Origin of the sequence: Devosia psychrophila (assembly GCF_000971275.1) — a bacterium.
GTDB lineage: Bacteria > Pseudomonadota > Alphaproteobacteria > Rhizobiales > Devosiaceae > Devosia > Devosia psychrophila.
Genome location: NZ_LAPV01000072.1, coordinates 1 through 43,227 on the forward strand (window position 1 = coordinate 1; position 43,227 = coordinate 43,227).

At 59.0% G+C, this 43,227-nt stretch carries 28 protein-coding genes and 2 pseudogenes; 22 read left to right on the forward strand and 8 right to left on the reverse strand.

The features are described from left to right. Positions 1-866 precede the first annotated feature (866 nt). Together WH91_RS05620 and WH91_RS05625 are read right to left on the reverse strand one after the other, a co-directional pair. Positions 867-1,775 carry an ATP-binding protein gene (locus WH91_RS05620; RefSeq protein WP_046170023.1) on the reverse strand — a complete coding sequence of 303 codons (909 nt, stop codon included), beginning with the start codon at positions 1,773-1,775 and terminating at the stop codon, positions 867-869. Between the two features lie 51 nt (positions 1,776-1,826). After that, positions 1,827-2,108 (reverse strand): DinB/UmuC family translesion DNA polymerase, encoded by a 282-nt coding sequence (locus WH91_RS05625; protein ID WP_074797711.1) that lies wholly within the window; start codon positions 2,106-2,108, stop codon positions 1,827-1,829. A 320-nt stretch (positions 2,109-2,428) separates the two neighbouring features. Between WH91_RS05625 and WH91_RS22460 the strand changes: the two genes are divergently transcribed. After that, positions 2,429-3,562, forward strand: a complete 1,134-nt coding sequence (locus WH91_RS22460; protein WP_082102008.1) for a polysaccharide lyase family 7 protein — start codon at positions 2,429-2,431, stop codon at positions 3,560-3,562. Positions 3,563-3,722: 160 nt separating this feature from the next. Here the strand turns inward: WH91_RS22460 and WH91_RS05635 are convergent, their stop codons facing one another. Beyond that, positions 3,723-4,334: a phage major capsid protein gene (locus tag WH91_RS05635; protein WP_143078219.1), complete on the reverse strand. Its 612-nt coding sequence runs from the start codon at positions 4,332-4,334 to the stop codon at positions 3,723-3,725. Between the two features lie 17 nt (positions 4,335-4,351). Here WH91_RS05635 and WH91_RS26295 point away from each other — a divergent pair. Beyond that, positions 4,352-4,498, forward strand: a pseudogene (locus WH91_RS26295) (site-specific integrase); the annotation flags it as partial. Positions 4,499-4,683: 185 nt separating this feature from the next. Here the strand turns inward: WH91_RS26295 and WH91_RS05645 are convergent. Next, a complete protein-coding gene (locus tag WH91_RS05645; RefSeq protein WP_244542441.1) occupies positions 4,684-6,087 on the reverse strand; it encodes a phosphohexomutase domain-containing protein in 1,404 nt (467 codons plus the stop codon). A gap of 335 nt (positions 6,088-6,422) precedes the next feature. Between WH91_RS05645 and WH91_RS05650 the strand changes: the two genes are divergently transcribed. After that, the gene (locus WH91_RS05650) at positions 6,423-6,662 is read left to right on the forward strand and encodes a hypothetical protein (RefSeq protein WP_046170025.1); all 240 of its coding nucleotides are present in this window, start codon (positions 6,423-6,425) and stop codon (positions 6,660-6,662) included. Between the two features lie 137 nt (positions 6,663-6,799). On the opposite strand, the gene WH91_RS05655 is transcribed toward WH91_RS05650, so the two are convergent. Next, positions 6,800-8,227, reverse strand: a complete 1,428-nt coding sequence (locus WH91_RS05655) for a mannose-1-phosphate guanylyltransferase/mannose-6-phosphate isomerase (protein WP_046170026.1) — start codon at positions 8,225-8,227, stop codon at positions 6,800-6,802. A gap of 264 nt (positions 8,228-8,491) precedes the next feature. Here WH91_RS05655 and WH91_RS24575 point away from each other — a divergent pair, with 264 nt between their 5' ends. Together WH91_RS24575 and WH91_RS22465 are read left to right on the forward strand one after the other, a co-directional pair. Beyond that, positions 8,492-8,638, forward strand: a complete 147-nt coding sequence (locus WH91_RS24575) for a hypothetical protein (protein ID WP_158409521.1) — start codon at positions 8,492-8,494, stop codon at positions 8,636-8,638. Then, positions 8,635-9,762, forward strand: coding sequence for a polysaccharide lyase family 7 protein (locus WH91_RS22465; protein WP_052952617.1), 1,128 nt, complete (start codon positions 8,635-8,637; stop codon positions 9,760-9,762). The genes WH91_RS24575 and WH91_RS22465 overlap by 4 nt, the downstream gene beginning before the upstream one ends. Before the next feature lie 6 nt (positions 9,763-9,768). Here the strand turns inward: WH91_RS22465 and WH91_RS22470 are convergent, their stop codons facing one another. Continuing rightward, positions 9,769-11,505 (reverse strand): polysaccharide lyase family 7 protein, encoded by a 1,737-nt coding sequence (locus WH91_RS22470; RefSeq protein ID WP_074797712.1) that lies wholly within the window; start codon positions 11,503-11,505, stop codon positions 9,769-9,771. Between the two features lie 838 nt (positions 11,506-12,343). Here WH91_RS22470 and WH91_RS05670 point away from each other — a divergent pair. From WH91_RS05670 to WH91_RS05730, 13 genes are all read left to right on the forward strand, one after another. Further along, positions 12,344-13,984 carry a glycosyltransferase gene (locus WH91_RS05670; RefSeq protein WP_248305811.1) on the forward strand — a complete coding sequence of 547 codons (1,641 nt, stop codon included), beginning with the start codon at positions 12,344-12,346 and terminating at the stop codon, positions 13,982-13,984. 34 nt (positions 13,985-14,018) lie between these two features. Then, complete coding sequence (locus WH91_RS05675; RefSeq protein ID WP_046170027.1) at positions 14,019-15,122, forward strand: efflux RND transporter periplasmic adaptor subunit; 1,104 nt, start codon at positions 14,019-14,021, stop codon at positions 15,120-15,122. After that, complete coding sequence (locus WH91_RS05680) at positions 15,119-18,859, forward strand: NosD domain-containing protein (RefSeq protein ID WP_052952619.1); 3,741 nt, start codon at positions 15,119-15,121, stop codon at positions 18,857-18,859. The genes WH91_RS05675 and WH91_RS05680 overlap by 4 nt, the downstream gene beginning before the upstream one ends. Then, the gene (locus WH91_RS05685; RefSeq protein WP_046170028.1) at positions 18,856-19,968 is read left to right on the forward strand and encodes an alginate lyase family protein; all 1,113 of its coding nucleotides are present in this window, start codon (positions 18,856-18,858) and stop codon (positions 19,966-19,968) included. Before WH91_RS05680 ends, WH91_RS05685 begins: the two co-directional genes overlap by 4 nt. Continuing rightward, positions 19,965-22,895 carry a tetratricopeptide repeat protein gene (locus WH91_RS05690; protein WP_046170029.1) on the forward strand — a complete coding sequence of 977 codons (2,931 nt, stop codon included), beginning with the start codon at positions 19,965-19,967 and terminating at the stop codon, positions 22,893-22,895. Before WH91_RS05685 ends, WH91_RS05690 begins: the two co-directional genes overlap by 4 nt. A gap of 44 nt (positions 22,896-22,939) precedes the next feature. Then, the gene (locus WH91_RS05695) at positions 22,940-24,331 is read left to right on the forward strand and encodes an alginate O-acetyltransferase AlgX-related protein (protein ID WP_046170030.1); all 1,392 of its coding nucleotides are present in this window, start codon (positions 22,940-22,942) and stop codon (positions 24,329-24,331) included. Position 24,332: 1 nt separating this feature from the next. Continuing rightward, positions 24,333-24,965: an alginate O-acetyltransferase AlgF gene (locus WH91_RS05700; RefSeq protein ID WP_046170031.1), complete on the forward strand. Its 633-nt coding sequence runs from the start codon at positions 24,333-24,335 to the stop codon at positions 24,963-24,965. A 34-nt stretch (positions 24,966-24,999) separates the two neighbouring features. Then, on the forward strand, positions 25,000-27,798 hold the full coding sequence (locus WH91_RS05705) for a tetratricopeptide repeat protein (protein WP_046170032.1): 2,799 nt from the start codon (positions 25,000-25,002) through the stop codon (positions 27,796-27,798). Between the two features lie 38 nt (positions 27,799-27,836). Beyond that, entirely contained in the window at positions 27,837-29,066 is a 1,230-nt protein-coding gene (locus tag WH91_RS05710; RefSeq protein WP_046170033.1) for a tetratricopeptide repeat protein, read from the forward strand. Positions 29,067-29,826: 760 nt separating this feature from the next. Next, on the forward strand, positions 29,827-31,182 hold the full coding sequence (locus tag WH91_RS05715; RefSeq protein WP_046170034.1) for a nucleotide sugar dehydrogenase: 1,356 nt from the start codon (positions 29,827-29,829) through the stop codon (positions 31,180-31,182). Positions 31,183-31,339: 157 nt separating this feature from the next. Then, positions 31,340-34,921, forward strand: a complete 3,582-nt coding sequence (locus WH91_RS05720; protein WP_074797718.1) for an Ig-like domain-containing protein — start codon at positions 31,340-31,342, stop codon at positions 34,919-34,921. Positions 34,922-35,059: 138 nt separating this feature from the next. Next, a complete protein-coding gene (locus WH91_RS05725; RefSeq protein WP_046170036.1) occupies positions 35,060-36,490 on the forward strand; it encodes an MBOAT family O-acyltransferase in 1,431 nt (476 codons plus the stop codon). Between the two features lie 7 nt (positions 36,491-36,497). Continuing rightward, a complete protein-coding gene (locus tag WH91_RS05730) occupies positions 36,498-37,601 on the forward strand; it encodes an alginate O-acetyltransferase AlgX-related protein (RefSeq protein ID WP_158409522.1) in 1,104 nt (367 codons plus the stop codon). Between the two features lie 41 nt (positions 37,602-37,642). Here the strand turns inward: WH91_RS05730 and WH91_RS05735 are convergent, their stop codons facing one another. After that, positions 37,643-38,032 carry a hypothetical protein gene (locus tag WH91_RS05735; protein ID WP_046170038.1) on the reverse strand — a complete coding sequence of 130 codons (390 nt, stop codon included), beginning with the start codon at positions 38,030-38,032 and terminating at the stop codon, positions 37,643-37,645. Positions 38,033-38,457: 425 nt separating this feature from the next. Between WH91_RS05735 and WH91_RS05740 the strand changes: the two genes are divergently transcribed. Further along, entirely contained in the window at positions 38,458-40,179 is a 1,722-nt protein-coding gene (locus WH91_RS05740) for a type I secretion system permease/ATPase (protein WP_046170047.1), read from the forward strand. Position 40,180: 1 nt separating this feature from the next. After that, positions 40,181-41,485: an HlyD family type I secretion periplasmic adaptor subunit gene (locus tag WH91_RS05745; RefSeq protein ID WP_046170039.1), complete on the forward strand. Its 1,305-nt coding sequence runs from the start codon at positions 40,181-40,183 to the stop codon at positions 41,483-41,485. A 460-nt stretch (positions 41,486-41,945) separates the two neighbouring features. Here WH91_RS05745 and WH91_RS23215 read toward each other — a convergent pair whose 3' ends face one another. After that, positions 41,946-42,302, reverse strand: coding sequence for an NAD(P)-dependent oxidoreductase (locus WH91_RS23215; RefSeq protein ID WP_143078221.1), 357 nt, complete (start codon positions 42,300-42,302; stop codon positions 41,946-41,948). 139 nt (positions 42,303-42,441) lie between these two features. On the opposite strand from WH91_RS23215, the gene WH91_RS24580 reads away from it, so the two are divergent. Further along, complete coding sequence (locus WH91_RS24580) at positions 42,442-42,591, forward strand: thioredoxin domain-containing protein (RefSeq protein WP_158409523.1); 150 nt, start codon at positions 42,442-42,444, stop codon at positions 42,589-42,591. 60 nt (positions 42,592-42,651) lie between these two features. After that, positions 42,652-43,227, forward strand: a pseudogene (locus WH91_RS23220) (transposase); the annotation flags it as partial.

Below are 43,227 nucleotides of genomic sequence, written 5' to 3' on the forward strand. Positions count from 1 at the left end.
GAAGGGCAGATCACCAAGCTCAAGCTCGTCAAACGTCAGATGTACGGTCGCGCCAAGCTTGACCTGCTCCAGGCCAGACTGATCGGAGCAACATGATCCTGCGATCATCGAATGTGCGTCAGAGCCCTTATCCGGCGCCGATTGACAGTCTGGGCGGTCTGCCGGAGCAGAGGTCTTTATGGCCGCACCGTGACCTTGAAGGCAAAGTTTTCCAACTTTGACTACCCGGGCCCGGAGCAGGCCGTCCGTCGTTTCGAGTCGCCACGACATGGCAGCGATGGTGGAAGAGCTGTTGTTGGAGACGTTTCCGCGCACGCCTACCGGTCAGGCTTTTGGGTGTCTCGGTTTCCAAGTTCGACCGGGAACCGCAAAAGAGTGGCGCGCAGATGGCTTTGCCAATCCAGTAAGCGGACGCAAGGGCCGGCGGAAGCGGTTTGTGCCATCACATGGCCTCGAAGGCATCTGCAGCGGGTTCCCAATAGTCGATGCCCCATTTGCAGCAAGCATTGCCACTCAATCGCCAAGTTCGTGAATTTTAACCGTCGGCATGACCTCTTTGGCGATGTCGCAGAGGTGGCGGTGGTGGGTGTTGCAGCTCCCGCTGCGCCGTGTCGGCTCGGGCGTCGATGCCGGAGCGCGTTTCGATCAATTCGCGCAGCGTGCCCACCAGCGGCACCGGCAGAATCAGGTTCTCGGGCGCAGTGTGGCCGGCCTGTCCGAGACCGGCGAGGATGGCGGCAATAATCGCCTCGTCCTCGGCAATCGCCGCTTGGCGCCGTGGAGGTCGCTCTCGGCCGTGTTGAAGCGGGCCATGCCATCGCTCAGGCCAGTAATGGCAGCGTCCAATGCCAAAAACCGCTCGTCGATCACCAGCGCGGCGATTTCGCCGTCCAGCCGGGCCAGGTCCGCCTGTGTACCCTCGCTCTACGTGTGCAATTCTGCATTCTTGACCATGAGCCCTGGCAATTGTCCGGTCCACTCGGAGGGAGGCACTGGCAGGAGCCAAATTGCTCAATCTCGCGCTGCAGCCGCTGATACTCGCTGGCCAGCGGCGCCGCTCGAAGCAGGCGTGCGATCTCATCATGCCGCGTTTTGGCCTGGCCCTGGTCATGCATGGCCCGGGCATAGGCGGTCTCGGCCTGAAGCTTTGTCGCTAAGAGGACTGCGTGGGCCGAGGCACGGGTATCGATCTCGTCCTGCTGGGTCTTGAGCGCGGCGAGGTTGCGCTTGAGTTCGGCGATCTGCGTGGTGCGCCCGCGCAGCTTGTGGATGTCGTCGGCCTCTTCGCGCACCTTGGAGAGGATGCTGCCGAGATCGGCCAGGCCCGCGCTGGCGGCAAACAGCAATTCGCCCAGCTCGCCCTTGGAGGCAACGATGGCATTGCCGCCGTCTTCCAGGCTTTGGTCATCGAGCGAAAACATCGACCTATAGGTGTCGCGCGTGAGCCCGGCCAGCGGCACGCTGAGCGGGGCCTCGTCGACCGGCTGGCCGCGCCCATCGCGCAGGGTAGGGCTTTTGCCCTTGACCCGCGTTAACGCATGTTCGGCGCCGCCAAATTCCAGCGCGCTGCCCACTAGCATGTTGGGATAGGCATGCAGGAAGCCGTAGCGGGAATTGTGCTCGACGCCGAACAGCAGGTCGAGATAGGCCGAGAGCGCCGTGGATTTGCCGGCCTCGTTCAGTCCATAGACGATGTGCAGGTCCGGCTTGCCGGGTTGGGCCGGGCCGAAGTCGATGGCATAGTCGGTGAACTTGCCATAGCGGGTAACCGACACGATCGGCTTCTGGCCCTTGGATGAGCCAGAAGCCGAGCATCAGCATTCGCTCTAAGACTGAATGCCGAGGTTCATGGTGGTGGCCGGTACAACCGCTGCTCTGCCCCTGCGCCGGTTCGCCTCATCCGTTACAGCCATCACATTGGCGGCCCTCTCATGGTCGAGGTTGTCGAACAGTGCTCGCCGTGGGACCGGTGGCGGCACGAGATCCTGAGTTATGATGCCGGCCTTGGAATATCGGTAGTCAGGCACCCAGAGGGCCGCCACGGCCCTCCAGGCGGCCTTTATGAGCTGCATGCTGTCATCTGTGGCTTCAGGCATATGTACCGTCATGCTGCCGATGCGCTGGGCTTGTCGACGTTGAAGTGGCCAGTACGTATGATCATCGCGGCACCTCAAGCAGGATCCCACCGGCGGCTGCGACCCCAATCCCGACGTGCACCGATAATCTGAAACTGCAAAGAGAGCGGTGTATCGGCGGAGAACTCACATTATGGCACTTGAGCTGCCCAGGTCGGACAGCCGAGCTTAGGGCCTTTTCTCCAGCATGCACTCACACGTCTAGGGAGCTGCTGTGTCGCTTTGCCACTTTGCGACCTGACTGACTTGCCATAATCCTACAGCGCGGCTTGGCCTGGCTCTAATGGTGTAAAATGACTACTGAACGCTTCTGGCATCGTGCAAAACTAGCCGTTTTTACTGGGATGTGCCTGACCCTCAACGTCGCCAATGTTGCAGCGGAGGATCCTGAAAACGTGCCCGGCATGATCACCGACCGATCTACCTCGGTTGATCTAGATTTTTGGAAGGTCACGCTTCCGATCAATGAGTTGGGTAAAACGTCCGGCATAGGCGATGCTGTCGAATTCAGGGCGCTGGAGGGCCTAGCGGTGCCGCCGTATTTCGACGTAAAGCCGGACTCCGTTACCTTCATGGCCCCGACCAATGGTGCCCGCACTGGTGGGTCCAATTACCCCCGTTCAGAGCTGCGGGAGATGGATGGAAACGGTAACCGTTATGAATGGCTAGCCGCCGATGTTGGCCGCTTAGCAGCGATCTTGCAGGTTGATGAACTGCCCGTTGCCATTGGCAAAGACGCGGTCAGCCGAATTGTAATCGGGCAAATTCATGGTCCGGCTGACGAGCTTTGCCGCCTGTATTACGATGAGGATGGGCATGTCTATTTTGTCGACGACAAAGCAGGCGGTAAACAAGAGGAAAGGACGTTCAATCTGGTTGCAGCCGATGGATCAGAGGCCACAATTCCCCTTGGTGCTCGCTTCTCCTACAGCATTGAGGCCGATGCCGAGAAGCTGGTTGTAACCGTCACCTATGACGGTGTGGAATATACGGGTACAGACATGCTCAGTGCGTTTTGGCCGGACAAGCCGCTTTACTTCAAAGCAGGGGTCTATTCGCAGGTAGGGCTAGAGGGCACCGAAGCTCATACCGTCGGCACAGGTCAAGGGCAGGCTACGTTCTTTGAGATTTCCAAGCCGACGCATGATCTCGTGAGGCTTGCTGGCGAGTTGACCAGCTCTGATGGTGATGATGCGAAAAGCGAAGCTGTTACAGCCAGCGGCGACGCTAGAGCCACAGACGGCGATATCTATGCAGGGTGCGCAGTAGTCGTAACTGCGCAACAACTCGACGCTGGCAAGGCATATTCTGCTGCCAAGGAACGGGCCTACAAGATGTGCGAGAGCGTCCAAGAGGAGTTCAGCGTCTACGAAAAATCACTCGTTGACGAAGTAGTGGACAGCTTTTTCCCGGATGCAGGCTTATAGCCATCCCGGTAAGGTAAGCGCCCGCCCCTGGGGGGGCGGGCGCTGTGTCATTAAGGGCCGAAGTTCCCCAATGACGGCGGCCGGGAGGAACCGACCTCAAACAGAGCAGAGGGCCCTGCGCATCGGCTGAGGACTCCTCCCCAGCGCAATTTTGTGCCGGCTACAGGCCGGGATTTTTATAGAGGCCGCGGAAGTCGGTGATCGCCGCGCCGAAGTCCAGCGCCACCTTGAATTCCATCCCGTCGATACTGAAGCCGACGCGCTGGTCGAGGCGCGGGGCCTCCTCGCCTTCCAAGTGGGCATATTCAAGCGACGGATATTGCTGCGGGTCTGCCGAGAGATACCATGCCGTTGCGCTTTTCAGGCGCGGCTCAACCACGAGCTCGAGCTTGCCGCCAAAAGGATTGACGTCGTTCGCCGTTGTTGCGGTGATGGTCGCCAGGAGCTGCTCTGCTGCTGTTTCGAGGGCTGCCGGCACGATCAGGAACTTCGCGACAATTGAGACCAAGTCGCCATTAGCATCGACCTGCTGCCGCGTCGCTAGGCGAGCGGCAGATAGCGAAGTCACCGATAGCGCGGATCCGGTGGCGGCAAGGTTTCGGTGGTCAACGTGGAAAACGGCTTTCCCGTCACCCATTTTGCCATTGGCCTCGAGCACACTGGCTAAGAACGAAGCTTCGAATTCCGTCGCCGCACGGCCGAAACGCGCCGCCAGATCGGCAAAAACGCCGAGGTGGTCGTTTGTCAGCGCTTGGCGCGTAATTCCAAATATTCGGCCGAAGCTGGAAAGGCCAGGGGCTTACACCGAAGGAAGTTCAGGATCGGCTAGGCCATTCCACTATTGTCCTAACCTTGGACCGGTACGGCCACCTATTTCCTAGGGACGACGATGGCGCCAGCTTGGCAAAGGCCGAGGCGGCGCTGTTTGCGACATGAACGCGACATACTGAAAGAAAATGCCCGCACTCCGCAGTTGTGGCCTGATTTGTAATCAGGGGTCGCGGGTTCGAACCCTGCTGCCGGCACCAAAAACACCAACCAGACAGGGCTGACCCACTCCCCTGATTGGAGCGATATCGAGTAAAACCCGGGGGGCCGCTTTCGGCCCGCCCCTATCGCTTTCAGGCGACCTCGGCCGCAGCGGCTTTCATCGCCCAATTGAGCAGCGCCCGCGCCACGTCGGGCGAACTGCCCTCGATGTAGCAACACAGCTCTGGCGCGTTGCCCGACGCCCGGAAGTGCACCATGTCCCCCGCCGTGGTCCGGAACTGCAGCCCGTCGATGGTCGAAAGCCCGGCGATGCCGTGGGACCCAAAAAAAGCCTCGGCAAAACTGGCGTCCTGCTCGAGTCGCTTGAGGAAGGCCCCGCTTTTATCGCCAGGCACATCCTGTAGCCGGTCGGCAATGGCATGCTGCAACGGCAGTGCCGCAACCACCTCATCCACCCGCTTGCCCTGACGCACCGCAATACCCAGGGCGCAAAGCAGCGGCAGAACGGCGTCGCGGGTGGGTAGCGGCGCAAGAGGTTGTCCATCGACGACCACGCCATCGCCGACGAACGTACCGCCATTGGCCTCGAAGCCGACCACCGCGTCATGAGCCAGTTCCATCGCCGCGACGACGAAAGGCGACCCAACCCTGGTGCGGACGACATTGGCAAAAAAGCCGGTCCGCTCGATCGCCGAATTGGAGGTGACCGGCGTTACCACGGTGCGCGCGCCCAAAAACTGGGCGGCCAGCAGCCCCAGCACGTCGCCGCGCACGAAATCGCCGTTGCCGTCCATCAGCAGTGGGCGGTCGCCATCGCCGTCCGACGACACGATCGCGTCAAGTTTTTCGCTCGCGATCCAGCCCTTCAGGGGGGCGAACACAGCGTCGCCAAACGCTTCGGTGTCGACGGCGACGAAGGTATCGGTGCGCCCCAGACCGACCGCATCGGCGCCAGCATGCTGGAGAACTCGCATGAGAAGATCGCGAGCGACGGTCGAATGTTCGAAGACGCCAATGCGAAGACCGAGCAAGGCACCCGCGGGCAGCAAACCGGCACAGCGGTCGAAATACCGCTCAACTGCCGCCGCCGCCTTGTCGCGCACGGATTCCGTGCTGTCGGGGATCAACTCTTCGTCGAGAGCCGCGAAAATGCCAGCCTCATCGGCCTTACTGATCTCGCCGGTCGGAAGATAGAATTTGAGGCCATTCCGATCGACCGGAATGTGGCTGCCGGTGACCATGATGGCGCCACAGCCAGCCGCCATCGCGTGATAGGCCAGCGCTGGTGTCGGAATTGTACCGCAATCGACAGCTTCGAGGTCGAATTGGGCGATAGCCGTGGCACAGTCGGCGGCGATAGCCAGACTGGAATTCCGGAAGTCACGACCGACGAAAATCTTGCCACCACCCAACTGGCCGAGGCTTTCAACGTGGCGCAGGAAGGCGACCGTGTAACGACGGGCTGCCTGCCCTTCGAGCTCGACTGCCAGGCCGCGCAGGCCGCTGGTTCCAAATTTTAGACTGTTCCGGGACACCGACATAACTCTTTGCTGCTCTGATTTTGGTGATTTAACAGGTGAGGGCCTTGGCGATACCAAGTCACGACACCCCCGACGCCGATACCCGCCGGGATGCATGGCAGATCCCCGACCCCAATGCCGGCGGCTTGCAGATTGAAAAAATTGGAGGTGGTAACCCAAATGGCTCGCAATGACATGAAACAATGCGCCGCCCAGCCTCAATCTGCATAATACAACTGGGAGGGGCTGTGGACATCGCAACTTTACCCAATTTGTTTGCCATTGCTAAATGCGACTCTTCCCATTGGAGGACGACAGGCAGGTCACACATTAGTCGGAAGGATGGCTCGGTGACATCGATCAAAGAAAGCAGAGAGACCCAAAAGTTGGGCACACATTCAAGCAACACCCGTCTCGTTGACGACAGCTCTATGTTTCTCGACATGCAAGTGGCTTTGCTTGCGTTCTTGGAAACCTACGATTGCGTATACGCCCCACGCGGTTATCAGGATGCTGCCATCGCTCAATGTGCCAAGAGCGCACGCTTGGCAATTAAGGAGCTGGCTTCACACACCGACGAGACCTCTTGAACAACTGCCCGCCGGCGAAGTAAGGACTTCATCGGCAATAGAGATGCCACGAACCACCGACCAATCCGAACTCTCGCTGCACGGGGAGGAGCGAAACTGCCAGTGTAAACAGGGGTCGGCTAGTTTTTGCGAGCGGCCTACACCCGTCCAAATTCGTCCTCGATACGAATGATGTCGTCTTCCCCCAGATACGAACCGGTTTGGACTTCAATCAGTTCAAGTTCGATCTTGCCCGGGTTTGACAGGCGATGAACGCAGCCCAACGGCAAGTAGATTGACTGATTTTCGGCCAGTGTCGTAACGGCGCCGTCAATGGTCACATCCGCAGTACCCCGTACGACGATCCAATGCTCGGCGCGGTGGTGATGCTTTTGCAAGCTCAGCTTCTTGCCCGGCTTAACGAACAGGCGTTTGACCTGGAATCGCTCCCCGTTGAGGATGGATGAATAACCACCCCAGGGACGAAACGCCGTCTTGTGAATTTCGGTCAGATTGGAGGTCGACTTATGGGCCTTGAGCACTTTGACCATGCTACCCACATTTTGCGCTTCCGATAGCTTCCCTACATAGACCGCATCATCGGTCGCAATCACCGCAATATCGTCCAAACCACTCACCGCGACATGGGCGTGATCACTGGCAATTAGGGAATTGCTCACATTGTCGAGCGTGACGTTGCCCTTCGTGAAGTTTTGGGCGCTGTCCCTGTCTCCATTCTTCCACACTGCGTCCCAACTCCCCAAATCCGACCAGCCAAAGTTGACGGCGATGACTGCCGCCTTGGTGGTCTTTTCAAAGATCGCATAGTCGACCGAGATATTGGGCGCCCTTGCGAAGGCAGTCTCATCAAGTCGCACAAAATCGAGGTCTATCTTGGCGCTTTCAATGGCGCCACGAGCAGCAGCCAGCGTTTGGGGCGCAAGCGTGGCGCATTCGTCAAGGAATGCCGTCGCCCCGATCATGAACATCCCCGAATTCCACAGATAACCGCCCTCCGCCAGCATCTCCTGGGCCCTGGCCTGGTTAGGCTTTTCGACGAAGCGCTCAACCGACGCGACCTTGCCGCCCGCCGATGCCGCCGACTTGATATAGCCGTAGCCGGTCTCGGCATGGGTCGGAATGATCCCGAAGGTGACCAGCAAACCCTTCGACGCTGCCTCAGCCGCTTGGGTTATGGCCGAGCGATAGCCCCCATCCACAATGACATCATGGTCCGAAGGCAGGATATGCAGCACTGCGTCAGACCCAAAGCGGGCGCTGGCAAAGGCGGCTGCGGCAGCAATGGCAACGGCGGTGTTTCGCGCCACCGGCTCGAGCAGTACACTCGACAGCGGCGAGCCGACTTCCAAAGCCTGTTCGGCGACGATAAAGCGGTATTCGGAATTGGTGATGACGATTGGGCGCGCGTAAATGTTGAGATCCGCAACCCGGCTTAGAGTTTGCTGGAACAGGCTAAATTCACCAGTCAACGGCAAGAACTGCTTGGGCCGAGCTGTGCGCGACATCGGCCACAGTCGAGTGCCCTGCCCGCCGGCAAGAATTACGGGTACAATAGGATGGGACATGGAAGATCACGCTCGTTGTTGATTTGGGTAATGCGGCGCATATGAAATTCTTGGGGTCAGGAGATACAATCTAACCCTCCCCAAATGAAGGCAATTGCAGCCCTTTGGTTAATCTGCCCAATGGGACATTCGACAACTAACCAAGGACCGTGCAGAGCCGCCAAGTCGTCAATTATTGGCACAGCTCAAGCGCGGTTCACACGGCTTACCCCTGCATGGAAGCAATGCTGATTAGCGGGATGGCGTTTCCCAGGACTTGGCGAAATGCTTGAGGACTTTGATGGGGTGGCGGCGCAAGGGCGCCATGCACTCAAAAGTTATGCGGCCGTGGTTGATATGGCATTACTCTGCCGCTTAGAGCTGGTTTCATTGATGCCGCCCGTCGGCTTTAGACGCTGGGAGCCAGAATGACTGAAATCTTGCGCAAGGCCACTGACGATGAGCCACGCGCGACTTTGGCTGATCTCAACCGGCTCCGAGCGGAAACCGCCCATAGTATCGAGGCCATTCGCGCCGAGGTCGCTCAAGGCCGACCACACTCCGATCTCACCCTTGGCTTGGTGGCCCTCGCGCTCGTGCTCGGCGGAACGGCGGGCGGTTTTGCCCTTGGTCGGCTTTTTGCGCCCGCGGTTCCGATCGTCAACGTGGCCCCAGCGGCGCCGACCGTTACCGTCCAGCCTGCTCCCCCGGTCATCAATGTCCAGCCTCAGGTCATGGTCGGTGACAGCCCCGACAGTTCCGCCACCGTTGCGCCGCCAGCTCCCACGGTCCTCGCGCCCGTGACTGAAACCCCGGCGGTCCCGGACACCACGGCCGCAGGAATTGATCTGTCTTTCTGGAAGGTGACTTTGCCCGTTAACGGTCAGGGAGTACTAAGCGGGGAGGGGGACGCCATGGAGGTGACCGAGCTGGACGGCTTCTCGCTGCCTCCCTACTTCGTTGTCGACGACACCTCCGTCACATTCATGGCTCCGACAAATTCTGCCAGGACCGGCGGCTCAAACTATCCGCGCTCTGAGCTCAGAGAAATGGACGGCCGCGGCGACGAATATGAATGGACAGTCGAGGAAGGCGGCCACCTGGAGGCCACTTTACGGGTCAACGAATTGCCCACAACGTCCGACGGCGCGTCCGGGCGCATCGTCATTGGCCAGATCCACGGGCCCAACGACGAATTGTGCCGCCTCTATTTCGACAATGGGCGCTTGTACTTTTTTGACGACAAGGCCGGCGAAGATGAGGAAGAAACCCAGTTCATCCTCACCGCTTTGGACGGCTCGGAACCCGCAATCGCCTTGGGGGACGAGTTTTCCTATGCGATCGACGTTGATCAGGACAATCTGGTCGTCACCGCGACCTATAAAGGCGTCACTTACCGGGCCGTTGATCCCATCAGCGCCTTTTGGCCGGGGAAACCGGTCTATTTCAAGGCCGGTGCCTATGTACAAGTTGGCATGGAAGGCAGCGAGGCCGGCACCGTTGGCACCGGCGAGGGAAGCGTGACTTTTTCGGCCCTGTCTCGCCCCAGCCACTGAGGGTGGTCAAACGATGATGGAATTGCCGTCGCGGACCGTGTCATCGACACCGACGATTTTAACGACCATCACCTCACCACCCGGGCCAGCAAAGCCGTCATAGTCGACGAAGAGGCTATTGGTATAGTGGCCCGTATCGCGGATCGAAATGAAGCCTAGATCTCGCAATTCGGCATAGGAAACATCCGGACCGACGGAGAAATCGTCGGTAATGCCGGAAATGTCGATCTTTTCGCCCTTGCGATAATCGGAAATGGTGTCCCCAGCATCGCCCAGCGACTGGAAAACAAACTTATCCAGCCCGTCGCCGCCCTTGATCCAATCTTTCCCGGCTCCACCAACGATGGTGTCAGCTCCCGAATTACCCCAAAGCTCGTCGTCACCCAGTCCACCAAAGAGGACATCGTTTCCGCCGTTGCCGCGGATCACGTCCCTACCAGTCCCCCCGGTTATCGTATTGTTCCCATCATTGCCGGACATGGACTGCGACGGCGCCGACGGATTGGGGGGCGGCGTTGTGGGGACAGTGGGGGCGGCCGGACCATTTGACAGAACAAACGAATTGAGCCCGAAATCGCCCAGCTTGGCATTGGTGAACGTGCCGATATGGGTTGCAGCTGCCGAGCCTTTGGCGCCGTCAGTATCAACCCAGAGCTGGACATCATTGCCCTGCGCGACGACCCGGACATAGCCGGCATCGAACGCTTCGGCCGCTTTAAAACCGGTGATCTCTTTGAAGATCGCGTTGAGGTCAATTCGATCAGAAGAGCTAAAATCGGTGACAGTGTCAGTGCCCTCAGCGGCCGACTTGTAGACCACCGTGTCGTTGCCCGACCCCGTGGTAATGACGTCCGCCCCACGCCCGCCATAGATCGTATCATTGCCCGCTAGCGCCGAAATGACGTCCTTGGCCGACGTGCCATAGAGGCTATTGTCGCCCGCCGTGCCCCAGACCGTCTCATCAACAGGCGTAGGCACTGGCGGAGTTGGGATTGGAGTCGTGCCAACCTTCCAGCCATCGAGCCCTTCGCCTGGCGCGTGTCCGACATCGAGACCATAAAACGAGGCCTGGCCGCTGCCGCTGCCATTGCTTTCATTGACCCCAAGATAAACCCCGGCCTTGAAATAGAATGTGTCGGACTGCCAAACCGAATTGATCTGGGTGACCGAGCTATAGACCTGCCCGTCGGCAAACACCTCGATGCGCAGACTGTCGCCCTTAGCATCGATTTTGTACGAGAAGCGCTCATTGAGCGAAATCTGAGGCGCCGCGCCGGAAGCGCTTTGGAAGTTGAACCGCATTTCGCTGTTTGAGGACCCGGCCTGGTCATTCATGAAATAGACCGTGCCATTCTCCCAATAGAGGCGAATGAGCTCCTCGTCGGCCCCGTGGATCTGACCAATGATCAAGCGACCTGGGGTTCCATCAGCCCGATTAGGAACGGCATCAACCTCGAGCGTCGCCGTCATCACGCCGCCGCGGTCGAGGTTCCAAGCAGCAAGCCGACTGCCCTCCGTCTCGCGCAGTTCGGATCTGGCATATTTCGAGCCACTCGTCGTGGCCCCGTCCGCGCTGGCACGGAACACCATCGCGCCGTCAGGGGCATCGTAGAAATATTGGGAACTTTCAAATCCTAGGAGGTTTTTCACCTCCTGGGCGACGCCTGATATAAGCCCTGAACTATCGACCGGCAGAGTGAGTTTCCAGTTTGTTAGATCAAACTTGTCGGAATTAACGGGCAATAGCGTGCTCCTATGCTGTCGTCGTGAGACGGCGCAAGCGCTGCACAAGGCAGCCTGGTCAGCTGAGATTTACGCGGAAAACTTACTACCCCGGGGCTTCAATAAACGCGCCCCATTTTGCCCAACTGGGGCATCGACCTGTGCGATCGATCTAACTCATTTCCGCCGGTTAGGCCCGCAGGATATGACTCAGCCCTCCGCAGAGCCCGTTAAGAGTCACACGCAGAGGTTAACGGAAACTTACCATCTCAATTGGGGCCATGATGTGGCGCATGGTCGGCGCATGTCAGGCATGCGCAATTTGTGGGGGAACCAAATTTTTTGCCACTCTGCCTGAGGCGTTGATCAACAAAGCCATTGGCTGCCGTCCCACCGGCAAGCATCAACGTCTCACTAAAGCAAACCAGCAGAGGTCAGCTCATTTTTTCGGGAGCGTCTCACCACAACTCGCGCGCGAAATTTGCGCGCCGGCACCCACCCAAGTATCGCTGGAACAAGCGGCTTGCCCCTGGTCACAAAGTTGCTCTCAAACTGCGGTCGGCGACGCAATTAAGGTTAAGGAGAACTTGCTCTGGTGGGGCTCACCAAATGATTGCACAAGACCCTGGAGTTCACTCGGCGGCGCCAAATGCACTCGCACTGGCGTGAACTCGGATACTATGCATTTTCTCGTCGGTTTGAATAGTGCAGCAAAACGTTACCAGATTTGCGCAACCATCCTTTGTAAAGGCTTTGGCCGCGTGCTTAGAATTGATTGCCACCTCTACGCATAATCGTCAGATTTGAAATTTCGTCCAAATTTTCATAAAAAATATGCAGGCGCTGGAGCTACTTAGACGTGACAGATGCATTGTTTGGTAAGAAGACCGACAGCTCAGAGATAGCGCCCCCATACCTGAACGCCTCAGCGTTGCGCAGCTTTCGCGGTGCCGCGCGCACGTCCGGGTCGGCGCTGATGGAGGCAAGCGAAACCTGGTATGCCCATCTCGCTCTCATCCTTCTTATCTGTGGCTTGACCCTGGCCGTTCCAGGTGAAGCGCTTTCCAGCGTTTGGCATGCAGAAGCCGGGGTCTTTCTTGGCCTGGGCATCTTGGCCACGTGGCGATATAGCTGGGGCATCCTGCATTTTGTGCGTGCCCTCATTTACCGCAAGATCAGTTTTCCTAGGCTGCGCAAGGCCTCCGATGCCGCCGTCGATAGGGGGATCAGTACCGGCCAGGTCCCCCATGCCTATCTCCTGGTAACCAGCTTCCGCGTCGATGCCGACACTTCGGCATCGGTCTATCGCGCCACTTTCGAGGCCGCGATGGCCGCTCCGGGTAAGACCACGGTCGTGGCCTCGCTGGTCGATGTCTCCGATCAACGGCTCGTCACCGCCGCCTATCAACGCATTTGTGGCGCGGCAACCAATGTGAGGATGGTGATTGTCCGGATCAAAGGCACTGGCAAGCGTGATGCCTTGGCCAACGGATTCAGGGCGATCGCCAATGCCCAGCCTGGACCTGACGATATCGTCGCCGTCATCGATGGCGACAGCGTGGTGCCGCGCGATCTGGTTGCAAAGTGCCTTGGCTTTTTTCTGGACAATCCCAAAGTGGGCGCTCTCACCACCGACGAGATCTCCGAAGTGCGCGGCCGCGCCATCTTCCATATCTGGTACAGCCTCCGGTTCGCGCAGCGCAACATTCTGATGGCGTCCAACGGCCTGGCCCGGCGCGTCCTTACCCTCACAGGGCGGATGTCGATGTTCCGAGCCGACGTGATCTGCAATCCAAGCTTTATTAACCAGGTCGAACAGGACTTTATCGATCACTGGCGCATCGGACGGATCAAGTTCCTGACCGGGGATGACAAGTCGAGCTGGTTCTGGCTGCTCAAGAATGGCTACCAGATGCTCTACGTCCCCGATCTTCTGGTTTCCACCGTCGAAGACCCGCCGTCCGACAAATTCCTCGTAGCCGCAGCCCAACTGATGACCCGCTGGTTTGGCAACATGCTGCGTACTAATGGCCGTGCCCTCATGTTGGGGCCGTCTCGCATCGGCTACTTCACCTGGTGGGCGATTTTTGATCAGCGCATTTCCATGTGGACCTCGCTAGCGGGCCTGGTGATGGTCATCCTGATCGGCATCTTTGTGACGCCCCTGGCCTTCCTGGGCTATGTCGTCTGGGTTCTGGTCACCCGCTACGTGCTGACGCTCCTCCTGTTCCAGTCGCGCTCACGCGTCTCGGCGCTCTACCCCTTTCTGATCTACTTCAACCAGATCTTTGGATCGATGGTGAAGACCTACATCTTCTTCAGGCCAAATAAGCAGCGTTGGACCCGGCAAAAGACGACCTTGGCCAAGAGTGGGGGCTGGTTGCGCGGCGCCTTCGTAACAGCAACCTCGACCTACATGCACGGCCTGGCAATCGCAGTTTTCGTGACCACGGTGGCCTGGTTGATCGGGCTGCTTCCCTCCCCACAACTAACGTTTTGAGTGCCAGATCGGCCCCGCAGATAGGATCAATGCCATGAATAAAGAATTCATCAAGTTCGAGGCCGACGTTCAGCGGCAGCACGCCCGGTATCGTTTGCCTCTGACTTGCGCCATCGGTGACCGTCTCTATTCGGTGTCGGACTGGTCCGTCGCGGGACTGTCCATCGCGGCAGAAAACGCCGCCTTCCTGCCCGACCGGAACTATAACCTCAAACTGGTTTTCCCCTTTGATGGCTATGATTTCATCGTGTCCCTCGATGCCGTCTCCGAACGCGGCAGCGATCCCGAAACCATGGAGTTCCGCTACATAAATGTCGATGCAGCACGGCTTCGCCTATTCCGCTACATCCTCGACGCCTACCTGGCTGGCGAGATCGTGACGGCTGGCGAAATCCTCGATGTCAGCCGGCGCCAAGACGAGCCAGCCGGACCCAAGGCCAACGCTGCCGCCACAGGGACGGATCGCTCGCCCATGTTCGTTCTTGGACAGGCACTTCGGCTAGCCCTGGTGACCGCGATCAGTGTTGGCCTGGTGGCTTTTGTTGGTGGCTCAATCGCCCAGCGCCTCAATGTGATCCCGACCGAATCTGCTGCCGTTACGCTCGATAGCGTTCCGCTGCTGACGCCCAATTCTGGTGTGCTGACCAATGTCGTCAGTGGGGTGGTAGCCCGCGGCCAGATGGTCGCGACCATCATGCTGCCTTCCGAAACCACCGCGACGCTCTTTTCGCCCTGTGATTGCACCGTCGCCTCCGTTCAGGCCTCGATCGGATCCAATGTCGCTCCGGGCGACCAGATTGCCACTTTGCGCTCGAACGACCCAGTGCCCTATGTCCAGGCTTGGGTGCGCCGCGAGAACGTTATGGATCTCTATCGCGGCGTCACCGCCGAGGTTGAGCTTTACGACGGCACCGTCATCCGCGGCGTTCAGCTCGCCCAGTTACCAGTCGTTGACGCCTCCGCTGCCGAACCAGGCGACCTCGTCGAGGTCCGTCTTGATGTGCCGGCACCCCAAGTCGCCCTTCAGGTCGATCGGCCGGTCGTCGTCCGCTTTATCCGAAACAATCTGATCAGCTCGACCGTTAACAACACACTGGGTCGTTTCGGGAACTGGTTCGGGGGCTTGCTGCCGTCATGAGGTCGGTTTTTGTGGCATCGCTTGGCGAGCGGGTTTCTGGCGCTCGGACCAAGCTGAAAAACACGGTGCTGGCACTGGCCAGTTGTGTGCTCTTGCTCCCCTTTGCCAGTTCGTTTGCGCAGGATGGGACCTCTGGTCTCATCACCGACATGGTCACCGAAATTGGCGCCTCCGTCTTGGCCGCTGATCAAGCCGGCAATGATGCCGATAAGCTGGACCATTACCTGGTGGCCCTAGACCGCATCGTTTACCTCAAAATGCTGGGCGAAGCCTCGGACTCCGAGGATGGCGTGGTCGTTAATGCAGCTATCGCCGACCTGGCCACCGAGGGCGCCTCGGCCGACGATCTGCGCTCCCTCGCTTTGTCTAGCCTCTACCGCATACTGTCGGCGGGCGGCGACCCGACAGGTCGGCGTGTTGAAATCGAAAGCCTCATTGCCGGCATCGAAAGCGCGCCCCTGCGCGTCAGCGCTTATATTGAATATGCCATGCTCGAGGCCTCATCGAGCACCCAGTCCGCACTGCCTTTGCTGCAGACTGCAACGCTGGAAGCTAAGTCGATAGACGAGCTAGAGGCGCGCAGCAGCGCATTGGCCGGGATCGCGCTTGCCGCCGCCTCCTTTGATGGAGAGGCAGCCGGCAACCTATCCAACCAGACAATTGCCGAAATCTGGCCGGCGCGCGCCCGCGGCTTTGCCCGCTATGCCATCGCCCGGCAATCGCTTGATGGTGAGCTGAGCAAGGCGTCTCCCGATGATCTTGCTAGTGCCGCGCAAGCTGCCCTCAGCAATGGTGATCGCGCTCTAGCCCTTAAGCTGGCTTCGGCGATCGACCCTGAGCAAGACGATCTGCGGACCAACGCACTCAATAGCGTGCTGCAGGCAGCGCTTGAGAGCAGTGACTTGTCTCTTTTCCCCATCCTGGCGACCGCCTATGCAGACAATGACGCGCAGATCAGAGCTATCTCGCAACTGATAGCCAACCGCCTTGAGACCGATCGGCTGTTCGATGTGATTGCACTGACCGACTACCTGCCAGATGGGCCCAGTCTGGCCAGCATTGAGTTCGCGTTGGCCGCCGCCCTCGATGAGGCAGGTCTGGCTCAAATGGCCAGCGACGCAATTGCCCGAGGCGGCGCAGTTATTGCCGGCTTAACGGGCATTCAGCGGGACGCAGCCCTTGGGCAGGCGATTGAAGCCACGATAGCCACTGACAAACTCGACCTGTCTATGGAGTTTTTTGGCCAGCTAGCGGACCGCACACAGGTCCAACATGCCTTGCGCCGACTCTCCAAGGCGCTGGCAGACAATGCACAAATTGCGGAAGCCAAGACCGTTTTCGACAGCCTCGTTGCGGAAGAGGACATTGACTATGCGCTCTCGGGTATCGCGCAAGCCGAGGTCAAAGCCGGCAATATCGAGGCAGGCCTGGCGGCGCTCCAAACCGTCACCGACCCCAAAAATCGCGGTCGAGTGCAAGCGCAACTGGCACGAGCCTATTCGCGTGGAGGCCAATTCGAAGACGCTCTGGCCCTCGCAGCCGACATCGTCGATCTCGACTACGGCGTGCAAGCCTATCTCAGCATCGCCAAGACTGGCGTGGAATCCAAAGTGGAAGGCGTTGTCACTCAGTCCAATGACCTGGCACTGGCGCTGGCCGAGACCGCAGAGACCGAAAAGCAACGCTGGGAACTGACGGTCGATATCGTGGGCAGCATTGCCTTTGCCGGCGATTTTGACGCTGCTCAAAAACTCGCCGATGATATTGCAGACCAGACCTTGCGGGCCAAGGCCTTGGCATTGCTGAGCCAAAACCTGTCGGCAGCCTCCGAAAGCGAAGCCGCTCTTGTCTTGCTGACCGCGCTGCCGGCCAGCAGCGAAATCGACGATCAAATTGCTGAAGGCCTGGTCTCGCTCTCACAAGATCCCCAAGTGCTTGAGCAGGTCGTCGACCGTGTGCGTGCCTTTGCCAACGACCGGCTTCGCGTCACAACTTTCCGCGCCATTGCCGAGGGGCAACTCGACCGGCTGGACGTCTATGGCCATGGCCAGGGAGCGGGCGAGAGCACAAATACGCGTGCCATTCCCCAACAGGTCGGTGCCGTAGTGACGACCGCTAACCAGTCGCTCTATTCCAATGGACGGTTCGAGGCGCTGGCGCTGCCAGGAGGTCTCCACGCCGTTGATGGCTATGGCTACCCCGACCTTGGCCGCGGCGTCGCCGATCTGCGACGCGAAATGCCGACACCGGTTGCCGGCAATGTCTCAGTGACGCTGGCTAACCTTAGCCCCTATAATGGCAAGTTTCTCGAAGACTTGCCGAGTGGGAACACCGGAATGCAGGTCGCGGCCACAGCTCAAGGTGAACTGCAGCCTCGGGTAATCGTCGTTGAATCGGGCGTCTATACGCTTGGCCAACTGGTCGACGAGTTGATCGATACAGCCGGCTTTGCCCTGGTTCAGCGCGACGGCGGTGTCGTGACGTTGCGGGCTCCGGTCATTGTTGGCGAACACGCAACCCTTATCCTGAGCGGTCAAGAAGCCTCGACCTACAATTTGAGCGCGACTTCTGGCGCGTTCATTGCAGTGGCCGGCAAGCTCTACGTGCTCGATACCACCGTCCAGTCCTGGGATGAGGCCACCCTTGCGCCGCGCCCGGCAACCAAAGCTAGCGCCGGCGTCTTCCGGCCGTTCTTTGTGGGCTGGAGCGGCTCGACCATCAACATGGGCGGGTCAACCTTTAACGCGCTGGGCTATGCCGCGCCAAAGTCTTTTGGACTGGCCTTTTCGGCAGGGCCTAAGGACCTGCTGGCCAATCAACCCGACGCTCCCAATCCCACCGGGACCGTTGTCGACAACGTCTTCCGCAACTTCGAATACGGCTTCTATTCTTATGAAGCCGACGACGTTTATCTGGTCGGCAATCAGTATGATGACAACGTCGTCTATGCCATCGACCCCCATGACCGTTCACACCGCCTCGTGATCGGCCTCAATACGACCTACGGCACGCAGAACAAGCACGGCATCATTGTCTCACGTGAGGTCGACAATAGTTGGATCGTTGGCAATGTCTCCTTCGACAATCACGGCTCTGGCCTGATGCTCGATCGCGACAGTACCGGCACGCTGATTTACGGCAATGTCGCTTTCGCCAACCATCAGGACGGTCTGACCCTCTTTGAAAGTTCCTGCAACCTCATCGTGGGCAACGATTTCTTCAACAATGGGCGCGCCGGGATCAAGGTGCGCAACAGTTGGGACATCGGCATCTACAACAATGCAATCAGCAACAATGCCGAGGCTGGGCTCGAGTCCTACACGGCCCGAATTGAAGAAACCAGCGAAAGCCGCGACTTCGTTATGGATCCCTATGTGGCCGTCGCTTCCTTCGCCATGGCCGATAACGACATAGCGGGCAATGGGTCTGGTCTAAAGGTCAATGGCGTTTCCGGCTATGGCATCTTCGGAAACAACTTTCAGGCCCAGAACGGTCCGTTGGTTGCGGGCGATGCCAAGGGGCTAGAGAGCTTTCTCATCGGCGGGGAAGGGGGCAGGGCCATAGTGTCAAAAAGCTGCCTGCCTGCTCGGCCCGCTTATGTCTGCCCATTCCGCGACCTGGGCATCTTTCTGGGCGACGGCCAGGAACTGGCATTTAGCCAGCAGCCGGCAGCGGCATGCACGGCTCAGCACAGCGCGGCGGCAGCGGCCCCTCAGGCAGCAGTGAGCCACCAATGAACCTCGGTCGCTCCACGCTCGCTGCCATCGCCCTTGCAAGCGCCTGCAGTGCCGTCAACGCGGCCGAAGCCCGCTTGGGCGGTCTCTTTGACGTGAACGAGCGAATGTCACAATTGCAGGCTCCTGAATTTGCATCGATCAAGGAGGCCTGCTTGGCTGTTGCGGCCGACCCGGCTTGGCTGAACCTTCCCGTTATAGACGCCCTGGCGGCGACCGAAGGCTATGGCACCGATCGGGCCGCCAATGACTTCAACTGGGCAGTGATGGTGCTTGGCGGAAGGGCGCTTGCCGGAGACGATGCCGCAACGGACATGCTGGGCCAGCTCCTCCTCACCTGGTCGGCGGCCAACGCCTTTGAGGCCACCCAAGAAGTGCAAGACGCCTACTATGCCCTCAAGCGCGTCATGCTGCCGGTGGCCGTGAGCTACTCGATCATCAGGCCCCAGCTCGATGTCGAAGACAACAAGCAACTTGTCGATTGGATCGATCCTTTGGTTCGCCGGGTCGATCACCTCTTTGCCGGCGAAGTCGATCTCAACAATCATCGCGATCTGGCCGACAGCGCTTTGATGGTCTGGGGAGCGGTCATCGGCGACGCGCAACTGGTAGCCAAAGGGATGGATCGCTACTTGGCGACCTTGGCTGAGGCGCGCCCCGACGGCAGTGTCCCATTGGAAACCCGCCGAGGGTCAAGGGCGCTTTGGTACACCCGGCAGCTTTTGTCGAGCCTCACCGTTATGGCCGAAGTGGCCAAGGGTCAGGGGAACGGCCTTTATGCCGAAAAGGTCGATCAAGTGACCATCTGGACGATGATGGGCTTTTTGCTCAATGGCATCCACAACCCAGTTCTGGTTAACGCCTATGCCGGGCAAAACTACATACCAGGCCCAAGTATCGATTTCCGTAGCCAGGACTACGGATTTCTCCAAGCACGGGGCAATGGCCGGCATTACCTGGCCTTCATGGAAGCGCTGGCCGCGCAGCCGCCAGCAGGTCTGGGTCAGCAGCGCACGGCCGAGGCGCTGCAACGGCTGGGCATCGATGAGCGCCCGTTAATCGACGAATTTGCCGGCGGAAACGCAACATGTTTTTGGGGACAACCAGAATGAACAGGGCCCTACGCCTCAAGCCAAGTGTGCTGGCTGTCGTTCTTTTGCTCTTAAGTCCAGCCGTGATCGCGGCCCAGGACGTAAGCGCAGTCGCGACCTCGACCGCAGCCGCGGCTGAACTGGAAAGCATGGATCCCACCGCGCTGGTCAAGTTCGCTAACGAACAGCGGGCCGGCATTCTGGCATTTCCGGGCAATCCGCTTCTGGTTCCCCACTACGACCTGGCCCGTGCCGCCCTGGAAAAGGCCGTCGCGACAGCAGGCGTGCCACCCGCAGGCGCCAAACTCGCTTTGGCAAAGATGCTGTTGGCAGGCGAGGGCGGACAGGTCGATTTTGACCGCGCAATCGAATTGCTGCAGCAGGAATTTGCCGCAGGCGAGGCTGAGGCCGGAATGATCCTGGGTTCCGAGTTCCTTCAGGTCTCGGGCCGGGAACAGGAGGGTGCAGATGCCCTGCTGCTGGCGCTACGCCTGGGGGATGCGGCTGCCGCCTTCGCCCTCGCCGACTATCATCGACAAAGCGATCCAGAGCAATCGGCGCGCTTTGAAAGGTTAGCCTTCTCCATGCTGGAAGCGCGTGTTGCCAGCCAAGACAATGAAGCCGCTTTTGAGCTGGCCGAGTATTACCGCCGAACTGGACCGGCACACGACATCGACAAGGCGCTCAGTCTCTATGGCTTTGCCTACGAGGGGGGCAATGAACGCGCACTTTACTGGATGGCGAGCATCCGTGCCGAAAGCAGCGTCGCCAGTGATCGCCAAGAGGCCGTCCGGCTCTTCGACCTAGCAGCGCAACGCGGTTCGGTCGAAGCGGCCCGTGCCTTGGCCGTTGCCCATTCGACTGGGGAATTGGAAGTCAGTGACGAGCTCAACGCCCTCTGGTTGGACCGACTCGTTGAACTGGGTGACGTGGCCGGCGAATTGCTGCTGGCCAACCAGGCCAGTACCTCGCCCCAGGACCGAAATCGGGCTGCAGCAAAACTGTTCGATGAGCTGATGGCTGAAACTACGCCCAGTATTACCGATTTGCTGGAACTAGGCGGCAAATTCCGTGACGGAGACGGCGTCGCAGTGGATGGCGAGCGAGCTCTCCAATTGTTCAAGCGGGCCCTTGATCGGGGGAGCAAGGACGGCGTGCTGCGCTACGCAGAACTGATCCTGGCAGATCCATCATTGCAGACACAAGACAACCTGCGTGCCGCCTTCGACAGCCTGCAGCTCATTGCCTCCAGCGGCAGCGTGAGCGGGGCCGTGACTCTGGGCGATTACTATGTGCAGGGGCTCGGGGTACAAAGCGACCCCGACGAGGCTCTCAAGTGGTACGAGCGCGCTGTTCAAGGCGGCAATTCAATCAGCGCCATGTCCCGCATCGCCGAACAATATGTCGCCAGTACCGATCCCGCCAAGCAGCGCTTGGCTCTGCCGTGGTGGGAGAAGGCCGCCGCAGCCGGCAGCATTACCGCCCAGGTTACCATTGCCAACGCGTATGCCCAGGCAACTTGGTTGTCCTTCAATCCGCTCAAGGCGACCCTCTGGTATTCCAAAGCCATCGCCGCGGGCGATCTGACGTCGGTGGATGCCCTTGCAAAACTACATGTCCAATTTGGTGGTGCTGCCGGTCTGGCCACCGCCGAGCAGGTCTATACTGATGCCATCGATGCGGGCCTTAAGGGCGCAGGGTTGCGCTATGCCACGTTCCTGGCCTCGGTCGGGCGTGATGCCGAAGCGGTCGCTTTGCTCCAAAACAAGGACGAACCACTAACCACAGCTGGGGCACTGCTGTTGCGTCGGTTGTTCACGACCGGTGAAGCCGGTCAACAGGCACTCGACAAGGCAGACCACTATCTCGAGATCGCGCGTGAGGAAGTTTCTTCCGATCCCGCCGAGCGCCTTGTCCTGGCCGACGCGCTGCTGGATTCGGAAAAGCCCGAAGACCAGGCCGAGGCCGTCACCCTGCTCAAGGAGTTATCGGCCCAGCGCCTGCCCGGCGTGGTCCGCATGCTTGGCGACGCTTACATTATGGGCCGAGGCACGGCCAAGGACGTCGAGACTGGCCTCAATATCTACACTCGCGGCATCGGCGCCGGAGAAATTGAAGCCAGCGTCGGATTGGCCGAGCTCTATGCCGAGGGCGTTTATTTGCCGGCCGAGCCGCAGAAGGCGCTCGAGCTGTTCACTCAGGCGCTGGTCGCCGCCCCTCGCAATTCCGGCGCCAATTCGGGCCTAGCCGATCTCTATCGCTCCGGCGCCCTGGGCAAGCCCGACCTGGCCAAAGCGGCGCGGCATTATCTGGCGGCCGCTGCAGCTGGCAGCAATTCTGCCAAGCTGGCGCTGGGTGATCTTTATATGTGGGGTTCAGGCGTCGATCGTGATGCCAGAGCCTCCGAGCAATGGCTGACCCAAGCCAGCCTGGCTGGGGGGGTCGATGCCCAAATCCGGCTCGCCGCGCTCAACTCCTCGGTTATTGCAGGGCCGGCTAAGCCAAGGGAGGCCTTTGCCCATGCTCTTCAAGCTGCAAGTCGCGGTGATGTCGAGGCCATGCGCATTGTCGGGGTCTCCCTGCTCAGTGGCTTTGGAACGCCCCAAAGCCGCGATCACGCAATCGCCTGGCTCGAAAGGGCAGCAGCTGCCCAATCGAGCGATGCCGTGTTCGACCTGTTCCGCGTCTTTGACGAAGGAGCGGCCGGACCTCGTGACGCCGAACTGGCGGCACAATGGCTGCGCAAGGCCGCCGATCTGGCAAATCCCTCCGCGCTCTATCGGCTGGCGCTGGAATCGCTGCAGCCCGACGGATCGATATCTGATCCGGCCGCAATCGAGCTGCTAACCCAGGCCGCCCATGCCAACCACAATCAATCCAAAAAGATGCTTGTGCGCCTCGGGTTGCTCTCGGCAAGCGAGGCCGAGGCTGGATTTGACGATGAATGAAACCACAGTGCCCACTAACCATCACATCTCTATGGAGGTCACCAATGTCTGACCTGAAGCACACGGCGCGGCTGTCCCTGATCGCCCTGGCGCTGGCACTGGGGCAAAGTCTACTGGCCCAACCTACGGTGCTGGCAGCCTCTAACGTCGCGGCAGCTGCAACGCCCTTCACCTGCGACTTTCGTCCAAGCAATGAAGAGGCCGCTTTTGACGTGGTCCCCGGCAAGGCTGGTCTGTTCTTTAGGCGCGATACCGACCTCGAGGAATTCTTCGAGCTCACCCCCGAGGCCCAACACAGTTTCCAGCAACTGGTTGCCGCCTTGCGCGTCAGAGGCACCGATCTTGTCTTCGTGCCCCTGCCGCCGCGGGGTTTGGTTCAGTATCAGTATCTGGATGACACGAACCTGGATCAGGCCCTCTACGATCGCACCTTCGCGCTTGGCGAATTCAAGCGTTATATCGAGCAACTGCGGGGCGCCGGCGTGACAGTCGTGGACCTTCTGGCCAAGGTCGAGGCCGATGATCTGTGGGACAATTTTTATTACCTGCGGGACCACCATTGGACCACGACCGGAGCCCATGCCGCCGCGGCTGCGGTGGCAGATGCCCTCGCAGCACTGCCAAGCGTGGCCTCTCTTTCCACCTATGCCTTCACGACCGAGCAAACCGGGGACGTCGCGCGCAAGTCGCCGATGGGTTTTGAGATCCAGCGCCGCTGCGGCGCCGAAATCCCCGCCGAAATGGACGTGAGCTACGCAACCACCCGGGCCGCGGCGACAGCCGATGATCTATTGGGCCTAACCGCTAAAACGCCCGCGATCGCCCTCGTCGGCTCAAGTTTCAGTGCCGGCCAGTTCCATTTCGCCGACTTCATCTCTCAAGAGAGTTCGCTGGAGGTCGCCAATTATGCGATCGACGGCGCTGAATTTGTTGGATCGCTTGCCAGCTTGGTATTCTCCCGCAATTTTGTCGAGGTGCCGCCTCCGGCTATCGTTTGGGAAGCGCCCTCATACTACAACATCAACCTCGAGCTCTTCTCTGCCGTGCCCCAGCTCCTGCCGGCGATTTACGGACCGTGCGCGGAAGACGAGACAATTGCCTCCTCCGGACAAGTCAATGTTGGTGACAAAACCCAGGTTTTGAGCTTTGGCGAAGCCGACGCCATCACCGGAGATGACTTCTACCTCTATATTGACGGCCCTGAAATGGGGGATACCCCCGTCTCGGTAACGCTGCGCTATTCGGATGGCGATTACTACACGGCCTCGCTCGGTGAATTTTCTCGCTTCGTTCGCGATGGCCGGTACTTCTTACAATTGAACGACGAGTTTGAAGCGTCGCTGCTGGAAGTGGCGGTTGAAACGCCGACCCCATCCACACTGACCGCAAAACTGTGTAGCGTTCCCGCAGCCTTTGCCAATATTGGAGATCTTTAGCATGAAGCGCCTGGTTTGGACGCTGCTAGCCCTCGGGTTTGTGAGCGTCGCAGCAAGAGCAGATGACGATGCGGCAATTTACGGCCCCGATATTCCGGCAGACGCAGCCTTTGTCCGGGTGATCGACGCTCTGGGCACGCCGGACCTTGCCGTGACGGTGGACGGCACTGCAGCTTCCACCGGGCTCTCCGGTGCCACTGGCTATACCGTCGTTACGTCCGGCGAGATCGAGATAACCTCGGGTGAGAACGTGGCTGTCGTGCCCGTAACGGCGGGAACCGTCTATTCGATCGCTGTATCGGGAGTGGCCGGCGCCGTGCCGACAGTCTTTGAGGATGCGATCGCTGAGGATCCGAGCAAGGCAACAATTGCGCTTTACAACCTCTCGGGTGAGCCAGTCAGCATTGCCGCGCTGGCCGAGCGTGTGACGGTGATCGAACCCGTTGCCGCCGAAGCGTCAGCGCTACGGGCCGTCAATGCCGTCGTCATTGACCTCTATCTGGAAGGCAGCGCCGCCACGATAGAGAATTTTCCGCAGTTTGCCCTGCAGGCAAAAACGATTGCTTCGTTTTTTGTCTTCGGTGACTCAGTAACTGTGCGCGTCACCAATAGCGTCGAGCGCACGCAGTCTTAACGTGCCGCATCTGGTTTTTTGACGGGAGATTTCGATGTTTGCACGGACTGGGACCAAGCTTTTTTCCGCAGCTATGGGCACGATATTGCTGATCGTCCCCGCTTTTGCACAGTCTCCGGTCATCGAGTTCTCGCCCGATGCCAATTTCGCCTGTCTGGCAGAGCCTGTGCAACAGCCGAATCAGGTGTGGAAGAGCTGGGACGGCGCTACGGCTCCCGCCGATCCGCAAGATATGCTGCGCAGTGCTACGATCTTTGCGGTCGGCTCCGAGACGGTGGTCCGCGACCGTGCGATCGCCTATAAGCTGTTCCAGTATTTGGCCGCGTCCGATTTCCAGCAAGCCGGCCGCGCTAGCCTCGAATTGTCAAAACTACTGCTCGATGAGTCCTCGGGCTACTACGATCCTGAACTGGGCATCCAAACCTTGCAGCAGCGCGCCGATATCGGCGATGTGGAAGCAATCGCTCGGCTGGGTGCCATCTATTCGCGCGGCGGGGTTGTACCCCAGGACGATGTCCTGGCCGAACGCTATCTCAAACAGGCAGCTGCCGCCCAAGACATCTCAGCCGTCTATCGCCTGGCCCAGCTCTACGCGCAGCGCACCGATCTTGCTCCAATGGCGGACGCATCCAACAGCTACTTCCAGCTGGCCCTCTCGATGCGTTATCAGCGCCTAGTGGCTGGCGACTGCTCCCAATTGGAGGGTCTGGGCGATACTTATGCCGATCAGGGATCGGCTTTCTACGATTCCGCCAAGGCTGCCGCTTGGTATGAAGCAGGGTTTCGCACTGGCGATGCCGACGCTGCCAAAGCCTTGGGCCAAGCCTTTTTGAATGCCGAAGGCGTCGATCTCGACAGGGCCAAGGCGCTCGAAATGTTCAAGTTTGCCGCAGGACACGGTCGTGTCTCGGCGATGGTGCAGGCGGCCGATCTCTTGCTTTCGGACCCGACCGATAAGTCGCGCGTCGAGGCCCGCGAGCTGCTCGAACGAGCCGCAAGCTATGGCGAAAGCAAAACTTACGAAACCCTCGCCCAGATTGCGGCCGGCCAGTTTGGCGGGGCGTCCGATCCGGTCGAGGAGATACGCTATCTGCGCGCGGGCGCGGCAACACCCAATGCATCGCCCTCTCTGCTGATTGCGCTGGGCAAGGCGTGGGAGACCGGAAGTGCCGGCGCGGCCAACTTTCCCGCTGCCTTTGCCGCCTTCCGGCGGGCAGCAGATTTCGGCGAGGCTGATGCCTACTTGTCCATGTACGCGCTCACCGCTAGTGGGCGTGTCAAAACCACGGAAAACCCTATCGCCTATGTGCGCTCCGCCGCGAGCTTGGGCGAAGCTTCGGCAATGGCCGAGCTAGCGCGAGCTTACGCTTGCGGTACCACAGTCAGTCAGAACCTCGCTACCGCCGATCTGTGGCGGAACCGGGCTGCGGCTGCAGGCGATAGCGACACCCTTGTTTCGGTGGGCAAACGCGCCCTCGTTGCTGGAGAAACCGGCGAGCAACAATATTTCCGCGATGTCCGTCGTGCGGCTCGCACTGGCGACGTCGAAGGCCAGATCCTACTCTCGGAAGCCTATCTCAATGGTGTGGGCACTGCTGTGGACACCCAGGCCGCAGATCGTTGGCGCCAATATGCTCTTAGCAACGAGCTCCGACACAATGAAGCGCTTCTGGCGCTGGCTCGGCTCGAACTGTCGCGATCCGTCGTGGGTCCGACCGAGGTTGCCGCAGCGCTCGAATATCTCAACCAAGCCGACAGCCACAATCCTTCGGTCGCCTATGAGCTGGGTAAGATCTACCTCGATGGCGTTGGTGGAACCGTGGTCGATCGCCCTCGGGGGATACAGTATCTCATGAGTGCGGCAGGCAATGGCTATGTCGCCGCCATGGTGAGACTGGCCTCACTCGACCTGACGTCGGAGGAGAGCGGGGGCAAGTCCGCGCAGGATTGGCTGAACCAGGCCGTCGGTTTGAACAGCGTGGCGGCGCTGTTGATTAAGGCTGATCGCACCGAGAGTGAAAAAAATCGCGAGGAATTGCTCAATCAGGCGGTCGCCATCGGCAGCTGCAATGCCAAGGAACTCGTGTCCCTTGCCGCGGCGCTCACCAAAACCGGCGCCTATGGCGACACACCATCCGTGCTGCTGGCCAAGGCTCTTGCCCTCGATACTGACGATGCAGGCACCTTGCTCGAATTGGCGGACTATATCCGCGATGGTGTCCTTCAGGCTCAGGACGACACACAAAACCTCGACCTGCTGCACCGCGCGGCGCTGGGCGGAGAGCCCGAAGCTATGCGTCAACTGGCCGGGCATTTGCTGCGAGGCGATGGTGGTTCTCCCGACATCGCCCAAGCACGATCCTGGCTGACCAGAGCTCTAGCCGCCGGCGACGATGGCGCGGTGGCAGATTTGGTGGGTCTGCTCGTTAAGGGCGGCGCTGAACAGGCCGACCTCGAAACGGTGATCGCGGAGATCCGCTCGGTCGCAGGTTCCGATACCGCATTTGCAACCTCGCTGGTCTCCGAGCTTTTGACCGAAGCCGCCAGGGTAGACGAGCGCTATCAATCAGTCGCTATGGAATGGGTCACCAAGGCCGCCAATGACGGCGATGCCTCGGCAATGATGTTGCTCTCCAATGCCTATGCGCTGGGGCTTGGCGTCACCAGGTCCATGGAAGAGAGCTCGCGATGGCTTGAGGCCGCGGCGCAGGCCGGCAATGTCGACGCTTTCGAGAAATATGCGGTAGTGCTGGAGCTCGGGCTCGGGGTGACCCAGGATTCCGAGCAAGCACAGATGTGGCTCGACCGTGCCGCTAAAGTTAAGCAGAATTGAATGACCATTGATCGCGGCTACAACTGGAGAAAATCCGAATGAACATCTTTCGGGTCGCGTCGATCGCGAGCTTAAGCCTGATGATGCTGACCCATGCCGCACCGGCGCAAGACATGGTGACAGCGGCCGGCCTGCCGCCCCTGGCGGAGGCGCGAGGCCTCTCGGACACGGAAAAGCTCGCTCTGGCCGAAAAGACGCTGTTGGGGGATTTGCGTCTGCCCGACTACGGATTTCCCATACTCCTTGAGATGAGCGCGCGGGGCAACCGCGAGGCCATCCGGCTGCTCGCTCGGGCCATCGTCAATAACGAGTATAGTTTTGGCGACGACATCGAACGGGTTCGAATGGTTCTGGGAAGCGAAGCTATGTTGGGCTCGTCCAGCGCTGTCATGGCTTGGGCGACGATCCAGGACCGCGGAGTTGACGTGGTCAAGAACGAGACCACGGCCTACGAATGGTATCGCTGGGCCGCTATAGTTGGCTCGGAATCTGGCAGACGGGCCACCGCGCTCGCTCTGATCTCGGGCAAGGGCGTCGAGCGAAATGTCGACGAGGCGCTTGAATGGGCAAATCGACTCCCGGCAGTTCGCCGAAGCTCGACCTATATCGCAATGGCAGAACTGCTCTATGCCAGCCACCAGACCGGCGATGTCGAACTGGCCGATCGCTTGGCCGTCGAAAGCGCGTCCCTCAATCCAGACAACACCATGCGCGCTGCCAATTTATTGCTCGAGAGTTCCGGCTCACCGGCCGCCCTGACCGAGGCGTCGCGTATCGTAGCTGAGGCCGCGGCCGCCGGCGACGCCAAGGCACTGGTCATGCAGGCCAATCTGGCCGAGCAGGGCAGCGACCCACAGGCTCGCGTCAACGCCATCGAGAACTACATCACCTTGGCAAACGCCAACAATGCCGAGGCGATCAAGCAATTGGCCCGACTGCTTTCCAGCGGCTCGCTCCCCGCCCCAAAGCTCGATGAGATCGTCGAAATCCTCATCACGCAGGCTAATGCTGGCAATATCGAGGCCATCGTTGCCATTTCCCAAGCCTATATGTTCGGCGCGGGCGTGCCAGTGTCATTCGAGAAGGCGGCTCAATATTATCGCATGGGTGCCGAGCTCGGAAATGCCGAGGCTCAGTACCAGATCGGAATTTTGTATGCCGGGGGCATTGGGGTGTCTCGAGACGTCGAGCTCGCAAAAAGCTGGCTGCAGAAGTCTGCCCTGGGTGGCTCACAAGTGGCGGCCGTCGCTCTCCGTTCGATGCAATAGGGGCGCTCACTCCCAGCTTTGGGAACCACGCCCCCGCTTAACAGTTGGTCAGCCGATGGTGGATGGTTGTTGCTGGCTGACAGCATCAGCCGGCGAGTCTAACCCAGCAATGCGGCACAGCCCGGGAGTGACCATCTGGTCCACTCATCGTCGGTGCATTTGACCACTTCCACCCATCAATGCTCTTCGGCCTGGGAATTTGGTCTTCGGTTCGCTGCCCTTGCTTGGGCGGATTACCCAATGCGCCGTGCGCTAGTCATGGCAACTATGCGTCAACCGCAGGCCTTCTGCGAACCAAGTAAAATCGGTGTGCAACATCTTCACGTTTGAGTTGCCGCGATTGTGCCATCTTTGCGTTCGGAGTAGTCTCATTTTGGGACAACACTGTGGAGGGTCCTTAATTTCGGCCTGCTACATCTGGCTAAATTTTCGAATTTATCCAGTAGCTTGAGTGATTAACCCATTCCGTCTTTTGAACGATCTTCGTGTGCCCGCCGGGACGAACCGCGGGCTGCCCGAGGTCAGCTACCTGCACGTGTTAAACGGCATTACAGACTAGCGCCGATTTCTGCAGAGTGTTGTGAGAAGACAACTGTATATGTTTACCTTAATAGAGCTTTAAACCGGAGGCATCTTGCTGGTTTCTGCCGCGGCTAATAAGATCAACAAGAAGTTAAGAAGCGGTCCGCCGCTACGAATAAATACCGTTTACCGGTCAACCGTGAGTGAACTTTTTTCTTACCGCAGCAGGGACAAAAAAATGAATGATCAGTCGGCAATTCTGATGAGCCAAAGCACCGAAGTAACGTTGTCGCGCGTCTCGGTGATCGGTGCTGGTTACGTTGGTTGCGTATCAGCGGCGTGCCTTGCAAATGATGGCCTTCGGGTCATTGCGGCGGATATCGATCCGTTCAAAGTCGAGCGCATCAATGCGGGCCTGTCCCCCATGTATGAGCCCGGCTTGGATGATCTGACCGAAAAAGGGTTCGCCGCCGGACGCCTTTCTGCCACGACAAGCATCTCCGAAGCCGTGGCCAATACCGACATCTCCCTGATCTGCGTGGGGACACCAAGCCGCGACAATGGCTCGCTCGACACCCGCTATGTCGAAGAGGCAGCCCAGCAGATCGGTGCCTCCCTTCGGCACAAGACGGGCTTCCATGTCGTCGTGATGCGTTCAACGATCCTGCCTGGCACGATGGAAAACATCGTTCTTCCGGCACTGGAGAATTTTTCGGGCAAGACGGCCGGCGTCGACTTCGGCCTGGCATACTATCCCGAATTCCTGCGCGAAGGCACGGCCATCGAAGATTACAATGCGCCGGGAGCCATTGTGCTTGGTCAGTATGCTGACGACACGCGTTCGATCGAAATCTTGAAGTCCCTCTGTGCAGGCTTCTCCGTCGTTCCCCATGTCATTCCAATGCGCAGCGCCGAGATCGTCAAATATGCCAACAATTGCTGGCATGCGGTCAAAACCAGCTTTGCCAACGAAATGGGCAACCTCTGCAAAGCGGCTGGCATCGATAGCCATGTCGTGCTCGACGTGGTCTGCGCCGATACACGGCTTAACCTGTCGCGTGCTTATATGCGCCCGGGCTTTGCTTACGGCGGCTCGTGCCTGCCGAAGGATCTGCGCGCCCTCAGCCATCTGGGCCGCTCGGTCAATGTGCCGACCCCGATGCTCGATGCCACCCGCGAAGCAAATGATATCCAGCTCCAGCGCGCTGTTTCCCTGGTCCGCAAAACGGGCAATCGAAAGGTTGGCATCATCGGCCTAACCTTTAAGGCCAACACCGACGATCTGCGTGAAAGCCCGATGCTGGCCCTGGTGGAAAACCTGATTGGCTGCGGCTACTCGGTGACCATCTATGATCCCAACGTCGCATCCGAAGAAAATGGCGGCCGCAATTACCTGTCGCACATCGCTCCCCTGCTGCGTGAAAGCCCGAGCGATGTGATCTCGTCGGCGGAAACGCTGGTTATCGGCAGCAAGTATGATGGTCTGTCCGCCGCGATTGCGAGCGCAACCAACAGCCTTGACGTCATCGATCTGGTGCGCGTCGGTCTGCCGCCGCTCTCCGACAATATCCGCTACGAAGGTCTGTGCTGGTAAGCACGACTCTAAGCAATTGAGAGCGTCGACGCTGGAAGTTTTACCAGCATCGACGCTCTCAAAACCTGTGCGATATTATCTAAATATAATAACTGCTGTAAAGCCCGCGTATTTAGCAAAATATACTAGCGCACTCGATTAAATTTGGGGGGACGATATGGCCATAGTTCAGTATGTAGCAGTGTTAGGGCAGTCCAATGCCGAAGCAATGTTTAACTTCTATGGCGATGATGAAACCGGTGCCACCGAGATTGCGGGTGCTCTCAGCTCGGCATTTCTGAGCACGGGCGCCACTTCTCTTAACGCCAGTGCCGTGCGCGGCATGCTTGGCGGCATTGGTACCACCGGAAAATACGCCACGGCCTCCAACGTCCTGATCGAAAATCTGGCGGTTGGCGGCACGACCGTGGATGGCAATGCGATCGGTGTCAGCCCGTCCATTGCCTGGTGGTATCCTGATACCGATACGCCCGGTCAGTTGCTGCTGACCGCTGTTTCGCGGATCAATCAGGTCCTGAGCGCCATTCAGGCTGCCGGCAATGAGGTGGTCCTATCGGTCGTTTGGGCCCAGGGCGAGAATGACGCAAAGCTCATCATGGACGGCAAGAGTGATGCGGGGACCTACAAGGAAGCAACGACCGAGCTGTTCGCCCGTCTGACTTCCAGCGTCAACGCGCCGTTCGACATATATCTGCAAGAAGTCGGAGTGACCAATTACACCGGCGGCGACGCCCGCTGGAATGGCGGTCAGGACATCATTCGGGCCGCCCAGCGCGAGATCGCGACCCAAAGTGATCGCATTCACATTGCGGCAGTCACCGAAGATCTGCCTCTCCGCGACCATGTCCATATTTCTGAGGAATCCTACGAAGTCGTCGGGCGCCGGCTGGCCAGCTATATCGCCTTTGACAAGGGCTTTACGACCGAGATCCCATCGCCCCGGCCTTTTGTTGACCCCGACCTCGGACCACTCGTTGATCAGCCACCGCTCGCCCGGGCCGACGTCATCGAGGCCTCGCTCAACCAGCTGACGGTCTCCAGCAACGTTCTTACCAACGACTACGATCCCGATCGGGATGCGATCAGTGTCATATCAGCCGACGGACATCCCGTCGCCAGCGGCTCGGCGACCGTTGTGCAGGGCCTCTATGGGACCCTGACGATCAATGCCAATGGCTCCTATGCCTATGTGGTCAATACCGCCATTGTGGGACCGGACAGCTTTGCAAACGGCAATTTGCACGAGACGTTTGACTACGTCATCCGCGACCAAGACAATTTTACCGCCAAAACCAGTTTGACCGTCAGCATTGTCGGCGTGCCCGAAATCAATACCTTTGTCGGCACCGCCAACAAAGACTCCCTTTCCGGCACCGTCGAAAATGATGTGCTGCTCGGTCTTGGCGGGGATGACACCCTCAAGGGCCGCGAAGGCGACGATCGCATTTACGGCGGCACCGGCATTGATACGGTGGAAGGCAATGCCGGCAATGACGTGATTATCGGTGGCGATGGTGCTGACAAGCTCAAGGGCTCAGGCGGCAACGACACCTTTGTCATTCGCAGCGCCGCTGAAGCGGGGGATGCGATTGCCGATTGGGGTTCAAGCGAGACGCTCGATCTCACCGGCCTTTATGCTGGATCCGGCGCAACGACCGCTTCGGCCTTGATCGCTAACGGTCAGCTCGAAATTCGCACCGTCGCCGGCGGCAGCCAGGTCTGGGCCACCATCAACGGCTCGGCCTTTCTGGTCGCCGCGATCACTGGCCCGGTCATCACTGCCACCCAGATCAAGGTCAACAATGCTACCCATTATGTCGAGGACGGCTACGCCGCGCCCGGTTATGGCGGCCCTACTACGCTCCCGACCCATCCCCCGGTAGCCAACCCAGACGGCAACCAGGCCACCTCGAGCACGCCAACGGTTATCGGCAATGTTCTTGAGAACGATAGTGACCCCGAAGAAGACGCATTGGCCGTTATCTCGGTTGACGGTCTCACGGTGGCCGCGGGATCTGCCACAATCGTTGCCGGGCTCTATGGCACGCTCACCATCAATCGCGACGGTTCCTATAGCTACGTCGTCGACCCAAGCAAGGTTCAGCCCGGGCAGGGCAGCCTGCATGACATTTTCACTTATGGCATTGAGGACACCGAGAGCCTGCACGATACCGCCGCCCTGACGATCACCGTGGTGGTGCCCGATATTGCACGGCAGCCGCCGACGGCGGTCGACGATGTCAACGCGGCATCGCCTGCCAATGCCACCGTCTCAGGTAACGTGGTCACCAATGATACGGACCCCACCAACGAGGTGTTAAGGATCGTCTCGGTGGACGGCCACGCCGTCGTAACAGGCTCGCCTACCGTGATCGTGGGCCTCTTCGGGACGCTGACCATCAACGTCAATGGCAGCTACTCCTATGTGGTCGACCCTGCCAAAGTTCCCGCCGGGCAAGGCAGCTTGCCTGATGTGTTCCACTATACTGTGGCAGATCCAGGCAACTTGCAGGATGCCGGAACGCTGACGGTTACGGTAAGAGCACCCGCCCTGCAGCCGCCGGTCGCAGTCGACGACGCCAATGCCGCGTCCCTCAGCAATGCAACTGTTTCGGGTAATGTCGTGACGAACGACACCGACCCGAACCACGATGTTTTGCGCATCGTTTCGGTTGACGGGCATGCCGTGGCCGCGGGTTCACCCACGGTGGTGGTTGGTTCTTACGGCGCCCTGACCATTCACTCAGATGGCACCTATTCCTATGTCGTTGATCTAGCCAAAGTGCCGGCAGGGCAAGGCAACCTTCCCGACATATTCAACTATACGGTCGCCGATCCCGGCAATCTGCAGGACGCTGGCAAGCTCACTGTCACCGTCTCGGCGCCAGCATTGCAGCCTCCCGTGGCAGTGGACGACGTCAACGCTGCCCCGCTCGACATAGCGACAGTTTCGGGCAATGTGATCGCCAACGATACCGATTCGAACCACGATGTGTTGAGCATTGTGTCAGTAAGCGGCCATGCCGTGGCCTCGGGATCTCCCACAATAGTGATTGGCTCCTACGGTACGCTGACCATCAATACCGACGGCAGCTATTCCTATACCGTTGATCCAGCCAAGGTGCCGGCCGGTCAAGGCAGTTTGCCGGAGGTATTTACCTATACGGTTTCCGACCCATCCCACTTGCAAGACTCTGGCGCTCTTACCGTGACCGTCACCTCGCCACCAATTTCCGGTGGTGACACTAATACCGACGGCAATATGCCCCCCGCCGGCGCCATTGTCGGCACGGACGCAATCAACCGGATCACCGGTGGTGCCGGCGCCGATCGCATCCATGGCCTGGGTGGCGCTGATACACTCAAAGGCGGGCTCGGGAACGACATCATTTTTGGCGGGTCCGGAGCCGATATCCTAGAGGGCAATGACGGCGCCGACATCCTGTTTGGCGGCACCGGCAATGACAGCATTAAGGGCGGCGCGGGTGCCGACACCTTGGTCTTCAGCGACGGCGATGGCAGTGATACGGTCCTCCAGTTGCGGCGCGACGACACTATTATCCTGGAGAATTCCCTGTTCCACACCAAGGCGGATGCATTGGCGGCTTTGGTTGCTGGGCCGCAGGCCGGCACTTTCGTGCTGAACTATTCGCCAGTCGACTCGATCACGTTTACCGACACCACGCTAGTGGAACTGACAGGAGCTGTTTGGGTCTTTGGGAGTGCAGATATCGTTTAGATTTGGCGCCTCCAAATCGTCTTCCTGCCGCAATGTTTTCAGCAGGACATCATGCAAGTACCAGTAGTCTCGCAAATCTAAATGCGGCTTGCCTCTTCACGCGTGTCGAACGAGTACGTAATTTCTAGGTGATGCGCTATGACGTTTGCTTCGGCGATATTCTTGTTTGGATATCTTCCTGTATTTTTTTCGATCTACTATATAACGCCGTTCAAATACAAATCCTACGTCATCGCCTTCGCCTCTTACCTGTTCTACGGTTGGTGGCGGTTGGACTTTCTGGCGCTGCTGCTAATCGTCACCTTCGGCAATTATTGGGTTGGTGGACGGATCGCGCACGCCTTCAGTCGCTCCAGTGCTAAAAACTGGCTCATTTTCGCTATCGTCGGCGACCTTTGCGTTCTTGGCTATTTCAAGTACTGGAATTTCTTTGTTGATAGCCTTGCGGACCTGTTGAACGACGGCAGACCGTTCTCGCTCCTGATAGGCGGGGTCATCCTGCCGATCGGGATCTCGTTCTATGTGTTTCAGGCCATCAGCTACGTTATCGACGTCTATCGCGCTGACGCACCGCCGGCTAAACGGCTGATCGATTTCGCAGCCTTTAAGGCTATGTTTCCTCAGCTGGTTGCCGGACCGGTCATCCGCTACAAGGACATCGAGGCCCAGTTCGAACATCGAACCCATTCCTGGGAGCTGTTCGGGCAGGGCGCACTCCGATTTTTCTCGGGTCTAGCCAAAAAGGTTCTGATCGCAGATTCGGTAGCGCCCATTGCCGACGCCGTCTTCAGCGCTCCCTCGCCCACTTTTGCCGAGACCTGGATTGGTGCGCTGGCCTATTCGGTGCAGCTCTATTTTGACTTTTCCGCCTATTCCAGCATGGCGGTAGGCCTTGCGATGATGATGGGGTTCCGCTTCATCGAGAATTTCAGGTTTCCCTATATTTCCAGCAGCATCACCGAATTCTGGCGGCGTTGGCATATCAGTCTGTCGACCTGGCTGCGCGAATATCTCTACTTCTCGCTTGGCGGCAATCGGCTCGGCATTTACCGCACCTATATCAACCTGATGCTGACCATGGTTTTGGGCGGGCTTTGGCATGGCGCCAACTGGACGTTCATTCTTTGGGGCCTACTGCACGGCGTCCTACTGGCAAGCGAGCGCGCTTTGGGCGTAACGGGCAAGGAAGGCTTTATCATCTGGCGATGGGTGCCAACCATGGTGTTCGTCATCCTTGGTTGGGTGCTGTTTCGTGCTCCCGACATGGGTGTGGCCGTTCAATATTATGCTGGGATGTTTGGGCATAACGGATTTGGCCTGCGTGACGCAATGGCGTGGCAGATTAGTTATTTCGGCTTGAGCATGCTGGTAATCGGCATCGCGCTGGCGCTGACGGAGCCGTGGCTGAACCGGGTGTTTGGTATCGAAACGATCAGCGAACCGCTCAAGAAGGACAAGCTGGGACCGGTCCCCTTGCACGGGGCAGTGGTAGTTTGCCTGCTCGGCGCCTTGGCCGTGGTCAAGCTCATGGCCGACAACGATTCCCCGTTCCTCTATTTTCAATTCTGAGATGATCATGACCAATCTCGCGCGCTGGGTTCCGATCGCCTCAATGCTGCTCCTCATGGGATTGGGATTGTTCCTCATGGTGCAAGCACTGCGGGACGGCGCTTTCAGACATACAGCCCCGACCAGCATCGCCGAGGTCACCGATGGTGAGTGGACGCACGCCATCGAGGATGAGCTAGAGCGCAAAGTTCTGATCCGCGAGCCCGCCATCCACCTCTTAAATGCCTTTGAGTATTGGCTATTCGGCGAGGCCCGAAGTGGCGCCCTGGCCGGCACCGACGGGTGGCTGTTTTCGCGGGAAGAGTTCGAGTGGAGCGCACAGTCCGACGGCAATCTCGAGGCGGCATTCGATGCCATAACGCGTGGGGTTTCGGGCTTGCACGAGCGCGGTATCAAAGTCGCGCTGGCCTTCGTGCCAGCCAAGTCCGACATATATCAGGACCAACTCGGACGATACGCCTTGCCCGAAACGGCGGCAGAACTCTATTCTCGGGTGCTACAAACTGCGGCGGCAACAGGCGCCGACTTCGTTCCCAATTTGTCGACCGACCTTCGAGCCGTGCGCAGTCAGACTGAAGTCTTCCTGCACACAGATACCCATTGGAGCGTCTTTGGCGCTGGTCGTGCCGCCGCCTCACTCTGCGCGCTCGGCGCTCCCGTGATCGAGAACAAGCTGACCTTCTCAACGAGCCTGCAGGCCGCCATCGCCCATCGCGGGGATTTGCTCAACTTCCTTGAACTGGGAGGGTTCAGCTTTTTGATGCCGGTGCAAACAGATTTGATTGCGCCCGTCGTGGCGGCACGGGAGATCGATGGCGCCGACCCGCTAGCATCGTTGTTCGGCTCGGAGCCAGCAGCGATCGACATCGGTTTGGTTGGCACCAGCTATAGCGCCAACCCACTCTGGTCATTTGGTGATCAGATCAAGATTGCCTGCCAGAGCGACCTAGTGGCTTACGCCACCGATGGCGATGGTCCGTTCGAACCGATGAGGTCTTACTTAGAGACGATCGCCAAACCTAATGCCGTGCTGCCAAAGCTCGTAATTTGGGAGATACCGGTCCGATATCTCGACGATTACAGCGGCCAAACGCTGTCGGCGCTGTTCTAGGCGAACGGCTCAATTAACGGGCAGGGGCGATTAGCCTCTGCCTAAGCGCGCCTCGAACGGGTTGAAACAGTGCGATCTGAGGTCAGCATGGGGGGCAAGAGCGCCCGCAAGATGCTCATCGGCACGGTCACCGTGAAGAAACCAGGAAGGTCGGCCCGTTCACGCATATACTGTTCGTGACCGCTATCCTCGTCACAAACGGGCTTAGCGGCTGCAACGCTATCCTCAGCCAGACGCAGCACATCGAACATGCCGTCGTCGTCTGCGCCCGAATGCGAGAAAACCCAGCAATCGCCATTAAACGAAAACGTGATCTGCTCCTGGGAGGCGAAACGGGCGTTCAGATAGTCCGCATATTCAGCAGTGTTCCTATAAACCCTACACGTCGTCGGACAGAGAACGTCTTGTCTGGCTGGGATATAATCAAACATCGCTTTCGTCCTCCGCAATGACCAACACGGGTCGACATTGGTTTAGCTTAAGCACCGATTATGTTAACATTGGGTGAAGACGCAGGCTTTGGACTCGGCTAGTCTTATGTCGTTGCCTCATTTGACAAATTGAATAAGTGTGAGCGTCAACCAGCACCCCCAGTTGACGCTTGTCTAATGTCATCTTTGGTTGTCTGTCTGGAAAAGCGTAGTAGCATTCCGCGTGATTGCCACCTTCAGACCCTGGCCGAAATCACCCAGCTCGCGCGTCCGCGTTGCGTCGGTTTACTCTATCACTAGCTATTTCGAGGTTATCCTTGAACAACAACTGGCATCAAAATACGGTTAGCATGATCGAAGGTTTTTTTGCTCGCCACATGGCGCGCTGGGTCGAGCGTCGTAGTTTTGAAAGAGTTGACCTTCCGATGGATAAGGCTGACACCTTTGCCGCCGCACTCGGGATATATCGCCGAATTATCGTCGTTACTCTGATATTTAGCGCAGCAATCAACATATTGCTGTTTGTCGGGCCGCTCTACATGCTCCAGGTCTATGACCGAGTGCTGCAGAGCCGTAATGAGACCACACTTGTGCTTTTGACCGTGATCGCGGTCGCCATGCTGATCATGCATGCCCTGCTCGAATTCCTGCGCTCCCGAGTTTTGGTTCGCACCGGCTACCAGTTGGACGAAGCACTATCGGGCCCGCTCTTCAGCCGGGTGGTCAAGCTGTCGCTGGCAAATCCAGGCGGCGGCTCGCAAGCCGCCTTGGGTGACGTGGCCAGGCTGCGCGACTTTTTGACGGGCAACGGTCTGACCGCAATGTGTGACGTCCCCTGGGTACCGATGTTTCTCTTTGTCTGTTTCATGTTCCATCCCCTAATTGGCCTCGTAGCCCTGGTAGGGGCATCGGTGGTGCTGGCCCTGGCATTCCTCACGGAAGTGGCAACCAAGAAGTCGCTCGACAATGCCCAGAACGCCAATCAGGCGGCCCAGCAATTTGCCTCGACCACGCTGCAGAATGCCGAGGTCATCCGGGCATTGGGCATGGAGCAGCCCTTGCGCAACCGTTGGCTCGGCAAGCACGGCCTCATGATGTCGCTGCAGGCCACCGCCAGTGATCGGGCTGGCGTCATCGCGTCCATTTCCAAATTCGTCCGCGCCGCTCTCCAGATCGCCATTCTGGGCGTCGGGGCCTATTTGGCGCTTGAAGGCGAGATCACTGCCGGTCTTATGATCGCAGCCTCAATCATGATGGGCAGGGCCCTCTCTCCGGTTGATCAACTGGTCGGCAACTGGAAGAGCTTTGTTGGCGCCAGGCAGGCCTATGGTCGGCTCAAGGCGGTGTTCGCCCAGGTGCCTGCTGATATGGAGCGGACCGACTTGCCGCGCCCCTTGGGCCAGATCGATGTCGAGCAGTTGGCCACTGTGATCCCCGGAACGAGGACGCCGGTGCTGCAAGGCATTAGCTTTACCATCAAGCCAGGAGAGGCCGTTGCAATCTTCGGGCCGAGCGGCGCGGGCAAGTCCAGCTTGGTGCGGACCCTGGTGGGCGTTTGGGCCACGGCCCAGGGCAGCGTCCGGCTTGATGGCTCTGAAATCGGCCACTGGAATGCCGAGAAGCTGGGCCAGCATATCGGCTATCTCCCCCAGGACGTCGAGCTATTCGCCGGAACGATTGCCGAAAATATCGGACGCTTCCAAAATGCTGGCAGCGCTGAGGTATTATCGGCGGCCATGCGGGCGGGCGTACATGAGATGATCCAAAAATTGCCGCAGGGATACGAAACCCAGATCGGCGTGGGCGGCAGACAGCTTTCCGGCGGACAGCGTCAGCGCGTCGGGCTTGCTCGAGCCCTGTTCAACAATCCTGCCATCGTCGTCCTCGATGAACCCAACGCCAACCTGGATTCGGATGGCGAGACGGCATTGATGCAGGTGCTCGCCAACCTGAAGAAGGAAGGAACCACCGTGATCTTTGTCAGCCACAAGATGAATCTTGTGAACCTTTCGGACAAGACGATCATCCTGCGCGAAGGCCGTCTGCAGCGAATGGTGCCAACCCGCGAGATCGTGCGGCCGGCAGTCACGGTCAACAGTGCCGCACGGGTTGTGGCAGTCTCCGCATCATCGCAACTGTCGGCCTGACATGGTCACCACCAAGCCGACGCCCTATTCAGCGACGCCCTACATCCTGTCCGGATTCGTCGCGATCTTCGTCACGTTCGGCATCTTTGGCGTTTGGGCGGCAACGGCACCCCTCGATAGCGCCATCGTGGCTCCAGGTATCGTAGCGGTCGAATCCAACCGCAAACTTATCCAGCATCTCGAAGGTGGCATTGTCGCTGAAATCATGGTGCGCGAAGGAGAGCATGTCGAAGCCCAGCAGGTCTTGGTTCGTCTGCTGCCGGTGCAGGCCGATGCCAATAGCGCCATGCTGCAGTCACGACTGACCACTTTGTTCGCGACTCAGATGCGCTTGGAAAGCGAGCGCGCCGCTCTGGTCGAGCCGGTTTTTGGTGAAGCCAGCACCATGATCGATCCATCCGGCTGGCCCGCAGCAATCAAGACCCAACAAGAGATCTTCCTTGAGCGACGGGCCATACGCGACAGTAAGATCAGCATCCTGCGCTCGCGTATCGAGCAGTTCGAACAGCAGATCACCGGACTGACCGTGCAGCACGATGCCGTTCTCGAACAGAAGCTTTCGCTCGAAGATGAAATCGCGCGCCTCAAAAGCGGGCAGAGCAGCGGCGTGGTGAGTGCAAACCAGATCACCGCCATGGAACGCGATGGCGCAGCTCTTGCGGGCGGCTATGGACAACTGCTGGCCCAACTGGCCCAGGCTCGGCAGAGCATTATCGAGACCGAACTGCAGATCGTCCAAATTACGCAAGAATATCAAGAAGATGCCGCAGTCGAGTTAAAAGATACGGTCACCGAGATCAATGAGCTCTCCGAGCGGTTGACAGTGGCCGAGGACGTTCGCGATCGCACCCTTATCCGGGCGCCCCAAAGTGGTGTCGTGCAGAACATAAAGTTGCATACGGCCGGTGGCGTGCTCCGCCCCGCCGAGACCATTATGGAAATTGTCCCTCAAGACGAACAGTTGATTATCAGCGCCCGTATCCGGCCGCTCGACATCGACAGCGTTGCGCCGGGCCAAATGTCCGAAGTCAAATTTCCGGCCTTTTCTAATCGTTCCATGCCCACCATCATGGGCACGGTGGATGTGGTGTCGGCCGACCTGATCTATCCCGAGCCGGGCAGGGGTGACCCTTATTACGAGGCCAGGATCAGTGTTGCCGACGTCGATGTTCCCGACCTGATCAAGGGGCGCCTGCTGCCAGGCATGCCGGCCGATGCGATGATCATAACCGGCGAGCGCACGTTGATGGACTATCTGGTTAAGCCAATTTCGGATTCGCTCGACAAGAGTATGCGCGAACAATAGCCACTGGCGAGGGCTAGGCGGTCTGGCTCTTTCGGGTCGTTCAAGTTTTTGATCGACGCCGCGCGGAGCCGACGACGATTTATCACCACAGTGAGGACTGCCTTGCGCTCGGGCGCTCGGAGTTGGTGATTTTGAGCAACCTGGCGATTACAAGCTGTCAGCCTTGCTACTTGCGCCGCGTTCTATTGACGAGAGAGAAAGGTAGCGTCAGCACCCAACCGCCCCGAACGCACAGCAATTTGTCGGAGAGCTCGACCCACCGAACATCGCGCTCGGGAAACAATGACTGGAGGAGTTCAAACAGAGTTGCCACCACGACAGCAACGATGACGCCGATAGCTGAGCGACGTGGAAACACCCGTGCTGGTGCTTCATAGAACTTACTTCGATCCGGACGATCAGGTCATCGTACACACCGAGCTCTTCTGCCGCCCCGAGCGGTATCAGCAGGTCGTGGACTTCATTCACGAACCGGCAGCAGCGCCTGATGCGTCGATGTCCGCGACCCCCTAAGCAACCCGGCCGTGTGAGATGGTCCGACCAGCTGTGGCCGTGCTGACATTTTCGAACATCGCCTGTAGCTCCGGCAGCACGATGTCCGCGATCCACCAGCGATATGGGGGGAGATAATCACATTGGACAGGTCACTCAACGCGTCCAGCGGCCGTGGCTCAGGCCACTGCACGTCCAGTCCAGCACCTGCAAGGCGACCAGAAAGCAGACTGTTGACTAGTGCCTCGTGATTGACCAGCCCACCTCGGGCGGTGTTAATGAAATAGGCGCCCGGCTTCATCAGGTCAAATTCGGTTGGACCCATCACCAGCGCCACCCACCTGGGACGTGGATCGATACAAAGTCCGCTTCCGCCAGCAATTCGGCCAGGGTCACGTATTTGAGGTTCTGCGCCACCTCAATCGTCGGTGGCAGAAGATCGTCAAGCTCAACGTCGACGAGAATTGTCCCACCCTGAAAGCTACGGCGTCCGCTCCGTCCCGACGATGATGCTTTTCAAGGGCAGGCAGGCGGTGGACGTCAAGATCGGCGCGGGGACGCCAAGGCCGCCATCGCTGACTGGCTGGAACGCCACGCCGCTTGATGCGCGTTGACGTTGCCCCCGGCCTCTAATCCAGTTTGAAGTAGGCTCTGGCCCCTAGAAAGGACCAGAGATGAAGCGCAGCAGGTTTACCGAAGACCAGATCATCGGGATTTTAAAAGAGCACGAGGCGGGTGTTCCAGTCGCCGATCTGTGCCGCAAGCATGGTGTGAGCAACGCCAGCGTGTACAAATGGAAAGCCAAGTATGGCGGCATGGACGTTAGCGAGGCTCGCAAGCTTAGGGCGCTCGAGGATGAGAATGCCAAGCTCAAGCGGCTGCTGGCCGATGCGATGCTGGACAACTCGGCGTTGAAAGACCTGCTCGGAAAAAAATGGTAACGCCCGCCGTTGAGCGGGATGCTGTCGCCCATCTCCAGACGGTGTTTGGAATGAGCGAGCGGCGGGCGTGCCAGGTGCTGGGATGCTGCAGGATGACGATGCGCTACCAGACCATCAGGGTCGATGATGCGGTGCTGCGTGAGCGGATGAAGGCCATTGCTCATGAGCGACGGCGCTTCGGATATCGGCGCCTGCACGTACTGCTGCGGCGAGAAGGCCATATGGTCAATCACAAGCGGCTGTTCCGCATCTATCGCGAGGAGAAGCTGGTCGTGCGCCGCCGCGGCGGCCGCAAGCGGGCGATGGGCA

Bases quoted from the DNA above. Each gene is read 5' to 3' on its own strand.
- WH91_RS05625 (WP_074797711.1), bottom strand. From the start codon at position 2,108: ATGACGGTACATATGCCTGAAGCCACAGATGACAGCATGCAGCTCATA.
- WH91_RS22460 (WP_082102008.1), top strand. From the start codon at position 2,429: ATGACTACTGAACGCTTCTGGCATCGTGCAAAACTAGCCGTTTTTACT.
- WH91_RS05655 (WP_046170026.1), bottom strand. From the start codon at position 8,227: ATGTCCCATCCTATTGTACCCGTAATTCTTGCCGGCGGGCAGGGCACT.
- WH91_RS24575 (WP_158409521.1), top strand. From the start codon at position 8,492: ATGCTTGAGGACTTTGATGGGGTGGCGGCGCAAGGGCGCCATGCACTC.
- WH91_RS22465 (WP_052952617.1), top strand. From the start codon at position 8,635: ATGACTGAAATCTTGCGCAAGGCCACTGACGATGAGCCACGCGCGACT.
- WH91_RS05675 (WP_046170027.1), top strand. From the start codon at position 14,019: ATGAATAAAGAATTCATCAAGTTCGAGGCCGACGTTCAGCGGCAGCAC.
- WH91_RS05680 (WP_052952619.1), top strand. From the start codon at position 15,119: ATGAGGTCGGTTTTTGTGGCATCGCTTGGCGAGCGGGTTTCTGGCGCT.
- WH91_RS05685 (WP_046170028.1), top strand. From the start codon at position 18,856: ATGAACCTCGGTCGCTCCACGCTCGCTGCCATCGCCCTTGCAAGCGCC.
- WH91_RS05690 (WP_046170029.1), top strand. From the start codon at position 19,965: ATGAACAGGGCCCTACGCCTCAAGCCAAGTGTGCTGGCTGTCGTTCTT.
- WH91_RS05695 (WP_046170030.1), top strand. From the start codon at position 22,940: ATGTCTGACCTGAAGCACACGGCGCGGCTGTCCCTGATCGCCCTGGCG.
- WH91_RS05700 (WP_046170031.1), top strand. From the start codon at position 24,333: ATGAAGCGCCTGGTTTGGACGCTGCTAGCCCTCGGGTTTGTGAGCGTC.
- WH91_RS05705 (WP_046170032.1), top strand. From the start codon at position 25,000: ATGTTTGCACGGACTGGGACCAAGCTTTTTTCCGCAGCTATGGGCACG.
- WH91_RS05710 (WP_046170033.1), top strand. From the start codon at position 27,837: ATGAACATCTTTCGGGTCGCGTCGATCGCGAGCTTAAGCCTGATGATG.
- WH91_RS05715 (WP_046170034.1), top strand. From the start codon at position 29,827: ATGAATGATCAGTCGGCAATTCTGATGAGCCAAAGCACCGAAGTAACG.
- WH91_RS05720 (WP_074797718.1), top strand. From the start codon at position 31,340: ATGGCCATAGTTCAGTATGTAGCAGTGTTAGGGCAGTCCAATGCCGAA.
- WH91_RS05725 (WP_046170036.1), top strand. From the start codon at position 35,060: ATGACGTTTGCTTCGGCGATATTCTTGTTTGGATATCTTCCTGTATTT.
- WH91_RS05730 (WP_158409522.1), top strand. From the start codon at position 36,498: ATGACCAATCTCGCGCGCTGGGTTCCGATCGCCTCAATGCTGCTCCTC.
- WH91_RS05735 (WP_046170038.1), bottom strand. From the start codon at position 38,032: ATGTTTGATTATATCCCAGCCAGACAAGACGTTCTCTGTCCGACGACG.
- WH91_RS05740 (WP_046170047.1), top strand. From the start codon at position 38,458: ATGGATAAGGCTGACACCTTTGCCGCCGCACTCGGGATATATCGCCGA.
- WH91_RS05745 (WP_046170039.1), top strand. From the start codon at position 40,181: ATGGTCACCACCAAGCCGACGCCCTATTCAGCGACGCCCTACATCCTG.
- WH91_RS23215 (WP_143078221.1), bottom strand. From the start codon at position 42,302: ATGGGTCCAACCGAATTTGACCTGATGAAGCCGGGCGCCTATTTCATT.